The 57,671-nt window shown below is 61.4% G+C and carries 49 protein-coding genes (1 of these 49 cut by a window edge); 14 read left to right on the top strand and 35 right to left on the bottom strand.

Annotation, left to right across the window (positions count from 1 at the left end; genetic code table 11):
* Window positions 1-1,237: the 3' portion of a carbohydrate porin gene (locus ACP7BX_RS16265; RefSeq protein WP_426132109.1), read on the top strand. It extends 86 nt beyond the left edge of the window; only the last 1,237 of its 1,323 coding nucleotides appear in the window; the start codon falls outside the window, past its left edge; its stop codon occupies window positions 1,235-1,237.
* Here ACP7BX_RS16265 and ACP7BX_RS16260 read toward each other — a convergent pair.
* Window positions 1,234-1,848 (bottom strand): LpxA family transferase, encoded by a 615-nt coding sequence (locus tag ACP7BX_RS16260; RefSeq protein WP_426132108.1) that lies wholly within the window; start codon window positions 1,846-1,848, stop codon window positions 1,234-1,236. The two genes, ACP7BX_RS16265 and ACP7BX_RS16260, sit on opposite strands and share 4 nt — an antisense overlap.
* Before the next feature lie 115 nt (window positions 1,849-1,963).
* On the opposite strand from ACP7BX_RS16260, the gene ACP7BX_RS16255 reads away from it, so the two are divergent.
* The gene (locus ACP7BX_RS16255) at window positions 1,964-2,929 is read left to right on the top strand and encodes a threo-3-hydroxy-L-aspartate ammonia-lyase (protein WP_426132107.1); all 966 of its coding nucleotides are present in this window, start codon (window positions 1,964-1,966) and stop codon (window positions 2,927-2,929) included.
* Window positions 2,926-3,306, top strand: a complete 381-nt coding sequence (locus tag ACP7BX_RS16250; RefSeq protein ID WP_426132106.1) for a RidA family protein — start codon at window positions 2,926-2,928, stop codon at window positions 3,304-3,306. Before ACP7BX_RS16255 ends, ACP7BX_RS16250 begins: the two co-directional genes overlap by 4 nt.
* Here the strand turns inward: ACP7BX_RS16250 and ACP7BX_RS16245 are convergent.
* Entirely contained in the window at window positions 3,294-3,920 is a 627-nt protein-coding gene (locus ACP7BX_RS16245; RefSeq protein WP_426132105.1) for a helix-turn-helix transcriptional regulator, read from the bottom strand. The two genes, ACP7BX_RS16250 and ACP7BX_RS16245, sit on opposite strands and share 13 nt — an antisense overlap.
* A 70-nt stretch (window positions 3,921-3,990) precedes the next feature.
* Between ACP7BX_RS16245 and ACP7BX_RS16240 the strand changes: the two genes are divergently transcribed.
* Window positions 3,991-5,094, top strand: coding sequence for a DSD1 family PLP-dependent enzyme (locus tag ACP7BX_RS16240; protein WP_426132104.1), 1,104 nt, complete (start codon window positions 3,991-3,993; stop codon window positions 5,092-5,094).
* 127 nt (window positions 5,095-5,221) lie between these two features.
* On the opposite strand, the gene ACP7BX_RS16235 is transcribed toward ACP7BX_RS16240, so the two are convergent.
* The 7 genes from ACP7BX_RS16235 to ACP7BX_RS16205 all read right to left on the bottom strand — a co-directional run bounded on the left by ACP7BX_RS16235 (window position 5,222) and on the right by ACP7BX_RS16205 (window position 14,773).
* Window positions 5,222-6,835 (bottom strand): GMC family oxidoreductase, encoded by a 1,614-nt coding sequence (locus ACP7BX_RS16235; protein WP_426132135.1) that lies wholly within the window; start codon window positions 6,833-6,835, stop codon window positions 5,222-5,224.
* A gap of 27 nt (window positions 6,836-6,862) precedes the next feature.
* Window positions 6,863-8,080, bottom strand: a complete 1,218-nt coding sequence (locus ACP7BX_RS16230; protein WP_061436746.1) for a mandelate racemase/muconate lactonizing enzyme family protein — start codon at window positions 8,078-8,080, stop codon at window positions 6,863-6,865.
* A gap of 1 nt (window position 8,081) precedes the next feature.
* Complete coding sequence (locus tag ACP7BX_RS16225) at window positions 8,082-9,389, bottom strand: MFS transporter (protein ID WP_178951274.1); 1,308 nt, start codon at window positions 9,387-9,389, stop codon at window positions 8,082-8,084.
* Window positions 9,390-9,465: 76 nt separating this feature from the next.
* Window positions 9,466-10,890, bottom strand: a complete 1,425-nt coding sequence (aldA, locus tag ACP7BX_RS16220; protein ID WP_314535417.1) for an aldehyde dehydrogenase — start codon at window positions 10,888-10,890, stop codon at window positions 9,466-9,468.
* A gap of 122 nt (window positions 10,891-11,012) precedes the next feature.
* A complete protein-coding gene (locus tag ACP7BX_RS16215) occupies window positions 11,013-12,458 on the bottom strand; it encodes a mechanosensitive ion channel domain-containing protein (RefSeq protein WP_426132134.1) in 1,446 nt (481 codons plus the stop codon).
* 166 nt (window positions 12,459-12,624) lie between these two features.
* Window positions 12,625-13,491 (bottom strand): pirin family protein, encoded by an 867-nt coding sequence (locus ACP7BX_RS16210; RefSeq protein WP_426132133.1) that lies wholly within the window; start codon window positions 13,489-13,491, stop codon window positions 12,625-12,627.
* Between the two features lie 76 nt (window positions 13,492-13,567).
* Window positions 13,568-14,773, bottom strand: coding sequence for a multidrug effflux MFS transporter (locus ACP7BX_RS16205; protein WP_061436743.1), 1,206 nt, complete (start codon window positions 14,771-14,773; stop codon window positions 13,568-13,570).
* A gap of 103 nt (window positions 14,774-14,876) precedes the next feature.
* Between ACP7BX_RS16205 and ACP7BX_RS16200 the strand changes: the two genes are divergently transcribed.
* The 4 genes from ACP7BX_RS16200 to ACP7BX_RS16185 all read left to right on the top strand — a co-directional run bounded on the left by ACP7BX_RS16200 (window position 14,877) and on the right by ACP7BX_RS16185 (window position 24,304).
* A complete protein-coding gene (locus ACP7BX_RS16200; RefSeq protein WP_426132132.1) occupies window positions 14,877-15,983 on the top strand; it encodes an efflux RND transporter periplasmic adaptor subunit in 1,107 nt (368 codons plus the stop codon).
* Between the two features lie 2 nt (window positions 15,984-15,985).
* Window positions 15,986-19,069, top strand: a complete 3,084-nt coding sequence (locus tag ACP7BX_RS16195; protein WP_426132131.1) for an efflux RND transporter permease subunit — start codon at window positions 15,986-15,988, stop codon at window positions 19,067-19,069.
* Between the two features lie 128 nt (window positions 19,070-19,197).
* Entirely contained in the window at window positions 19,198-23,889 is a 4,692-nt protein-coding gene (locus tag ACP7BX_RS16190) for an RHS repeat-associated core domain-containing protein (RefSeq protein ID WP_426197805.1), read from the top strand.
* A 1-nt stretch (window position 23,890) separates the two neighbouring features.
* Window positions 23,891-24,304, top strand: a complete 414-nt coding sequence (locus ACP7BX_RS16185; protein ID WP_038846883.1) for a hypothetical protein — start codon at window positions 23,891-23,893, stop codon at window positions 24,302-24,304.
* Window positions 24,305-24,505: 201 nt separating this feature from the next.
* On the opposite strand, the gene ACP7BX_RS16180 is transcribed toward ACP7BX_RS16185, so the two are convergent.
* Both ACP7BX_RS16180 and ACP7BX_RS16175 read right to left on the bottom strand, forming a co-directional pair.
* Window positions 24,506-25,093, bottom strand: a complete 588-nt coding sequence (locus tag ACP7BX_RS16180; RefSeq protein WP_426160812.1) for an NUDIX domain-containing protein — start codon at window positions 25,091-25,093, stop codon at window positions 24,506-24,508.
* Window positions 25,094-25,104: 11 nt separating this feature from the next.
* A complete protein-coding gene (locus tag ACP7BX_RS16175) occupies window positions 25,105-25,962 on the bottom strand; it encodes an SDR family NAD(P)-dependent oxidoreductase (RefSeq protein ID WP_426160813.1) in 858 nt (285 codons plus the stop codon).
* Between the two features lie 163 nt (window positions 25,963-26,125).
* On the opposite strand from ACP7BX_RS16175, the gene ACP7BX_RS16170 reads away from it, so the two are divergent.
* Window positions 26,126-27,052, top strand: coding sequence for an alpha/beta hydrolase (locus ACP7BX_RS16170; protein WP_426160814.1), 927 nt, complete (start codon window positions 26,126-26,128; stop codon window positions 27,050-27,052).
* 192 nt (window positions 27,053-27,244) lie between these two features.
* Here ACP7BX_RS16170 and ACP7BX_RS16165 read toward each other — a convergent pair whose 3' ends face one another.
* A complete protein-coding gene (locus ACP7BX_RS16165) occupies window positions 27,245-28,405 on the bottom strand; it encodes an alpha-hydroxy acid oxidase (protein WP_426161267.1) in 1,161 nt (386 codons plus the stop codon).
* A gap of 121 nt (window positions 28,406-28,526) precedes the next feature.
* Between ACP7BX_RS16165 and ACP7BX_RS16160 the strand changes: the two genes are divergently transcribed.
* Entirely contained in the window at window positions 28,527-29,309 is a 783-nt protein-coding gene (locus tag ACP7BX_RS16160) for a DeoR/GlpR family DNA-binding transcription regulator (protein WP_314528014.1), read from the top strand.
* 82 nt (window positions 29,310-29,391) lie between these two features.
* Window positions 29,392-29,952: a type 1 glutamine amidotransferase domain-containing protein gene (locus tag ACP7BX_RS16155; protein WP_426160816.1), complete on the top strand. Its 561-nt coding sequence runs from the start codon at window positions 29,392-29,394 to the stop codon at window positions 29,950-29,952.
* 60 nt (window positions 29,953-30,012) lie between these two features.
* Here the strand turns inward: ACP7BX_RS16155 and ACP7BX_RS16150 are convergent, their stop codons facing one another.
* Window positions 30,013-30,219, bottom strand: a complete 207-nt coding sequence (locus ACP7BX_RS16150) for a PLDc N-terminal domain-containing protein (RefSeq protein ID WP_033901872.1) — start codon at window positions 30,217-30,219, stop codon at window positions 30,013-30,015.
* Between the two features lie 170 nt (window positions 30,220-30,389).
* Here ACP7BX_RS16150 and ACP7BX_RS16145 point away from each other — a divergent pair, with 170 nt between their 5' ends.
* A complete protein-coding gene (locus ACP7BX_RS16145; protein ID WP_426160817.1) occupies window positions 30,390-30,632 on the top strand; it encodes a hypothetical protein in 243 nt (80 codons plus the stop codon).
* Here ACP7BX_RS16145 and ACP7BX_RS16140 read toward each other — a convergent pair.
* From ACP7BX_RS16140 to ACP7BX_RS16080, 13 genes are all read right to left on the bottom strand, one after another.
* Window positions 30,621-30,830 carry a DUF3079 domain-containing protein gene (locus ACP7BX_RS16140; protein WP_033901870.1) on the bottom strand — a complete coding sequence of 70 codons (210 nt, stop codon included), beginning with the start codon at window positions 30,828-30,830 and terminating at the stop codon, window positions 30,621-30,623. The genes ACP7BX_RS16145 and ACP7BX_RS16140 overlap by 12 nt on opposite strands.
* A 109-nt stretch (window positions 30,831-30,939) precedes the next feature.
* Window positions 30,940-32,559, bottom strand: a complete 1,620-nt coding sequence (locus ACP7BX_RS16135) for a methyl-accepting chemotaxis protein (protein WP_426161268.1) — start codon at window positions 32,557-32,559, stop codon at window positions 30,940-30,942.
* 69 nt (window positions 32,560-32,628) lie between these two features.
* Entirely contained in the window at window positions 32,629-33,324 is a 696-nt protein-coding gene (locus ACP7BX_RS16130) for an anaerobic ribonucleoside-triphosphate reductase activating protein (protein ID WP_426160701.1), read from the bottom strand.
* On the bottom strand, window positions 33,321-33,476 hold the full coding sequence (nrdD, locus tag ACP7BX_RS16125) for an anaerobic ribonucleoside-triphosphate reductase (protein ID WP_269130922.1): 156 nt from the start codon (window positions 33,474-33,476) through the stop codon (window positions 33,321-33,323). The genes ACP7BX_RS16130 and nrdD overlap by 4 nt, the downstream gene beginning before the upstream one ends.
* Window positions 33,477-33,507: 31 nt before the next feature.
* Window positions 33,508-35,502 carry a ribonucleoside triphosphate reductase gene (locus ACP7BX_RS16120; RefSeq protein ID WP_426160700.1) on the bottom strand — a complete coding sequence of 665 codons (1,995 nt, stop codon included), beginning with the start codon at window positions 35,500-35,502 and terminating at the stop codon, window positions 33,508-33,510.
* A 138-nt stretch (window positions 35,503-35,640) separates the two neighbouring features.
* Complete coding sequence (moaA, locus tag ACP7BX_RS16115; RefSeq protein ID WP_426161269.1) at window positions 35,641-36,627, bottom strand: GTP 3',8-cyclase MoaA; 987 nt, start codon at window positions 36,625-36,627, stop codon at window positions 35,641-35,643.
* Window position 36,628: 1 nt separating this feature from the next.
* Window positions 36,629-37,444, bottom strand: a complete 816-nt coding sequence (locus ACP7BX_RS16110; RefSeq protein WP_269130925.1) for a peptidylprolyl isomerase — start codon at window positions 37,442-37,444, stop codon at window positions 36,629-36,631.
* A 10-nt stretch (window positions 37,445-37,454) separates the two neighbouring features.
* Window positions 37,455-38,135 carry a respiratory nitrate reductase subunit gamma gene (gene narI, locus ACP7BX_RS16105; RefSeq protein WP_426160698.1) on the bottom strand — a complete coding sequence of 227 codons (681 nt, stop codon included), beginning with the start codon at window positions 38,133-38,135 and terminating at the stop codon, window positions 37,455-37,457.
* Window positions 38,128-38,883 (bottom strand): nitrate reductase molybdenum cofactor assembly chaperone, encoded by a 756-nt coding sequence (narJ, locus tag ACP7BX_RS16100; protein ID WP_426160697.1) that lies wholly within the window; start codon window positions 38,881-38,883, stop codon window positions 38,128-38,130. Before narJ ends, narI begins: the two co-directional genes overlap by 8 nt.
* A 3-nt stretch (window positions 38,884-38,886) precedes the next feature.
* Window positions 38,887-40,425, bottom strand: a complete 1,539-nt coding sequence (narH, locus tag ACP7BX_RS16095; RefSeq protein WP_269130928.1) for a nitrate reductase subunit beta — start codon at window positions 40,423-40,425, stop codon at window positions 38,887-38,889.
* A gap of 1 nt (window position 40,426) precedes the next feature.
* Window positions 40,427-44,200 carry a nitrate reductase subunit alpha gene (locus ACP7BX_RS16090; RefSeq protein ID WP_426160696.1) on the bottom strand — a complete coding sequence of 1,258 codons (3,774 nt, stop codon included), beginning with the start codon at window positions 44,198-44,200 and terminating at the stop codon, window positions 40,427-40,429.
* A gap of 57 nt (window positions 44,201-44,257) precedes the next feature.
* Window positions 44,258-45,655 (bottom strand): NarK family nitrate/nitrite MFS transporter, encoded by a 1,398-nt coding sequence (locus tag ACP7BX_RS16085; protein ID WP_426160695.1) that lies wholly within the window; start codon window positions 45,653-45,655, stop codon window positions 44,258-44,260.
* A 2-nt stretch (window positions 45,656-45,657) separates the two neighbouring features.
* On the bottom strand, window positions 45,658-46,908 hold the full coding sequence (locus ACP7BX_RS16080; protein ID WP_426160694.1) for an MFS transporter: 1,251 nt from the start codon (window positions 46,906-46,908) through the stop codon (window positions 45,658-45,660).
* Between the two features lie 309 nt (window positions 46,909-47,217).
* Between ACP7BX_RS16080 and ACP7BX_RS16075 the strand changes: the two genes are divergently transcribed.
* Together ACP7BX_RS16075 and narL are read left to right on the top strand one after the other, a co-directional pair.
* Window positions 47,218-49,020 carry a HAMP domain-containing protein gene (locus ACP7BX_RS16075; protein WP_426160693.1) on the top strand — a complete coding sequence of 601 codons (1,803 nt, stop codon included), beginning with the start codon at window positions 47,218-47,220 and terminating at the stop codon, window positions 49,018-49,020.
* A complete protein-coding gene (gene narL / locus ACP7BX_RS16070; protein WP_426160692.1) occupies window positions 49,017-49,664 on the top strand; it encodes a two-component system response regulator NarL in 648 nt (215 codons plus the stop codon). Before ACP7BX_RS16075 ends, narL begins: the two co-directional genes overlap by 4 nt.
* A gap of 169 nt (window positions 49,665-49,833) precedes the next feature.
* Here the strand turns inward: narL and ubiT are convergent, their stop codons facing one another.
* The 9 genes from ubiT to ACP7BX_RS16025 form a co-directional block, all read right to left on the bottom strand.
* The gene (ubiT, locus tag ACP7BX_RS16065) at window positions 49,834-50,295 is read right to left on the bottom strand and encodes a ubiquinone anaerobic biosynthesis accessory factor UbiT (protein ID WP_269130934.1); all 462 of its coding nucleotides are present in this window, start codon (window positions 50,293-50,295) and stop codon (window positions 49,834-49,836) included.
* Window positions 50,289-51,179, bottom strand: coding sequence for a U32 family peptidase (locus tag ACP7BX_RS16060; RefSeq protein WP_426160691.1), 891 nt, complete (start codon window positions 51,177-51,179; stop codon window positions 50,289-50,291). The genes ubiT and ACP7BX_RS16060 overlap by 7 nt, the downstream gene beginning before the upstream one ends.
* Before the next feature lie 10 nt (window positions 51,180-51,189).
* Window positions 51,190-52,185 (bottom strand): ubiquinone anaerobic biosynthesis protein UbiU, encoded by a 996-nt coding sequence (ubiU, locus tag ACP7BX_RS16055; RefSeq protein WP_426160690.1) that lies wholly within the window; start codon window positions 52,183-52,185, stop codon window positions 51,190-51,192.
* A gap of 9 nt (window positions 52,186-52,194) precedes the next feature.
* Window positions 52,195-53,421 (bottom strand): gephyrin-like molybdotransferase Glp, encoded by a 1,227-nt coding sequence (gene glp, locus ACP7BX_RS16050; protein ID WP_426160689.1) that lies wholly within the window; start codon window positions 53,419-53,421, stop codon window positions 52,195-52,197.
* A complete protein-coding gene (gene moaB / locus ACP7BX_RS16045) occupies window positions 53,418-53,972 on the bottom strand; it encodes a molybdenum cofactor biosynthesis protein B (RefSeq protein WP_426160688.1) in 555 nt (184 codons plus the stop codon). The genes glp and moaB overlap by 4 nt, the downstream gene beginning before the upstream one ends.
* An 83-nt stretch (window positions 53,973-54,055) precedes the next feature.
* A complete protein-coding gene (gene pdxH, locus ACP7BX_RS16040) occupies window positions 54,056-54,703 on the bottom strand; it encodes a pyridoxamine 5'-phosphate oxidase (protein WP_426160687.1) in 648 nt (215 codons plus the stop codon).
* Between the two features lie 130 nt (window positions 54,704-54,833).
* A complete protein-coding gene (locus ACP7BX_RS16035) occupies window positions 54,834-56,009 on the bottom strand; it encodes an NnrS family protein (RefSeq protein ID WP_426160686.1) in 1,176 nt (391 codons plus the stop codon).
* 43 nt (window positions 56,010-56,052) lie between these two features.
* Window positions 56,053-56,496: a hypothetical protein gene (locus tag ACP7BX_RS16030; protein WP_426160684.1), complete on the bottom strand. Its 444-nt coding sequence runs from the start codon at window positions 56,494-56,496 to the stop codon at window positions 56,053-56,055.
* A gap of 72 nt (window positions 56,497-56,568) precedes the next feature.
* Window positions 56,569-57,591 carry a hypothetical protein gene (locus tag ACP7BX_RS16025; RefSeq protein WP_426160683.1) on the bottom strand — a complete coding sequence of 341 codons (1,023 nt, stop codon included), beginning with the start codon at window positions 57,589-57,591 and terminating at the stop codon, window positions 56,569-56,571.
* Window positions 57,592-57,671 lie beyond the last annotated feature (80 nt).

Raw genomic sequence — 57,671 nt, 5'->3', positions numbered from 1 at the left:
CGCCATGCTCGGCGACTGGAACGGCCTGCGCCCGCAACTGGCCGAGCAAGGCTATGACTTCACCCTCAAGTACGTCGGCGAGGTCGGTTCCAACCTCGGCGGTGGCTACAACTCGCATACCACGGCACGCTGGAGCGACCAGTTGATTCTCGGTGTGAACATGGACCTGCAAAAACTGCTCGGTTGGCAAGACGCTACCTTGCGCATCGGCATCGGCGAGCGTCATGGCAAGGACATCACCAACGACCGCGTGCACCAGCCCAACGCCACTGGGTTGACCTCCACCATGGAAGTGTTCGGCGGTGGCAATGCCTGGCGGCTCTCGCAGTTCTGGTACGAGCAGAAATTCTTCGAGCGCAAATTCGCCTTGAAACTGGGGCGCTTCGGCCATGGCGAAGACTTCGATCAGTTCCCCTGCGAATTCCAGAACGTGACCCTGTGCGGTTCCCAGGAAGGCAACTGGAATGGCGTGTGGAACAGCTTCCCCATCAGTCAGTGGGCAGTGCGCGCCAAGTACCAGTTCTCCGACGAGTTTGCGGTACAGGTCGGAGCCTACGACAAGAACCCCGGCAACGCCGAAGCCAGCAATGGCTTCAAACCCTTCATCAGCGGCTCCCAAGGCACCAGTTTTCCCATCGAAGCCATCTGGAAGGGCCGGGTAGCTGGGCTGAACTCCGAATACCACCTGGGTTACTACTATGCCAACGCGGACACCAAGGACATGCTCAAGGATGCCGACGGCAACTTTGCCGCCAGCTCGCAAAAGCCCTATCGGATGTATTCCAGCAACGACGGCTGGTGGCTGTCGGGCCAGCAGCAGTTGACCACGGTCGACGGCAACAACAAGCGCGGGCTCAACGTATTCGCCAACCTGACGATGAATGACCCGGACAAGAGCGTGATCAAAAACCTGATTCAGGTCGGCCTGATCTACCGAGGCCCGTTCGATTCACGCCCAGACGACACTTTTGGTATTGGCGCGTCGAAACTGCAGGTCAGCGACCGCTACACCCGTAACACGCAGATGCTCAACGCCGCCAATGGCGTAACCGCCACTGATGACCCGCTGTACGTGCCCGAGCAGCGCCGCGAATACAGCTACGAGATCAACTACGGCGTGCAGGCGACTAAGTGGCTGATGGTGCGGCCCAACCTGCAATACGTGAAGTACCCCGGCGGGCTGACGCAAACCACCGGTGCGGTGGTCGGCGGCGTGCAGTTTATTGCCGACTTCTAGTCTTTCTCTGCATCAAACAACTGCCCGCGCCCCACCACGCTGGCAGGCTTGAGTAGCGCACCTGGCGCCAATACCGCATTGGCGCCGATCCGGCACTGGTCACCGAGCAGCGCACCAAACTTGTCGCAACCGGTGCGTTGCAATACACCGCCAACCCGCACCTGCACTTCCTTGTCATCACGCTCATTGCGGTAGTTGGCGACGATACTCCCCGCTTCCAGATTGATCCCCTGCCCCAGCACCGAATCACCGACAAAGTTGAAGTGCGCCAGCTTGCTGCCGCTGAACACGAAGGACGTCTTCAACTCAGCGCCGGGACCGATGATGCAGTGTTCATCCAGCCAGCAACCGCCACGCAGCAGCGAGCCGCTGGCGATAAAACAGTGGGCACCGATGATCAGTGGCGGCTTGAGCAAGGCACCCGCCTCGACCATGGCGGTGCGGTGGATGGCGATTTCATCCTGAATGACGTATTCGTCGGCTGGCAGTTCGGCCAACAATTGGCGAACGATGGCGGGCGCCTGGCTGACCAGTGCCCAAGGCGCCAGGTCGGCCCACGGCGCAAGGCGGGATTGAGCGATCGGGGCGATGTAGTCGGTAAGTCGGATCAACGTTTAATCCTCTAACGGTCAGAGAAGCCCGAAACGCTAACATGCACACACGAACCTTTACTATTTGTCTTGTTATGGATATTTTATCTAGACAAGCCACTGAGGTCCGTTCCCCATGCATTTGCCGACTTACCAAGACGTCATCGCCGCCGCCCAACGTTTGGAAGGCTTCGCCCATCACACGCCGGTATTCACCTCACGCACCCTCGATGCGCTGACCGGTGCCCAGGTGTTCATCAAGTGTGAAAACCTGCAAAGGGCTGGCTCGTTCAAGTTTCGCGGTGCTTTTAACGCGTTGTCGCGCTTCGATGATCAGCAGCGCAAGGCCGGTGTGGTGGCGTTTTCCTCCGGCAACCACGCCCAGGGCATTGCCCTGGCAGCGCAGTTGTTGGGCATACCGGCGACCATCGTGATGCCCACCGATGCGCCGGCCGCCAAGGTCGCGGCCACCCGCGACTATGGCGCCCGCGTGGTGCTGTATGACCGCTTCACCGAAGACCGCGAGCAGATCGGCCGTAACCTGGCCAGCGAACACGGCCTGACCCTGATCCCGCCCTATGACCATCCACACATCCTTGCCGGGCAAGGCACCGCCGCCAAGGAACTGCTGGAGACCACCGGCCCGCTGGATGCGTTGTTCGTCGGCCTCGGCGGCGGCGGCATGCTCTCGGGCACCGCACTGAGTACCCGCGCCCTGGCGCCCGACTGCCTGCTGTATGGCGTCGAGCCCGAAGCCGGCAATGACGGCCAACGCTCGTTTCGCAGCGGCAGCATCGTGCATATCGACACACCGGCGACCATTGCCGATGGTGCGCAGACTCAACACCTGGGCGACTACACCTTCCCGATCATCCGCGACCAGGTGAACGACATCCTCACCGTGTCGGATGCCGAGCTGGTCGGGGCGATGAAGTTTTTCATGCAGCGCATGAAACTGGTGGTGGAGCCTACCGGCTGCCTGGGGTTGGCGGCATTGCTCAACGAAGGTGACCGGTTCAAGGGCCAACGCGTGGGGATTATCGTCACCGGTGGCAACGTCGATATCCAGAAGTATGCCGCGCTGCTCAGCGAGGCCTCATGAAGATCATCCAGACGCCCAACGCCGCCAAGCCCGCCGGCCATTACTCGCAGGCCATCCGCCACGGCGACACGTTGTACATCTCCGGGCAATTGCCGGTCAGTCCGGATGGGCAGCACAACCTGTCGGCGTCGTTTGCTGAACAGGCCCGGTTAACCCTGAACAATCTGCTGGAGATCTTGAAAGCCGCCGGCGCTACGCCAGAGGATTTGGTGAAGGTCACGGTTTATGTGGCCGGCGTCGAACACTGGCCTGCATTCGATAGCGTGTACGCCGCCGCGCTGGGCGACCACCGCCCAGCCCGCGCGGTGGTGCCGGTGCCCGAGTTGCATCACGGGTATCTGGTGGAGATTGAAGCCGTGGCGCGCTACTTGGCGTAGGTGTAGACCGCCGCGCGCGACACGCCTAAGTGGGAAGCCACGGTTTCCATGGCCCGGCGAATATCCAGGCAGCCTGAGTCTTTGAGCTCTTGCATCAATGCACGCCGGTCCGCCGTCTTCAGCGCACGCGGGGTGGTGGCCAGGCGAGCGGCGAATTGGTCGATGCGCGCACGGATGACGTCGGCGCCGGAAGGATCCAGGGACTCGATGAGCTTGTCGCCGCTGACCGAGCCGAACTGCTCCAGCATGCCTTGCAGGCCACGGAACAATGAGAGATCGACGTTCATGCACAAGGCCGCGACGTACTCGCCACTCGCGCCCTTGATGCCAATCGAGGTGCTCTTGACCTGGCGACCGTCGCTGAACTGGTTCTGGTAATTGGCGATGACTTGCGGGTAGTCCGGGTCGGCAATCCGCGCCAGGCCCAACTCGGTGGTCGGGTCTCCCGGTGCGCGACCGGACAGGTTGTTATGGATGGCCAGGATCGAGTGCTGCGGGTCGCGCAAGTCGTGCAGCACCACTTCGCAGAACGGGCTGAAGGTCTTGCTCAAGCCTTCGGCAATCTGTTCGAGCTGGCTGATCAGGTGAGTATCGTTGGGAGAGGTGTTTTTCATGCAAGACAACATATCCAGTCCTGGACAGGGCGTCAATTTGCGCACTGTCCTTCAATGTGGAGCCGCAATCGTGGACACGCCCGCCGCACTGATCGATAGCGTAAAAATGCAGCGCAATATCCAGCGCATGCAACAGCGCGCCAATACCTTGGGCGTGCAGTTACGTCCCCATGTCAAAACCCACAAGTGCGCCGAAGTGGTGGCTGCGCAAATCGCCGCGGGTGCCCGTGGCATCACCGTTTCGACGTTGAAAGAGGCCGAGTTCTTTTTCGACCTGGGCATCCCCGACATCCTCTACGCTGTGGCCATGGCCCCGCACAAATTGCCCCAGGCCCTGGCGCTGCGTCGTCGGGGTTGCGCCTTGACGCTGATCACCGACAGCCTCGCCGGCGCCCAGGCCATCGTTGATTTTGGCCGCGAGCATGGCGAACGCTTTGCGGTGATGATCGAGATCGACTGCGACGGCCATCGCTCCGGGGTCAAGCCACACGACCCGCTGCTGCTGGACATCGCCCGCCTGCTCGGTGACAGCCTCACCGGCGTGTTGACCCACGCGGGTGAAAGCTACGGCCTGGACACGCCTGAAGCGCTGCAAGCCATCGCGGAGCAGGAGCGTGTGCGGTGTGTTGAAGCGGCCGAACGCATTCGTGCGGCTGGGATGCGTTGCGCGCAGGTTAGCGTCGGCTCGACACCCACTGCGTTATCCGCCCTCCACCTGGACGGCGTGACCGAACTGCGCGCTGGGGTCTATGCCTTTTTCGACTTGGTGATGCACAACATTGGCGTGTGCCGCCTCGACGAACTGGCCTTGAGCGTGTTGACCACGGTGATCGGGCATCAACCGGAAAAAGGCTGGGTCATCACGGACTCGGGCTGGATGGCGATGAGTCGGGATCGCGGCACGCAATCGCAAAAACAGGACTTTGGTTACGGCCAGGTCTGCGATGAACGCGGTGAGCCGATTGAGGGGCTGCTGTTGAGCAGCGCCAATCAGGAGCATGGGGTGGTGCAGTTCCAGAGCGGTGATGTGGATGTAATCGCGCGATTTCCGCTGGGCATGCGCCTGCGTATTTTGCCCAACCATGCCTGTGCGACGGGGGCGCAGTTTGGCAGCTATAACGCGCTGTTGGAGGATGGCGGGATTCAGGACTGGCCACGTCTGCGAGGCTGGTAGGGAACCCTTTGTGGCGAGGGGGCTTGTCCCCCGTTGGAGTGCGCAGCGCTCCCGCTTTTTTTGGGGCCGCTGCGCAGCCCAACGGGGGACAAGCCCCCTCGCCACAGGTCTTGTGTACGCCCCTGATTTAGCCCGCATCCTCCAGGATCAAGTCGGCGCCCTTCTCCGCCACCATCAACACCGCCGCATGGGTATTGCCCGACGTCACGTTGGGGAAGATCGACGCATCGACAATGCGCAGCCCTTCCAGCCCATGCACCTTCAAGCGCTTGTCCACCACTGACACCTGCGGGTCCGAGCCCATGGCGCAGGAGCCGCACAGGTGGTAGATCGAGCCGCTGTTCTCGCGGAAGTATTGCAGCATCTGCTCGTCGGTCTGCACCGCCGCGCCGGGTAGCACCTCGGCCACGGTGATGCCCTTGAGGGCCGGCGCCTGCATGATCTTGCGCATCAACCGACTGCCCTGGATCACCTCGTCGATGTCCTTCTGGGTGCTCAAGTAATTGGGGTCGATCAAGGCCGCATCCCGTGGGTTTTTCGACGCAATGCGGATGGTGCCCCGGCTGGTCGGCCGGCACGGGTTGAAGCACAGCAGGAAGCCGGAATACGGCTCGGGCTTGAGGCTGGCCTTGTTGTTTTTCGGGATCTGGTACGACAGCGGGTTGAAGTACAGCTGCAGGTTCGGGTCCTTCTGTTCGTCGTTGCCACGAAAGAAGCCGCCGGCCTGGTTGACGCTCATCGCCAGCGCGCCCTTGCGGGTCAGCAGGTATTTCAAGCCCAGCTTGAGCTGGCCAAACAGCGAACTGAGCTCGTCGTTGAGCGTCGGGATATTGGCCTTGTAGTAGTAACTGGCGCACAGGTGGTCCTGCAGGTTTTCGCCCACTGCCGGCAGGTGCTTGACCAACGGGATGTTGTGTTCAGCCAGCAGGTGCTGGTCGGCCACACCGGACAATTGCAGGATCTTCGGCGTGTCCACCGCGCCGGCACACAGGATTACTTCCTTGCGTGCCGTGAAGGTGCGTGTCACGCCATGCTGGGTAACGGCAATGCCGGTGGCGCGTTGCTGATCGTCGAACAGCACGCGATCCACCAACGCATGCAATTCCACCGTCAGATTGGAACGGCCGAGCGCCGGGTGCAGGTGCGCAAAGCTGCTGGAGCAACGCTCACCATTGCGCGTATTGACGTCATACAAACCGGCGCCTTCGAAGTTCGGGCCGTTGAAGTCGTCGCTGTGGGCATAGCCCAATTGCTCGCAGCCCTTGAGGAACACGTCGCAGATCGGGTGGGTCTGGCCCTTCATCGGCGTGATGCTGATGGGGCCACTGCCGCCGTGGTACTCGGTGTCGCCCAGCGGGTGGTTTTCCAGCTTGCGAAAGTATGGCAGTACGTCCGCAAAACCCCAGCCGTCGTTGCCGTTGGCGGCCCAGTCATTGAAGTCATGGGCCTGGCCGCGCACGTAGATCATCGCGTTGATCGAGCCCGAGCCGCCCTGCACTTTGCCGCGCGGCGCGTAGATTTCGCGCCCGGCTAACTGCTTTTGTGGCTGGCTGTAGTACATCCAGTTGAAGGTCGGGTTGTAATACATCTTGGCGAAACCGACCGGGATCTTGAACCACCAGGAACTGTCCTTGCCGCCGGCTTCCAGCAGCAACACGGTGTGTTCGCCGGAGGCGGACAACCGGTTGGCCAGGATGCAGCCTGCGGCGCCAGCGCCGGCGATGATGTAGTCATATGTCATTCACGGTTACCGCATCAGTCGTTTTTTTTAGCCCTTGGCGGGCGAAGTGTCTTTCACGTCAGCCGGCGTCGGCGCCATTTGCAGGTGCAGGCGTTCCCCGGTGTACGGCGTGTGCTTGCGCACCACGTCCATGTTCAGTTCAACCCCCAGGCCCGGTTCGGTGGACGGGATGATGTAGCCGTCCTCCCATTGCAGCGGCTTGGTCAGTACTTCGGCATGGAAACCGCCCCAGGTCATGATGCTTTCCTGGATCAGGAAGTTCGGCGTGCACGTGGCCAGCTGAAAGCTCGCCGCTGCGCCAATCGGTCCGTTGTACAAATGCGGGGCGATTTGCGCGTAGTAAGCCTCGGCCATGCTCGCGATTTTCTTCGCCTCCAGCAGCCCGCCGCAGCGCGCCACGTTCATCTGCAGGATCGACGCACCGCCGGCCTGCAGCAGCTTGAAGAACTCATACTTGGTGGTCAGCCGCTCGCCGGTGGCAATCGGGATACTGGTCTTGGCCGCGACCTGGGCCATGGCGTCTTCCTGGCCCGGTGGCACCGGTTCTTCGAACCACAGCGGGTCGTATTTCTCCAGACGCTTGGCCAGGCGGATCGCCGACGACGGCACCATCTGCCCGTGGGTGCCGAACAGCAGGTCGCACTTGTCGCCCACCGCTTCGCGGATCTTGCGGCAGAAGGTCTCGCAGCGCTCCAGCACCTCAAGGGAGATCTGGTGGCCCGAATACGCGGTGTACGGGCCGGCTGGGTCGAATTTCACGGCGGTGAAGCCTTTGTTCATGTTCTCGATGGCGCACTCGGCGGCCAGGTCCGGGTCGTCGTAGTCGTACTCGCCCTGGCTGTTGACCGGGTACAGGTATGTGTAGGAACGCAGACGCTCGTTGACCTTGCCGCCGAGCAGCTCGTAGACCGGCTTGTTGGCGGCCTTGCCGATGATGTCCCAGCAAGCCATTTCCAGGCCGCTGACCACGCCCATCATGGTCAGGTCGGGACGCTGGGTAAAACCGCTGGAATAGGCCTGGCGGAAGAAACGCTCGATATGGTGCGGGTCGTGGTTGAGCAGGTAGCGCTCAAATACATCCTCGATGATCGGCAGCATGGCCTTGGGGCCGAAGGTGGCGGCGTAGATCTCGCCGACGCCTTCGATGCCGCAGTCGGTCTTGAGCTTGACGAACAGCCAGTACATGCCACCGATGTGCGGCGGCGGGACAGCAACGATATGGGTTTCAAGGGCGACGATTTTCATCTCAGGCACCTGTCTGGTTGAATTTTTTACGGTTGATTCGGGCGCGCAGGGTCAGGGCCGCAAGGGTGCCGAGCACGCCGATGAAGGCGATGTAGCCGAAATACAGGTTGTAACCGGCCTTGCCTGGGTAGGTGTCGGTCAGGTAGCCGTTGATCAGCGGGATAAAGGTGTCCGGCAGGTAACCCACCACCGAGACAATGCCGATGGCCAGGCCGGTGATGCGCAGCGGAATGTCGCAGCTGTCGAGGATCGCCCAGTACAGGCCACGGATCGCGTAGGTCATCAAACCGATGAAAATTACCGTGCCGATCAGTAGGCCCAGGCTGTTGAAGGCCGGGAACACGATCAGCCCGACCATCGCCAGGGTCACCAGCGCCAGTGCGACGATCAGCACCGAAATATTCGAGAATTTGTCCCCCAGCCAGCCGCCGCCGATGCCACCGATGGGACGCATCCACAGCTTGATGGTAGTGATGGTACCGGCCATCACGGCGGTCATGCCGCTGCCTTGCAGGTAGTCGGAGAAACTGTAGGTAGCCCAGAACATGTGGTAACCGCAGAACACGATGGCGGTCACCAGCCACAGCTCGGGGATTTTCACCAACGTGGTCAAGTCAGCGATGAGGTTGAACTTGCCCTTCTCCACCGCCGCTGTCTCGGCCATGGACTTGGGATCCTTGAGCAGCACCAGCACACAGCCGATGGCGATGCACACAAAGGAATACAGGTAGACCACGTGCTTGAAGCCCTCGGCCGCCGTCTCGCTGCGGGTCTCGGTGGCATAGGCGAACAGGCCCAGGGCCACGGTGGCCAACAGCGCCTCGACCAGCCCGCGACCGCCATCAAGGATGCCGAAAAAACGGCCCTGCTCGGTGTGGTGCGCGATCATCTTCACGCGCTTGAGCACCGAGGCCCAGAACGTCAGGCCGGTGGTCAGGCCCCAGCAACCGAAGATGATCATCAGGCCGGTCATCGACGGCACCGTCGAATACCACAGGCCCAACCCACCGGTGGCAACCAGCGAGAAGAAGATCAGGAAGCGTGGCGGCAAGCGGTCGGCCAACCAGCCGCTGGGCAAGTAACTGAGCAGGAAGATCGTGCCGAGCATGGAATACAGATAGCCCAACTCGCTGTGGTTGATGTGGAATACGTCGAGCATGGTGGTCTGGTAGACCTGGCGCAGGTAGAGGATCGGGTAGATCGCCCCTGCGGCCAGCACCAGCAACATCAATTGGAAATAGCGACTAGCGGTGTCATTTGCCGCGGGCACGGCAACAGGAACCTGGGCAACGGGTGCAGGCTTGGACATCATTCGGACCTCAGGCACCCGATGCACGGGTGCCCCGATAATTGTTTTTATTAAAGGTGTTGCGGGTGTGCGTGGATCAGTACTTCATGACCACCAAGCGGGTCTGGGTGAACTCAAGCATCCCGTGCTTACCGTCATCGCCGCCCAGCCCTGAGCGTTTCCAGCCGGCATGGAAACCCTGGTACGGGTCCGCCGGTGTGCGATTGACGTACAACTCGCCGGCTTCGATGGCATTCGCCACTTTCATCGCCGTGCGGTAGTTCTCGGTGTAAAGCACCGACGACAGGCCGAACTGGTGGTCGTTGGCCATGGCCAGTGCTTCATCGATGTCGCGGTACTTGAGCACCGGCAGTACCGGGCCGAAGATTTCCTCCTGGATGATTTCCATGTCCTGGCGGCAGCCGCTGAGCAGGGTCGGCGGGTAGAAATGCCCTGGACCTTCAGGCAGCACGCCGCCCACTTCCAGTACAGCACCGGCGGCGACAGCGCGCTCGACCATGGCGTGGATATTCTGTTGCGAGCTGGCGTTGACCAACGGGCCCATCAGGCTCGCGTCGGTTGCGCGGTCGCCGAACTTCACAGCGCTGATTTTGCTTTTGAGCAGGGTCAGAAACGCGTCATAGATGCTTTCGTGCACATACACGCGCTCCACGGCCGTGCACAGCTGGCCGCAGTGGGTGGTCTTGGAGGCAACAATGGCGCTGGCGGCTTTTTCCAGATCCGCATCGGCCTCGATGATCGCCGGGGTCTTGCCGCCCAACTCCAGCGAGGGCTTGGCGATGTTGGCCTTGCAGTAATCCAGCACAATGCGCCCAGCATTCACGCTGCCGGTGAGGGTAATCAAACCGACCGCCTTGTGGGTGCAGACACTGGCGGCAGTGGCATGGTCCATGGTCAGGATGTTGATCACGCCGGCTGGAATCCCGGCCTTGACCACGGCCTTGGCGATTTCAAACGCCGACAGCGGCGTGTTGTTGCTCGGCCGCACCACCACGGTATTGCCTGCGATCAGCGCCGGGGCGATCTTGCGCAACAGGGTGTAGACCGGGTAGTTGAACGGGATCAGGCAAGCCACGACGCCAATCGGCTCGCGTTGCAGGAACAGGTTTTCGTCCGGGGTATCGCTGGGGATGATCTCGCCCTCGATCCGGCGAGCCCATTCGGCGTGGTAGCGGGTGATCTGCGCGGCGTAGCGCGCTTCGTTGCTGGCGTCACTGACGCTCTTGCCCGACTCGCTGGCCAGCGCCGTGCCGATGGCTTCAGCGCAGCTGTCCAGGGCATCGGCAAAGGCACGCAGGTGTTCGGCGCGTTCGATACTGGTGAGTTTGCCCCAGGTTTTCTGGGCGATGGCGGCGGCGTCGACGGCGGCAATCGCCTCCTCGGCGGTGGCAGCGCTGACGTGGCCGACCAGGGTTTCGGTGGCCGGGTTGTAGACGGCGATCAGTGCGTCACTGGCAGGTTCGACAAAGTGACCGTTGAAAAAATTGCGCTCGAGTTGCATGTGGTTCGCCCAACGTTGTTGTTATCCGAGTGACATGCAGTCTTGTCATCGGCCAGCCGTTGGACAAACGATTTATTGCGTGGGGTAACGTGCGAAAAACGCAGGTTAGTCGGTTTTTACCTTCAGAGCCCGCGTTGGCGCAGCCACTGCAGGAAGCCCCTCTTCACGGGTACCACGGGCGCCTCCTGGGTCAAGGCTTGCGCGGCGTGCAGGCGGAAGTCCAGCAGGGTTTTCATGGCTTCGCTGATGTCGTGGCGCGCATCCAGGCACGGCTTCAAGTATTCCTTCTCGATGCGGTACAGGGTGCAGAAGGTCTTGGCCGAAAAATCCGCCAGTGCGGCCTGGTCCGACAGAATTCCCGCCTCGCCGATCACCTCCCCTGGCCCCATGCGCCCGGCTTCGAACTTGTGCCCGCCCTTGATCAACATCACCGAGACCACGCCGGATTCGACGATAAACAAATGATCGCTGACCTCCCCGGCCGGCAGGATCATGTCGCCGGCGCGGTAGGTGTGCAGGGTCATGTTCTGGCTGAAGGTATCTTTCTCTTCCTGGCGCAGGGTGGAGAAAATCGACGAACGCTCCAGCAATGCACGGGCGGCGGACATAGCCGCAGGCGCGCTGCTTTCCGTGGCCGAGAGCAAGCCGACACCCGCCGCTTGCAGGTGACGGAAGGCCAGGTCGTAAAGCTGGTTGCGCACCTCGCGCTTGAGGGCCATGGCCGGTACAAAACCGCTGATTTCATACTCGACGCCGCCACTGGCGGACGTTTTGAACGCCACACTCGGCGCCGGCTTGCCCAACAACGGCCGACAGCCTTGCATCGCCCGTTCCAGCGCCTCGATCACCGTTTGCGGGCGCGCATGGGGGCTGACTTGCAGGCTGACCGACAGGCCGAACATGTCCGCCGGGCGCGAGAAGTTGATGATCTTGGCCTTGGCCGCCAAGGAATTGGGGATCACTGCCAGGCTGCCCTGGGAGGTTTGCAGGCGCGTGGCGCGCCAGTCGATGTCGGTCACCCGGCCTTCGGTGCCGTCAATGGAGATCCAGTCATCGATCTGATACGGCTTGGTGGTGTTGAGCACGATCCCGGAAAACACATCGCTCAACGTGCTTTGCAGCGCCAGGCCGACAATGATCGCCACCGCGCCGGAGGTGGCGAGCACACCCTTGACCGGCAGGTCGAGCACATAGGCCATGGCGGCGATGATCGCGATCAGGAAAATCACAGCGCCGACCAGGTCCTGCAACAGGCGCCCGGTGTGCCCGACGCGCTGCATCATCACCGCACCCAGCAATACCGTGAGAGTACGCGCCGCGAACAGCCACCAGCCGATCTGCAAGGCGGTGGCCGCCAGGTGCAAGGCGGTGTTGTCCGCATAGGGCGCCACTTGCATGGGGTTCATGCCGTCGTTGAACAGCACGGCGCTGTACACGGCAAAGATCGCCAACCGCGCCGCCAGCTTCCAGTTGGCGAGGTTGACGGAAATAAGGCGCCACACGGCGATGTCGATAAAGATCAGCGCCAGGGCGCACAGCATCGGGTGATCAGCGATAAATGAGGGCATCCAGGCGACTCCAGGGCGAATGCCGTGAAGATCGCATGAAATGGTAACGCTGGAAACAAAATGTGGGAGCTGGCTTGCCTGCGATGCAGACGCCTCGGTGTATGAGTGACACCGCGCTGATGCGATCGCAGGCAAGCCAGCTCCCACAGGGTTTTGCGGCGAACTGTCAGATGTGCATCTGGCCGAATTTACCGGACTGGAAATCGGCAAACGCCTGATGAATTTCCTGCTCGGTATTCATCACAAACGGCCCATGCCCGACGATGGGTTCGTCGATGGGTTCGCCACTGAGCAGCAACACCTTGGCGTCGTCGTTGGCCTCCAATATCAGCTGGCGACCATCACGCTCAAACAGCGCCAATTGCCCTTGGCGCGCAACTTCCTCGCCATTGACCAAGACCGTGCCGCGCAGGATCACCAGGGCGGTGTTACGTCCTTCGTGCAGGTCCAATGTGACGGGTTTGCCGGCGTTGAGGCGCAAGTCCCACACGTCGATGGGCGTAAACGTACGCGCCGGGCCTTGGGTGCCAGCAAACTCACCGGCAATCAGGCGCAGTTGCCCGGCGTCGTCGGCCAGTGGCAGTACCGGAATGTCACCGTCGACAATGGTCTGGTAACCGGCGTCGGCCATTTTGTCCTTGGCCGGCAGGTTGACCCACAGTTGCACCATCTCCAGCGCGCCGCCGCTGCGGGCAAAGGCTTCGGAGTGGAACTCTTCGTGGAGAATGCCTTTGGCGGCCGTCATCCATTGCACGTCGCCGGGGCCGATGGTGCCACCAGCTCCGGTGGAATCGCGGTGTTCGACTTCGCCATCGTAGACGATGGTCACCGTCTCAAAGCCGCGATGAGGATGTTGGCCGACACCGCGACGTTGTTCGGTCGGGGTAAAATCCGCTGGACCGGCGTGATCCAGCAGCAGGAATGGGCTGATGTGTTTGCCCAGGGTGTCGTAGGAAAACAGCGTGCGCACCGGGAAACCATCGCCGACCCAATGGGCACGAGGGCTGGTGTAGATGCCGATAAGCTTTTTCATGGTGTACCTCCAAAGTGCTTACACCATAAGTCGGCTGGCGGTTGAGCACTAGCCGGCAAAAGCAGCTTGGATCGTCCTACGTATAGGACAATCCCTTGACTTGGCGCTGACGCAGCAGATGAAACGCGACAAAGGCCGTCAGCGCAAAACAGGCCTGGATGATGATCATCGGCGCGGCACTGCCATCGCGCAGTTGGCTCAGTAATACACCGCTGCAGGTGGCGCCGAACATCTGCGCAAACCCCATCAGGCCTGCCGCCAGGCCAGCGCGGTGCGCGTTGGGCATGACGCCGCCGGTGACCGAGCCCGGCAACACCAGGCCGCCGCCAAGCGTGACCAGTGCGATCGGAATATCCAGGCCGAGTACCGACAGGCCGAACAGCGCATAAATGACCAACGCGGACACACCGCCGACGGCGACCATCGTCACGCCCATCGCCACAATCCGCTGCGGGCCCAGACGCATGATGTTGCGTCGGGTGTAGGTGGAACCGACGATCAGCATCGACACGATCAGGCCGAAATTGATGCCGTACTCAAGCGTGCTGAAGCCCAGCAGATTGATGAACACCGCCGAAGAACCGGCGATCACCGCAAACATGGCGCCGTAGGTGCACGCCAAGGCCACGGCGAACGCACGGTATTGGCGGCCCTTGAGCAGATCCAGGTACTGCCCGCCGAGGGTGCGCCAGTGACCGGCCTTGGGATCGAGGAAGTGGTTGCTCTCGCGAAAGAACAGCAAGGCCAGCAGTAACACCACGCTGCCAATCACCAGCGCCAGGACGATCGGCGCGTGCCAGCCGAACAGTTTGATCAACAGGCCACCGACCATCGGTGCCACCACAATGGCGTAGAGCATGCCGATCATGGTCAGGGCCAGTGCAGGCCCCGCCTCGGCCTTCCACACATCCCGCACCACCGTGCGTGCGAGTACCAACGCGGCGCAGGCGCCCAGACCTTGCAGCACGCGGGCGGCGATGAACTGGTGGATGTCGTGGACCAGCAGCATCGACAAGGTCGCCAGCACGTACAGCACCAGGCCGCCGATCAACACCGGGCGCCGGCCAATGCGGTCCGACAGCGGGCCGAACAGCAACTGCCCAAGGCCGAAAGCCGCCACGAAGGCCGACAGCGCCATGAGTGCCGAACCGGCTGGCGCCGCGAGTGCCTGCTCGATGGCGCCGAGGCCGGGAATGATCAATTGGGTTGAAACCTCACCCAGTGCCGTCAGGGCCACCAGTAAAAACAACAGGCTTCGCGAGGGGACCGGGGCGTTTCTCATGGGGAGCATCCGGGGGGCTGGATTAATTTATATTTCGACCATAATATGCGTAAAAAATTATGTCCATAATTTTTTGCCCAATGGTTACCCCCCGGAGCCCGCCATGCACCCTCTTCCCTTGCGTCTTCTCACGCCCCTGGCCCTGTTGATCGTCCTCAACGGTTGCAACAGCAAGGCCGACACCGCCGCCGAAGTGCCTCAGCCGCGCCCGGTCCTCGCCGCCAAAGTCGAAGCCGCCGGCACTCAGCAAAGCGCCTATACCGGCGTGGTCGCAGCACGTACCGAAAGCGACCTGGGTTTCCGGGTCGGCGGCAAGGTCATCGAACGCAAGGTCGATCCCGGCCAGCATGTTTCCCGTGGCGACACGCTGCTGGTGCTGGACATCGGCGACTTCGAACTGGCCCTGCGCTCGGCGAAAAACCGCGTCAACGCCGCCCAGGCCCAACTGCGCCAGCGCCGCGACGATGAAAACCGCTACCAGCGCCTGGCCAACACTGGCGCCGTGTCGCGGCAGATCTTCGACCAGTCCGCGACCAACCTGCGCGTCGCCGAAGCCGAGTTGGCCTCGGCGCAATCCGACGCCAGCCAGATCGAAAACCGTCGCACCTACTCCGTGCTCAAGGCCGATGGCGACGGCATCATCACCGACGTGCGTGTGGATCGCGGCCAGGTGGTCGCCGAAGGGCAGATTGTTGCGCGCCTGGCCCATGACGGCGCCCGCGAAGCCATCGTCAACCTGCCAGAAAACCAGCGCGACCAAGCCTCACAAAAAGCCCTGGCCTTCCCCTTCGGCGCCCCGGACCAGGCGGTGACCGCCACGTTGCGCGAACTTTCTGCCAGCGCCGACCCGACCACCCGCACCTACCGCGCCCGCTACGTGCTGCACGGTGCCGTCGACCGCTTCGCCCTCGGTTCCACCATCACCGTACGCCTGCAAGGCAACGGCCAGGCCCAGCAAACCCGCGTGCCCATTGGCGCACTGCAGGACTCGGGACAAGGCACCGGCGTGTGGCTGATCGGCGCGGACGACAAAGTCAGTTTCGCTCCCGTGAACGTCGCCAGCCTCGGCCAGGAAGACGCGCTGCTCAACAGTGGTGTTGCCCCCGGCCAGATCATCGTTGCCCTCGGCGCACACCTGTTGCACAGCGGTGACGCCGTGCGCCTGCTGCCCGCGCAAGTACTGGCCCTCAACCGCAAACAGGACAACTGAGCATGCGCGGTATCAACCTCTCGGAACTGGCGGTCAAGCATCGCGCGGTCACGCTGTTCCTGATCATCGCGATCCTGGCGGCAGGGATCTTCTCGTTCGGCAAGCTGGGTCGCGCCGAAGACCCGTCTTTCACCGTCAAAGTGATGACCATCACCGCCGCCTGGCCCGGCGCCACCGCCCAGGAAATGCAGGAACAGGTGGCCGACCGCCTGGAAAAACGCCTGCAGGAACTGGACTACTACGACCGCGTCGAGACCATCGCCCAACCGGGGTTCGTGTCGATGCGCATGACCTACAAGGAGTCCACGCGCCCCAGCGAAATCCAGGACCTGTTCTACCAGACCCGCAAAAAACTCAGTGATGAAGCCGCGAAGCTGCCCAAGGGCGTGATCGGACCATTCTTCAACGATGAATATTCCGATGTGTACTTCGCGCTGTACGCCCTGGAGGCCGAACACCTGCCCCATCGGCAACAGGTGCAGATGGCCGAAGACCTGCGCCAGGGTTTGCTCAACCTGCCGGGGGTGAAGAAGGTCAATATCCTTGGCGAGCAGGCGCAGCGGGTGTTCGTGGAGTTTTCCTACGAGCGTCTGGCAACCCTGGGCATCAAGCCGGATCAGATATTTTCTGCATTGGCCGCACAAAACGCCGTGGCGCCGTCAGGCTTCGTCGAGACCGCCGGGGCCCGCGCCTATATCCGGATCGACGGTGCGTTCGACAGCCTGTCGCTGATTGAAAACGTGCCGCTGGAAGTCAATGGCCGCGTGTTGCGCATCGCCGACGTGGCCACCGTCAGCCGTGGTTATGAAGACCCGCCCAGCTACCGCATCCGCCATCAGGGCGACCCCGCGTTGATGCTGGGCGTGATCATGGAGAAACACTGGAACGGCCTCGAATTGGACAAGAGCCTCAAGGCCCAGGAAGCCAGGATCCAGGCCGACCTGCCGCTGGGCGTGAACTTCGCCAAGGTCTCCGACCAGGCGAAAAACATCAGCCTGGCGGTGAACGAATTCATGCTGAAATTCTTCGTCGCCCTCGCGGTGGTGATGGTGATCAGCCTGTTGGCCCTGGGTTTCCGTGTGGGCCTGGTGGTGGCGGCAGCGGTGCCGCTGACCTTGTCGGTAGTGTTTGTGATCATGCTGCTGACCGGGCGCGAATTCGACCGCATCACCCTCGGCGCGCTGATCATTTCCCTGGGTTTGCTGGTGGATGACGCGATCATCGCCATTGAAATGATGGTGGTGAAGCTTGAGGAAGGTTTCGACCGGATTCACGCCGCCACCTTTGCCTGGAGTTCCACGGCGGCACCGATGCTGACCGGCACGCTGGTCACCATCATCGGCTTTCTGCCGGTGGGCTTTGCCCGTTCCGGTGCCGGGGAATATGCCGGCAATATCTTCTGGATCATCGGGTTTGCGCTGATCTCGTCCTGGCTGGTGGCCGTGGTGTTCACGCCGTATCTGGGGGTGAAACTGCTGCCGAAAATCAAGCCGGTGCCGGGCGGCCATGATGCAATCTATGCCGGGCGTTACTACCAGAAGTTGCGTAGCTTGGTCGAAGCCTGCGTGCGTGGGCGCTGGCTGGTCACGGGCCTGGTGGTGGCGGCGTTTGTGCTGTGCGTGCTGGGCATGGGCGTGGTGAAGAAGCAGTTCTTCCCCAACTCCGACCGTTCCGAGTTGATTCTTGAGGTGTACATGCCGCCCGGCAGTGCCTTCAAAAGCACCGAAGCAGTGGCCGCGCAGCTGGAAAAAGCCCTGCTGCAAGAGCCGCAAACCACCCTGGTCGACACCTACGTGGGCGGCGGCGCACCACGCTTCTTCCTGTCGCTGAACCCCGAACTGCCGGACCCGGCGTTTGCCAAGCTGATCGTGCAGACCCCGGACTCCCACGCCCGCGACGCTTTGAAACTGCGCATGCGTGAACGCATTGCGGCCGGTGAATTTCCTGCGGCCCGGGTGCGCGTGACGCAGTTGCTGTTCGGCCCGCCCGTGCCGTTCCCGGTGGTGTTCCGTGTGTCCGGCCCCAATGTGGATGTGCTGCGCGGCGTCTCCGAAGACGTGCGCAAAGTGGTCGCCGCCAACAAACTGACCAAGGACGCCTTCCTCGATTGGGGCGAGCGCACCAGTGGTTATCGCCTGGTGCTGGATCAAGACCGCCTGCGTTTGTTGGGTTTCACCCCCAACGAGGTCAAGTCCCAGCTCAATGCCTTGCTCAGCGGCAACCCGATCACCGAAGTGCGTGAGGGCAACCGCACCGTCTCCGTGGTCGCCCGCGCCCAGGGCAGCCAACGCGAAGACCTCGGCAACCTCAACAACATGACCCTGACCAACAGCGCCGGCACCTCGGTGCCATTGGCCCAGGTCGGGCATTTCCAGGCAGTGATGGAAGAGCCCATCCTCAAGCGTCGCAACCGCGCGACCACCGTGGAAGTGCGCGCCGACATCATCGACGGTGTACAACCGCCCGACGTGGAAATGGCCGTGTACAAAGACCTGCAACCGCTGATCGCCACGCTGCCCGCCGGTTACCAGATCGACATCGGCGGCCCGGTGGAAGAAAGCGCCAAGGCCAACGTCGCCCTGGCCGCGCTGTTCCCGATCATGATCCTGCTGACGCTGACGGTGATCATGTTCCAGGTGCGCTCGTTCGGCGTGATGTTCATGGTCTTCGCCACGGCACCGCGGGGCTTGATTGGCGCGGTGCCGACCTTGCTGCTGTTCAACCAGCCGTTCGGCTTCAACGCGATCCTGGGCTTGATCGGGATTGGCGGGATCCTGATGCGCAACACGCTGATTTTTACCGACCAGATCCGCCAGAACCAGGAGCACGGCATGGCGATTCGCGAAGCCATCGTTGAAGCGACGGTGCGCCGTGCACGGCCGGTGATCCTGACTGCACTGGCGGCGGCGCTGGCGTTTATCCCGCTGACACTGTCGGTGTTCTGGTCGTCCCTGGCTTACGTGCTGATCGGCGGAGTGTTGGTGGGCACGCTGTTGACGCTGTTGTTCTTGCCGGCGCTGTGCAGTCTGGTGCTGGGGCGGGAGAAGACGAGGATTGTCGAAAAATCCCACGTAACTGCCGGATAAGCGCTACTCCCCTCCCCTGAAAAGGTCCGCAAAGTCCCTCGCCTGAATACACAGTGCGAGGGATTGCGGATGGATTTTCTTTTTAGTGCTTTGCCTTTTTGCGCGTCATCTGTGGGGAGTCGGCGCCGATGACCCACCCTTCCCACATTGCCCTGATTGAATTTGAGCTGGATGGTTTCCATCAGAGCCTGGTGATTTATCGCCAGCAGATGGACGCATGGTACTCGCGTGCGCTGGATTCGGTGAGCCATGGGCTGGATATGCCGTCGCTGCTGGGGATGGATCGGGTGTTGCGGGTGGGGGATTCGCAGCGGGCGGTGAGTATTGCGGATGCTGACTTTTCCACCGTGGCCCAGTGCCCGGTGGGCGGCGAACTGAAGATCGAGAGCCTGTTCGAGTCGGTGTATGACGTGCCGATCGGCAATATCCCGGTGGAGGTGATCGGGCTGGATGACGGCAGTTCCGCTGTGGTCATGCTGGATGACCAAGGCAAGGGTTCGCACCGCTGCGCGGCGGGCGGACGCTATCAAGTGCGGGTGCAGGGGGGCGTTTCTACTGAGCAAGTGGACGCGTTGTTTGCCTCTTACGCGGGGCTGACCGGTGACCTTGAGCAGTGGCTTCGGTCTGAGTGGTCGGGTTTTAAACCGCATTGGGAGCAGTCCACCGCCAGTGCGATTGGCAGCGGCGTACTGGCGGGCAGTTGGGCGGCGATTCGTGATGTGTGGGACAGCATCAAGCTCGTACAGGCGATTCTTGATGACCCATTGAATTATGTCGAACAGCTGGGCACAGAAGCGGCCAAATTGGCGCAGCTCGCCACCGATGCACCCAAGGTCATGGAACAGGCGATGCTGCTGGCCAGTGATGAGGCGGCGCTGTTCCTGATGCTGCGCACGGCGATGATCTGGCTGGACGCGTTGCCGCCCGGTGAAATGGCTGAGATGGCGACTGGCTTTGTGGTGTCGTTGCTGATTGATCTGGTGATTGGCGTGGTGTTGACCCTCGCCTTGCCAGCGGCGGGTGTGGCGTATTTGAGTCTGCGGTTGGCCAAGTATGGCGGGCGGATTCTTGAGGCGGCGGTGGGTTTTGTCAGGGGGCTTTTGGGGATCCTGACGAAGTTCATGCAGGCCGTGGATCGCTATAAGGCGGTCGCGGTTCGCGGTGTGGTTGGTGGGTTGAAGCAAGGCAGGCTGCAGATGCGCTGGAAGGCGCGGCAGAACGCAGTGCTGAAGCAGGCGGAGCATGTGGATGATGTGCCAGCTTCTGCTCGAAACCCGGCGGGGGATGCGGCGGCGTCGTCGGACAAGACGGCCACTAACGGCTGCCCAGTGTCGATGGTCACGGGTGAGGAACTGCTGACGCTCACCGACGGAACGCTGGACGGGATCTTGCCGTTTGAGTGGACCCGCTTGTACCGCACCAGTGCGGTGGAAGTGGATTGCGGGCTGGGGTTTGGCTGGGGTCACTCGCTGGCGCATCGGCTGAGTGTTTCCGGTGATTCGGTGGTGTGGACCGATCATGAAAATCGGTCGACTACCCTGCCCTTGCCCACGGTTTCTCGGCCGGCGATTACCAATAGCCTGGCCGAAGCGGCGATTTATCTGGGCGCTTTACCCGATGAATTGGTCCTGTCTCAAGGGGCACGTTTCTACCACTTCCGCGACGGTGTGCTGACGGCGATCAGCGATGTGTATGACAACCGGCTGCGCATTTTCCGTAACTACCTGGGGCAGATTGAGCGGCTGGATAACGGCGTGGGGCGCTCGCTGTTTTTGCGCTATGCGTCGGGCCGCATTGTGGCGGTGGATTACCAGATTGAGCGGGCGGTGGATGACGGTCCGTTTGTCTGGGTGACGGAGCAGAACGTTGTTTCCTACGCCTATGACAATCTTGGGCGGCTGGTTTGCGCGACCAATGCGGTAGGCGAAAGTGAGGTTTATCGGTATGACGAGCAGCACGTCATTCTTGAGCGTGGCTTGGCCGGTGGGGCGAGTTTCTTTTGGGCGTGGGAAAGGACTGGCAAGGCCGCGCGGTGTGTCCGGCATTGGGCCAGTTTCTCGCAGATGGACACGCGGTATGCCTGGGATGACAACGGCCAGGTCACGGTGTTTAACGCCGATGGCAGTCAGGAAGTCTATGTGCATGACCAGCGGGCGCGGCTGGTGCAGCGGGTGGATCCGGATGGGGCTGAGCACTTCAAATCCTACGATGAGAAAGGTCGGCTGACGGTTGAGCAGGATCCACTGGGGGCGATCACGGCGTATCAGTACGACGAAGCTGGGCGTTTGGTGGCGTTGTTTCCTGGGGGTGATGAGCCGACGACCTACGAGCATGACGATGGGTTCGTACGGGTTATGCGGCGTGGTGAAGCGGTTTGGAAATATGAGCGTAATGACCAGGGCGACGTTACGCGTAGGACCGATCCTGACGGCCATTCGACTGACTACAGCTACAACACACGCGGGCAACTGACGCAGGTTTGGCTGCCGGATCACAGCTGTCATCGGCTGCTCTGGAATGAGCGCGGGCACTTGCTTGAAGAGCAGTTGCCGAATGGCGGAATCAAGCGCTATCGCTATGACGACCTTGGACGGCAAGTTGCGCGTGAGGACGAGCATGGCGCGCTGACCCAGTATCAATGGGACGCCGCAGGCCGCTTGCTGAAATTGATTCAGCCTGGCGGTGCCACACGGGAATACAGCTACAACCCATACGGAAAAATCACCTCCGAACGCGATGAACTCGGCCAGGTCACCCGCTACGAATACGCCGACAGCCTGCACCTGATCAGTCGTCGCATCAATGCTGATGGCAGCCAGGTCAAATACCGTTACGACAACGTCAGGTTGTTGCTCACCGAGATCGAAAATGAGGTGGGTGAAACCTACCGGCTCCAGTATCACGCCAACGGCCTGATCCAACAGGAAACCGGATTTGATGGGCAGCGCACGGCTTACATCTACGACCTCAACGGCAACCTTCAGGAAAAGACCGAACACGGTGATGACGGTAGTCAACTGGTTACACGTTATGAGCGCGACTATGCCGGACGCCTCGTACGAAAAACCCTGCCCGACGGCAACTTGGTCGATTACGCCTACGACCGCCAGGGCAATCTCCTAAGCGTCGAAGACGGCCACTGGGCGCTGGCCTACGAGTACGACAGCCAAAACCGTCTCACCGCCGAACACCAAGGCTGGGGCACGCAGCGCTATGGCTACGACGCCTGCGGCCACTTGCAAAATCTACGTCTGCCGGACAACAACCGAGTGGTGTTCAACCACGACAAAGGCGGCCACCTAGCCACCGTCGAACTGAACGGTGAAACCCTGACCTCCCACCTGTTCAAAGCCGGCCAGGAACACCAGCGCCAACAAGGCCAACTGCTCAGCCATTACCACTACGACGACCAGCAACGCCTGCACGCCCACGCCATCACCCAACAGCAACATACCCTTTACCAACGCCACTACGACTACGACAAAGCCGGCAACCTCACCCGCCTGCTCGACACCCACAAAGGCGAGCACCACTACCACTACGACCCACTCAACCGCCTCACCCGCGCCGACCACTCCCAAGGCGAGCAAGAGCACTTTGCCCACGACCCGGCTGGCAATCTGCTCATGCAAGACCGCCCCGGCCCGGACATCGTGGCGGGCAATCGCCTGATGATCCAAGGCGACCACCACTACGACTATGACGCCTTCGGCAACCTCATTCGCGAACGGCGCGGCAAAGGCCACCAACTCGTCACCGAATACCGCTACGACTGCCAGCACCGGCTGATCGGGATTAAAAAGCCCAACGGCCAGACTGCCAGCTATCGCTATGATCCGTTTGGTCGTCGGATCAGCAAGACCGTTGATGGCACAACTACCGAGTTCTTCTGGCAGGGCGACAAACTCATCGCCGAACACCACGCGGATCGCCACCGCAGCTACCTATACGAGCCTGACAGCTTCAGGCCGTTGGCACTGCTGGAAGGCTTTGGTCCAAAGGAAACCAAACCCTACCACTACCAACTCGACCATCTCGGTACGCCGCAGGAAATCACCGCCCCGGATGGCGAAATCGTCTGGTCCGCGCACTATCGCGCCTACGGTGAAATCAGCCGTCTCGACATAGGACAAGTCGACAATCCGCTGCGCTTCCAGGGTCAATACTTCGATCAAGAAAGCGGACTGCACTACAACCGTCATCGCTACTACAATCCGGATATTGGTCGCTATCTGACACCGGATCCGGTGAAGCTGGCGGGCGGGATTAATACGTACCAATACGTACCCAATCCTACGGGATGGGTGGATCCACTGGGTTTGAACAGATGTCCAGGTGAAGGGGGATGCAAACCCACATCTGGCCCTCCAGAGTCTTCAGTACAAGCGCCAATTACGAAATCGGAGCCCAATCCACCGGTTCCAAATCGAGATGAGGAATACCTTTTCCGCGGAGATAAAATCCCCCCAAGCGAGGTATTTAAAAATGGGTTTAAAAGCAAAGGTAACAGCGAGGACCTATATTTGCACGCCGTTGACAGCGATGACCCGCCAAGCAACTTTATTAGTACATCGCCCCTTCGTACAGTAGGTATCACCTTTGCTACCAGCTACGGAGAGAAGAAGGGTTATTTGTACACGCTTAAAAGTATCGAGGGACATGATATAAACCTAGAACTAGGTAACCAGACACCATATCCAAAAGAAAAAGAATTTGCCATTCACCACAAAATAAGTCCCGAGGACGTTCTAGGAGCCACACCAGTCAAAGCCGATGGAAGTTATATAGGATATTCGATCCCGAACCCAAACAGGAAATAAAATGAAAACGCAAAAAATACCCGCAATAATCGGCAATCAGAAAACAGAAGTGACTGTAAAATATGACACATCGAAATCACTCATGGTTTTCTCAGAGGCTGATAATTTTAAAACCATTTACGAAGGAAGAGACATGTATGTCTGCCTCGCAAAAATCAGGGCAGACTTCCCCCACATAACATTTTTATGCAAAGGTGCTAAGTTAAATGTCAAGCCCTCAAGAATGGCATCTCAAATGAGTGCCGGTCTTGTCGCATACGAAATGACGCTAGGCAAGCAAGCAACTAACGAAAACATCGTTCACCTGTTCGATTATGAAGAGGACAACCTTACAAACAACCCACAAGAACAGATTGACTTCTTTAAAAAGTGGCTAGCATCACTAGGTGCCCAAGACTATGAAAAATTCAACTGAGTCTTTCTTCATATGAATACTCAACGTATACCACCGTCCTGTAGTGAGCGAGCTTGCTCGCGCTGGGTCGCGAAGCGGCCCCAATCCAGGCAATGGTTTTTTTAGTTACATCGGCACTGTCTGTTTTAGGGCTGCTCCGCAGCCCAGCGCAGGGTAAACCTGCTCACCACAGAGATCGAGTTCACCCAGCAATCAACGCACTCACCACCCTTCTTTGAGCATCCGCAATTCCAAATGCTGCAACAACATAATCGTCTTCCCATCCACAATCTCCCCACCCTGCACCATCCCCAGCGCCTGCTCAAACCCCAGCTCCAACACCTCGATATCCTCACCCTCCTCTTCCAAACCGCCTCCGCTCCCCACCCGATCCCTCGGCTGATACTCACCGATAAAAAAGTGAATCCGCTCCGTCACCGACCCCGGGCTCATGAACGCTGCATAGATCTTCTCCACATGCCCCACGCGATACCCGGTTTCCTCTTCCGCTTCCAGGCGAATACGTTCTTCAGGGCTGGCGTTGTCGAGCAAGCCGGCTGCCGCTTCGATCAGGTAGCCGTGGTAGTCGTTGACGAACGTCGGCATGCGAAACTGGCGGATCAGCAACACGGTGCGCTGCTCGCGGTTGTACAGCAGGATGGTCGCGCCATTGCCGCGGTCGTACACCTCGCGGGTCTGGGCTTGCCAGCTGCCGTCGCGGCGGCGCAGGTCGAAGCTGTATTTTTTCAGCAGGTACCAGTTTTCCGAGAGGGTTTCTTCGGCGGTGATGCGAACGGGGCTGTGGTCCATGCTCGGGTTTCTCAAGAAAAGGGTTGTGTTTGTTTGATGCTGTTCCAGGCAGCGGCGACTGCATCGGCGCTGCCCGCTTTGATCCGTGCCAGGTTGCGCGGGTAGTCCACCCCTGGGTTTTCGGTAAAGCGCGTGGCCGTGAATTGGCCGTTGCTGGCGCGCAGGATATAACCCGTGTCCTCGCACTGCTCAGAGGCGAGGAACAGCACACCCGGCGTCACCCAGTCGGGCTTGAGTTCGTCCGGCTCTTCGGTCACGCCCCACATGCGCGTCTTGGCGACCGGCGAGATTGCATTGACCTTGATCCCGGCCTCCACGCCCTCATGGCTCAACGCGTTCATGATCCCCAGTTGCGCCATCTTGCCCGCGCTGTAGGCTACCAGGCCGGTCTGCTCATATTGCGCATACATGGCGCGGTCGGAGGTGGTGAGGATGATGCGCGGTGCAGATGAGCGCAGCAGGTGCGGCCAGGCGTGCTTGCACAGCCATAGCGGTGCGTAGAGGTTGATGTCCATGGCGCGTTGCAGGAACGCGGCGTCGAGGTCGGCGATGGGCTGGTAACCGACCCAGCCGGCGTTGTGAATCAAGATGTCGAGTTGGCCGAAGGCCTCGATGGCGTACGCGATCAGTTGCTCGCAGCCCGCGTTCGTGGACAGGTCGCCCCCGTGGCCGATCACGTTCAAGCCGTCAGCCTGCAGGGTTTCTGCCGCTGCCTGGACCACCGAGGCATCGCTGCCTGCGCCGGCATTGTCGGCACCGATATCGCTGATCACCACCCGTGCGCCGCCTTGGGCCAAAGCCCGTGCGTAACTGAGCCCCAACCCGCGTGCACCGCCGGTGACGAGTGCAGTTTTGCCTGTGAAGTCCATGTGCTAGCTCTCCTGTTCGGGCCGCCCACCCTAACAACCTCGGCGCGCCTTGTTCAATGCTGTAATACTTTGCAAGCAATCCCCGTTGACGGCTGTCGAATTAATTCCTGCCCGATTGGACCATCTGGTAAAACCCCTGCTTCACCTTTTTCCTGGAACCTTCATGTCCTCTCGTTTCTTCTCGCGACTGAGCCTGCGCTGGTTTCCCCTGGTGTGCATGGTGTTGTTGATCGTCGGTCTGCCGGTAGGCTGTGCTGTGCTGCAACACAAGGAGCGCGAGCTGGTGTTTCGCATCGAGCCGGGCACCGCCAGTTGGTACAGCGGCTTGCCCAAGGCAGTGCAGGAATTCGAACTCAAGCCGGCCAGTTTCAAAGCCGGACAGAATATCCACGGCTGGTGGTACCCGGCGGACAAGAAAGACGCGCCCGCCATCCTCTACCTGCACGGCGTACGCTGGAACCTGACCGGGCAACTGTTTCGCATCGAGCAACTGCACGCCCTGGGTTATTCGGTACTGGCTATCGACTATCGCGGGTTCGGCCAGAGCCACGGCGAACTGCCGTCGGAAACCACCGTGTATGAAGACGCGCGCATCGCCTGGGAGCGTTTCCAGGTGTTGCAACCGGACCCGAATAAACGCCTGATCTACGGGCACTCACTCGGCGGCGCAGTGGCCATCGACCTGGCTGCCGAGTTGGGCAAGCAAACACCGCTGCCGGTGCGCGGGCTGGTGATCGAATCCACCTTCACGTCGCTGGCGGATGTGGCCACGGCGGTGGCGAACACCTCATTGCCGGTGCGCTGGTTGCTGTCGCAGAAATTCGATTCCATCGACAAGATTGCCGATATCCATATGCCGCTGCTGGTGGTGCATGGCCTGGACGATCGCTACGTACCACCGCGTTTCAGCCAGCAATTGTTTGAAGCTGCCCAGGAACCCAAGCGACTGCTGCTGGTACCCGGTGCCAGCCATAACAACAGCATGAGTCTGGCGGGTCGCAGCTATGGCCAGGCGCTGGACAAGTTGATGCAAGCGAAGATGCCGGCGCAGGTTGTCACACACTCCACAGGTCGCAGCGGCGACTCGTAAAAGCGTATTTCGGCACTGGGTTCGCGCTTGCGTGTCAAGCGCAAACCCTGCCCATGCTGGGCCAAAACAGAAGTTGATCAAATAATAACCTCTGCCGAAATCGCCAACCCTGCCGGGGCTTCGCAAAGTTATCCACAGAGATACCCACGGTTTTCGTGGACAACTCTTTTTATATTTTTACGTTTTTTTTGCTCAGGAAACCCTTTCAGGAAATGTACCGGGCAACAAAATCTCGCGATTCACATCGCGTATATCGTTATACCCACACAAGGCCATCGACACGTCCAACTCACGGGCGATGATCTCAAGCGCCTTGGTCACACCCGCCTCGCCCATGGCGCCCAGACCATACAAATGCGGGCGGCCGATCATGGTGCCCTTGGCGCCCAATGCCATTACCTTGAGCACGTCCTGGCCGGAACGAATACCACCGTCGAGCCACACCTCAATGCGCTGGCCCACCGCTTCGACAATCGCCGGTAACTGGCTGATGCTCGAAGGCGCACCGTCCAGTTGACGACCGCCGTGGTTGCTCACCACCAGTGCGTCGGCACCGGCATTCGCAGCCAGGCGTGCATCTTCCACATCGAGGATGCCCTTGATGATCAACTTGCCGCCCCAGCACTTCTTGATCCATTCCACATCGTCCCAACTCAGGCGCGGGTCGAATTGCTGGGCAGTCCAGGACGACAGCGAACTCATGTCCGCTACGCCTTTCACGTGCCCGACGATGTTGCCGAAACCCCGGCGTTTAGTGCCGAGCATGCCCATCACCCAGCGTGGCTTGGTCGCCATGTTGAGGATATTCGGCAAGGTCAGTTTCGGTGGCGCCGACAGGCCATTGATCAAATCCTTGTGGCGCTGGCCGAGGATCTGCAGGTCGAGGGTCAGCACCAGGGCATCCACACCGGCAGCCTTGGCGCGCTCGATCAACTGTTCGATAAAGGCGCGGTCGCGCATCACATAGAGCTGGAACCAGAACGGCTGGCCGACGTGCTCGGCAATGTCTTCCAGGGAGCAGATACTCATGGTCGACAAGGTGTAGCGCAGGCCAAATGCAGCGGCGGCGCGCGCGGTCAGAATCTCGCCATCGGCGTGCTGCATACCGGCCAATCCGGTAGGTGCCAGTGCCACCGGCATGGCCATCTCCTGGCCGATCATGGTGGCGCGGATCGAGCGTTCATCAATGTTGCGCGCCACGCGCTGGCGGAACTTGATGCTGGCAAAATCGCTTTCATTTGCCCGGTAGGTGCTCTCAGTCCAGGAGCCAGAGTCGGCGTAGTCGTAGAACATCCGTGGGACACGTTTTTGCGCGAGCTTGCGTAAATCTTCGATGGTTGTGATCAACGGCATCTAGGTCACCTCTCCCTGAACTGAATGCTGAGAGTAACCGCCCATCGGCTGCGCAACCAGCCATTGCGTTTAGATAGCAGCACGGCTAATCTCGCACAAACCCGCAAAAAAGCGCACAAACATGCACAACACTCATCAAGACATCGACCTGCCTTCTTTGCGCAAACAGAAGATCCTGTTGCTGCTGGAGCGCGACGGCAAAGTCACCGCCTCGGAACTGGTGGAACACTTTGCCGTGTCCCAGGACACCATCCGCCGCGACCTCGGCGAACTCGCCGCTGCCGGGCTGTTGCAACGCGTCCACGGTGGCGCCCTGCCCCGGCCCAAGGACACCGGAAAAGACTTTTTCACCCGCGTCGGCGAGACCAATGAGGCCAAGCGTCACCTCGCCCGGCTGGCGGCAGACCGTGTGGAAGAGGGGCAAATAGTACTGTTCGATTCCGGCTCGACCACGCTGCAGATTGCCCAGTCATTGCCGCGCTCGATCCGCCTGACAGTGGTCACGACATCACCGATGATAGCCATCGCTTTGGCCGACCATCCTGACGTGAAAGTGATCCTCACGGGCGGCCAGCTCAACCCGGCGACGCTGTCCACCAGCGGCCATGAAACCGTGCGCATGATCCAGGGCATCAAGGCCGACCTGCTGTTTACCGGCGTCTGCGCGCTGCATCCGCAAGTGGGCATCAGCTCACTGCATTTTGATGAAGTGGCGGTCAAGCAGGCACTGCTCGACAGCGCCTCCCATGTGGTGGCGGTGACCATGGCCGACAAACTCGGTGCCGTGGAGCCTTTTGTGGTGGCACCGTGCAGTCGCATTCACACGTTGATCACGGAGTGGCATGTGCCGAGTGTGGAGGCGTATGAGCAGCTGGGGTTGGAAGTGTTGCGGGTAGAGGTCTAGAAACCACGCAAATTAATTTAAACCTTTGCCCCACCCATCGGATCAACTCTCTCATACCCCATCCATCAGGAGAGACTCGATCATGCGTTCAGACCTTAACGGCAAGAACATTCTGGTCATCACCTCCAACACCGGTATCGAGCGCGATGAACTGCTCAAGCCCCTGGAAGCCTTACGTGAATTTGGCGCAACGGTAACCCATGGTTCCAGCAAAGGCGGCACCACCCAGACCTTCGTCGGCGATACCGAAAAGGACACAACAGTTGAATCCGATGCGAAGCTGTCCGAGCTGTCGGGGAGTGATTTCGATGCATTGGTGATTCCCGGCGGCACCGTCAACGCGGACACATTGCGCCAGGATGCAGCGGCGCAGAAGTTGATCAATGAGTTCGTCAAGGCAGGTAAAACCGTCGCGGCGATCTGTCATGGGCCATGGGCGCTGATCGATGCCGGCGTGATCAAGGGCAAGACCCTGACCTCTTACAAAAGCGTGCGTATCGACCTGGAAAATGCCGGTGCTGCTGGCTGGGTCGATGCCGAGATCAAGGAATGCCGGGCCAACGGTTGGACCTTGATTACCTCGCGCACACCAGATGATCTACCGGCCTTCAATCATGCGATTGCCAAGGCAGTGGCGGGCTGACTCGCCACTGGCAGAATGCAAACAGGCGCCTCAAAGGCGCCTGTTTTTTTCGTTCATGCCTCAGCTTTTGCGGTGTTCCGGCATCTCACGCTTGGGCCCGAACATCGCCCAGGCAATCAAGCCGAAGAGCGGTACAAAAATCAGAATCACCAGCCACAAGCCCTTGCTCTCCCACCCCCCGGTGCTGCGCAGTACTGTATTGATCGCCCACAATTCCAACAGCAACAGAATCACTGCCAAGCCGATCCAGATATATTGAATTTCCATGCTTCACCTCCTAGGTCGTATGCATTAGGTCAAGCATCGGCCTTGAGGGTTCATTAAAAATTGCGCGAAGGGCCGCTCGTCGCTCCGGCACCCGGCGTACAAAACTTTGATTTCCCGCAGGCACTCCCAATTAAGCAAGGCCAAACCTCCATGCGATAGGGGATTGAGTCATGAAGACCAGAACGTCCCGAAGGATTTTGCTTATCGTCAGCCTGTCAGCCCTGTTGACCGGCCCCGCCCTCGCCGCCTTTGGCGACAACACCAACGCGCCTGCGGCCAACGCCCTGCCGCCAGGCACTTACTCCAGCAGCCAGTCCGACAGCGACAAGAAACCCAAGGACACCGACAAGCAGCCACCCAAGCCGGCTGACAGCCGTAAGGACACCAAGGAAAAGCCCCGCTCAGGCAGTTGACGACTCATCCGTCACCGGCGGCTCAGGCGCAAGCCCCCAGTCGCCGTGTTCGTACCAGTCATCACCGAGCATCTCAGCCGGGTGCATGGTGCGGTCGGCACCGTTGCCGCAAGCCAGGTCGGCCGCACCGCAGTAGCGGTCGCAGCCCCAGCAGATACGTTCGGGGTGTTTGGGGTGCAACGGAAAAGGCTTGGCCATGGCTGTGCTCCTTACTCCGGACAGAGCCCCCACCCTACTGCTGACGCACGGCTGTGGACTTGACTGAAATCAAACCCACAGTCCGCACTGTTTCGGCGCCCGCTGCAGGCTAAACCTTGAACCGCGCCACCGTCTGGTGCAGGGCCCCCGCCATGCCCGCCAGGTCATGTCCCGCCGTCTCGGTATGCAACGCCCCTTGCAGCACCTGCTGCGACAAGTTGCGAATGCCCACTAGGTTGCGATCCACTTCGCGCGCCACCAGGGCCTGTTCCTCGGTGGCGCTGGCGATCATCATGTTGCGCTCGTTGATCTGCGAAATGGACCGGGTGATCTCATCCAAGGCTTCTCCCGAACGCTGCGCCACGCCCAGGGTCGCCTGTACGCGCTCGCTGCTGCTGTGCATCGCCGCAACGGCATGCTCGGTGTCCTGGCGTATATTGCCAATCATCTGCTCGATCTCCTGGGTCGAGGCCTGGGTGCGATGGGCCAGCGCGCGCACCTCATCGGCGACCACCGCAAAGCCGCGTCCGGCATCGCCGGCACGGGCCGCTTCGATGGCGGCATTGAGGGCCAGCAGGTTGGTCTGGTCGGCAATGCTGCGGATCACTTCCAGCACGCTACTGATGTCTTGCACGCGGCCCGCCAGTTGCTGGATGCGCTCGGAGGTTTCTACGACGCCGGTGGCCAAGGTGTTGATCGACGCCACGGTTTCCTGCACCTGGGCACGGCCGCGCTGGGCGGTCTGTTCCGACAGGCGCGAGGCCTCGCTGGTGCTCACGGCGTTGCGCGCGACTTCATCCACGGCAGCGGTCATTTCATTCACCGCCGTGGCGGCTTGTTCGATCTCATGGCCCTGGGACTGCAAGCTGCTGCTGGTCTGGCTGCTGACCGCGCTGAGTTCCTCGGAGGAACTGGCCACGCCGTCCACCGACGCCGCAATATGGCGCACCATCTGGTTTAGGTTCTGCTGCATCTGGTGCAGGTTGCGCATCACACTGCCTTCGGCGCTGTTGCCCACCGGCACGTCGATGGTCAGGTCGCCCTGGGCGATATGGCTCAACACGCGCGCGGCTTCATCCGGCTCGCCGCCCAAAGGACGGATCACGCTGCGGGTGACGATCACGGCGGCGGTCACCACCAACGCCACGCACAGCAAAAGCAGCCCGATCATGTTGCGTCGGGCGTCGTCGTACAGCGCCTGCGCGGCCTGCTCACGCTCGGCGAACAAACGCCCCTGCATGGCCATCAACGCGTCCAGGCTCTTGAACACTTCAAGCTCTGCCGGCACCACCCGCTGCTTGAGCTGGGCCAGGCCCTGCTCGCGGGCGCCTTGCTTGATCAGCGCTTGCACTTGCGTGAACGCCGCCACATAGGTTTCACGATGGGCCTTCAATGTCGCGTAGGCCGCCTTGCCTTCGGCAGTATCGAGCAGCGGCTCCAGGGTCGCGAACGCCTGGGTAATGCGTTGCCGGGTGGTGCCGATGGCGTCCTGGGCCTGCTGGTTATCCTGGTCGATCAGCAGGTCGCGGGTGTTGCGGCCGTTATCGCGCACGCCGGTGGCGATCACCATGATCGGCGCGATTTTCGGCCAGTCCTGCTGCACAATCTGTTGGGATTGTTGCTTGAGGGTTGCCAGGTCGTGCAAGGCATAGAACACCAAACCGACCAGGGCCAGCGGCGCAATCGCGAAACCGATGACAATGCGTTGTGCCGTGGTTAACTGCTTCATTCTGAACATTCCTTGATGAAAACCTGCCCACCATGGGCAGCATCGATAAAAACCGGCTGAGGGTGCGGGTCACCCTCGCAATACAAAAGCGGGAAACAACTCGCGCAGACGGCCCCACAGCTCCGGCAATGCGGCCTGTGCCGGGGCACTCGGCAGTTGCGTATCGAGCATGCTGGCGGTGCGGACCATCTGCACGGCAAAGCGCTGCACACCACGGGCTTGCAAACGTTGGGCCAGGAGCAACAGGCGCGGTGGGTCGATCAGGTGCCAATGCACGGTGGTGCGGCATTCATACTCCACGCCGCTGGCAAGCAAGGTGTCGAGGCTGCGCCAGTTGGCGGCGCCGCTGTCTTTGACCTGGGTGATCGACTGGCAGTCTTCGGCCAGGGCCTTGACATCAAACCCGACCCAGTCGGCATGGCGCAAGGCATGGGCAAACCCTGCCGGCTTGATCCCCGCGCTGTGCAGGCCGATGTGAAAACCCATCGTGCGCACTTCATCCATCGCCGCCGGCAAGCCTTCCTGCAAGGTCGGTTCACCGCCGCTGAACACCACGGCGTCGAGCAAGTCGCGGCGCCGTTGCAGAAACAGCAACACCCGGCGCCAATCCACCTGGGTGCTGGCGCGCGGTGGGATCAGGTCCGGGTTGTGGCAGTAACGACAACGCCAGGCGCAGCCCTGGCAGAACAGCACACAGGCGAGCATGCCGGGGTAGTCGAGAGTGGTCAGGGGCACCAGGCCCCCGACCTGTAGCGCTCGACTCATTGGCGCCCGGCCGCAGCGGCCGTTTCAGTGAAGTGCACACGCTCCTTGTGCTCGGATTGCTTGCCGGGGTTGAACGCCGACACCGGCCGGTGGTAGCCCATCACCCGGGTCCAGACTTCGCAGCGCTGGCGTTGTGGCTGGGAGGTTTGCATGGTGAATCTCCTTGAGGGTTGAAAGGTCCGCTTAGCTGGCCAGGGCCAACACTTCATCGCACTTGGGGCAGAACTCATGTTCACCGGCCAGGTAGCCATGCACCGGGCAGATCGAAAACGTCGGCGTCACCGTCAAGTACGGCAAGCGGAAACGCCCCAGCGCCTTGCGCACCAGTTGCTTGCAGGCCTGGGTCGAGGAAATCTGCTCGGCCATGTACAGGTGCAACACGGTGCCGCCGGTGTATTTGCATTGCAGTTCATCTTGCAGTTCCAGGGCTTCGAAGGGGTCTTGGGTAAAGCCCACCGGCAGCTGCGAGGAATTGGTGTAGTACGGCGCGACGTCGCTGCCCGCTTGCAGGATGTCTGGGTAGTGCTTGCGGTCTTCCTTGGCAAAGCGGTAGGTGGTGCCTTCGGCCGGGGTGGCTTCGAGGTTGTAGAGGTGGCCGGTGTCTTCCTGGAAGCGCAGCAACGTGGCGCGTACATGGTCGAGCAGCTTGAGGGCAAAGGCGCGGCCCTGTTCGGTGTGCATGCCCTCCTCGTCACCGCTGAAATTGCGCAGCATCTCGTGCATCCCATTAAGGCCGATGGTGGAGAAGTGATTGCGCAGCGTGCCCAGGTAGCGCTTGGTGTAGGGATATAAACCGGCATCCATGTGGTGCTGGATCACCTTGCGCTTGACCTCCAGGCTCTCCATGGCCATTTCCATCAGGCTGTCCAGGCGTTGCAGCAGGCCTGAGGTGTCGCCCTTGAACAGGTAACCCAGGCGTGCGCAGTTGATCGTCACCACACCCAGTGAGCCGGTCTGCTCCGCCGAACCGAACAACCCGCCACCGCGTTTGAGCAATTCACGCACGTCCAGCTGCAGGCGGCAGCACATCGAGCGCACCTGGTTGGGTTGCATATCGGAATTGAGGAAGTTCTGGAAATACGGCAAACCGTAACGCGCCGTCATCTCGAACAGGCGGTCGGCGTTGTCGCTGTCCCAGGGAAAATCATGGGTGATGTTGTAGGTGGGAATCGGAAAGGTGAACACCCGGCCCTTGGCGTCCCCGGCCTGCATCACTTCGATGTAGGCGCGGTTGATCAGCTCCATTTCCGCTTGCAGGTCGCCATAGGCAAAGGGCATTTCTTCACCGCCGATCACCGGCACCTGCTCACGCAGATCTTGCGGGCAGACCCAGTCGAAGGTCAGGTTGGTAAACGGCGTCTGCGTGCCCCAGCGCGACGGCACGTTGAGGTTGTAGATGAACTCCTGCACGGCCTGGCGCACTTCGGGATAGCTCAGTTGATCCTTGCGCACATAGGGTGCGAGATAGGTGTCGAAAGAGCTGAACGCCTGGGCGCCGGCCCATTCGTTTTGCAGGGTTCCGAGGAAATTGACCATCTGGCCCAAGGCACTGCTCAAGTGTTTGGGTGGCGCGGCTTCGACCCGGCCCGGCACACCGTTGAGGCCTTCGTGCAAGAGCGAACGCAGGGACCAGCCGGCGCAGTAGCCGGCGAGCATGTCCAGGTCATGGATATGCAGATCCGCCTCGCGATGGGCGCGACCGATCTGCTCGCTGTAGACCTCGTCGAGCCAATAGTTGGCGGTGACTTTGCCGGCCACGTTCAGCACCAGTCCACCCAGGGAATAACCCTGGTTGGCGTTGGCTTGCACGCGCCAGTCTTCGCGGTCGAGGTATTCGTTCATCGAGGTGGCGACCTCCACCAGGGTTTTGCGGTTGCGGCGCAGGCGGCCGTGTTGTTCGCGGTAGACGATGTAGGCGCGCATTGACTGGAAGTGGCCGGCGTCCATCAGTACGCGTTCGACGTTGTCCTGGACTTGTTCGACGTCCAGGGGATTGATGCTGCTTAGGCGTGCCAGGACTGCGCTCAGTAGCAGGTCGGCCTCGGTGGTTGGGTATTCGGCGGTGGCGGTGCCGGCGGCGATCAGGGCTTGGCGGATTTTTTCGGCGTTGAAGGGGGCCAGGGTGCCGTCGCGTTTTTGGAGGTGGGTGCTGGTGAGCGGGGTTAGCGTGGTTTGCATTGGGGGGCTCCAGACACTACATATAGGTATTTTTTTCTTGGCTAGCACAATATGCAGTGAGATTACGGAGATTGGGTTGCAGCGCTATTGATCGGGGTCAAGGTTTTTTGATCGTGTACATATGTACCCAGCCCACTATCACCCCCCACTCATACTCATAAACCGCACCACCTGCACCTCCCCCGCCCCAGTAAAATCATGCCGCACCGGCTTCCCCTGCAATGCCTTATGCAATGCCTCAATCAAAGGCCCATCATCCTGCGGATACCGCCTGAGCAACCCACGAAAATCCAGCGCATCATCCTGCCCGAGACACAACAAAAGCTGTCCCTCCACCGTCATCCTCACCCGGTTACAACTCCCACAAAAATTCTGTGAATTGGGCGAGATAAACCCGATACGCGTGTCGGGATAACGCGCCAACCGCACATACCGCGCCGGCCCCCCGCTACTCTCTGCAGTGTCGAGCAAGACATGCTCACGCGCGATCACCCCACGTACTTCATCACTGGCACAAAACGCCTCCCCCCGCGAACGCCCCACATCCCCCAAAGGCATTTCCTCGATAAAACTGATATCGATCCCCTGCTCAATCGCATACCGAACCAACCCCGACACCTCATCAAAATTGCGCCCCTTCATCACCACACAATTAAGCTTGACCCGCTCAAACCCCGCATCCCGCGCCGCCTCGATCCCCTCCAGCACCTGGCGCAAATCACCGTTACGCGTGATCGCCCGAAACCGCTCGGGATCCAGACTGTCGAGGCTGATATTCATGCGCTTGACCCCCGCCTTCACCAACGGCCGCGCCAGGCGCGCCAACTGCGAGCCATTGCTGGTCATCACCAGCTCACGCAAGCCCGGCAGCGCCGCAATGTTGCGGCACAAATCCACAATGCCTGGACGGATCAACGGCTCACCACCCGTCAGGCGAATCTTGCGCACGCCTTGGCCCACAAACAGCCGGGCCAGGCGTTCCAGCTCTTCCAGGCTCAACACCTGCTGGCGCGGCAGGAAGGTCATGGTTTTCGCCATGCAGTACACACAGCGAAAATCACATCGGTCGGTCACCGACAGACGCAGGTAATCGATTGAACGGCCGAGTCCATCCACCAGGCTCATGTCACTGCACCAACGGCGAGTCGGCGCCTTGCAGCGCAAGGCCACGGATGTCCGCCGCGCCGATCAGGGTTTGCAGGTATTGCACCAACGCCTTTTGCCACACGCCCTGTTGCAACTGGGTGCGAATCGCGCCCGCCACGGCTTCGTAGGGCAACGGCTGGCCTTCGATGCGCTGGTCGACGCTGATCACGTGCCAGCCGTAACGGCTTTCCAAGGGCTTGTCGGCCAGGCCGGGCGCCAGGGTGAATAACTGGCGCTCCAGTTCCGGCACGGTCTGGCCCTTGCTGATCTGGCCCAGTGAACCGCCCTGGGCCTTGGACGGGCATGCCGAATACTTGAGAGCCAGTTCGGCGAAGCTGCCTGGGGCCTGCGCCAGGCTCATCTGCAGGATTTCGGCCTGCACATGAGCCATCTGCCGGGCCTCGGCATCGTCCGGCGCGCATTCGAGCAGTATGTGCCGCACCGCCAGCAATGGCGCGCTGTGGAAACGCCCACGGTTGCTGTCGAAATAATGCCGACAAGTCGCCTCGTCGCACTGCGGCACGGTAATCTCGCGCTCCAGTAACAAACGCGTGGCGGCTTCTTCTTCGTTCTCGCCGGGGGCGATGTCCACCGCCAGGCCCAGCTCAGTGATGCGCTGTTGCAGCAACTCGCGAATCACCAGTGCGCGGGCGGCCAGGTACACCGCCGCTTCGCGGCTTTCGGCCGGGTGGTATTGCAGCTCCAGGGCCATCGCCTCGGGCGTGATCGACACGCCGTTGACGCTGACAATGGGCCATTCCTGTTCACTGCTGGCAATCAATTCAGGCTGGGTCATTACGCGCTCCTCACGACTTCTGCCGCACGATTTGATAACGACGGCCCAGGTACCAGATCGGTGCGCTGACCATGTGCACCAGGCGGGTAAACGGGAACAACACGAACAGCGTCAGGCCCAGTGCCACGTGGGACTTGTAGATCAACGATACCGGCGCGATCGACTCCGCCGCCTGCACCGGCCGCAGCAACACCACGTTCTGCGCCCAGTCGGCGAGCATCACCATCACCGAGCCGTCCATATGCCCAGTCGAGGCGACAATGGTCAGCAGCCCGAGCAGCAACTGCGCAAGCAGCACCAGCAGGATCAGGATGTCCGACGCACTCGACGTGGCACGTACACGTGGGTCGCTCAGGCGACGCTTGACCAGCATCAGCAAGCCCACCAGGCACAGCAGACCGAAAAATCCGCCGGAGACCATCGCCAGCAGTTGCTTGTTTTCAGTGCTGATCACGTGGTGGTACACCGACGCCGGGGTCAGCAAACCGACAAAATGCCCGGCCAGCACAAACAGCACGCCGATATGGAAAAGGTTGCTCGCCACGCGCATGCCACGGTTGGCCAGCATCTGGCTGGAGCCGGCCTTCCAGGTGTACTGCGACAGGTCGAACCGCGCCCAACTGCCCAACAGGCAGGTCGCCAGGGCCACATAGGGGTACACCCCGAATACCAGCAAATTCCACTTAGACATTACCCACCTCCCCGGCAGGCAACGCGGCCCGCCCTTCTTGCTGAAAATCCACCCAGTGCAACGGCACGGCGCTTTCTTCCCGCGCTTTACCCGGTGCGCTCGGTAGCGCACCGCAGCGGTCCTGCTGTTCGGCCTGCATAAAGTCCACGGCCTCCTCTTCCCATATCTTATCGAGGGCTTCGAGGGAGTCATCACGCGATTCCGCAGCCACCTGGGCGCGCACCTCGGCCACGGCCTGGTGCGGCTCGGCGCCGGCGATTTGCAGCAGTGCCCGGAAGCAACTGGCGTAGGCGCTTTCACGCTCTTCCAGGCGCGCCGCGAGCAACGCCAGCAGGTGCGCTACGTCCGCCAGGCCCTCGCGGGCCTCGATGTCTTCGCGGGTAGAGAGGAACTCCAGATACAACGGGATAAAGTCCGGCAGCTCCTTGACGCCGATGGCAAAACCGGCTGCCTCGTACTGGGCCATCATGTCGACCATCGCCTGGCCACGGTCGCGGGACTCCCCGTGCACGTGCTCGAACAACAACAGCGACAGTGAACGCCCACGGCCGAACAACGCGCCGTAGTGTTCCTGGCCATCCATCAGGTCATTGGCGCAGATCAGTTCCAGCAGTTCGAACAAGGCGCCACGTTGCTTGGGGCTGATTTCCCGAGATTCGATAATCGCCTGCTCCAGCTCATCGCGACCGCACACCAAGCGCTCAGTGGGATAGTCCAGCAGCAGCGAGATCACTTTAAGAATGCGCATGGCTCAGTCCTCCCAGATCTGTACGGTTTTCAGCACGTCGCGGCGGTTAGCCTTTTTGGCGCCGAACATATTGGTGTCGGAACTGCCGCTACAACCGCTGCCGAAACTGAAGCCACAGCCGGAACGCTCGGCAAAGGCGTCACTCATGGCGTCCTCGCGGTGGGCGCTGGGCACCACAAAGCGGTCTTCGTAGTTGGCGATGGCCAGGTAGCGGTACATCTCTTCCACTTGCGGCACGCTCAAGCCCACATCTTCCAACACTTGCAGGTCCTGCACGCCTTCCACTTGCTGGGAACGCTTGAAGGCACGCATCGCGAGCAGACGTTTGAGGGCACGCTTGACCGGTTTTTCGTCGCCGGCGGTCAACATGTTGGCCAGGTAACGCAGGGGGATGCGCAGGCTGTCCACGTCCGGGATCACCCCATTCATGCCCACGGTGCCGGCAGCGGCGGCGTTCTGGATCGGCGACAGCGGCGGCACGTACCAGACCATCGGCAAGGTGCGGTATTCCGGGTGCAGCGGCAGCGCCAGCTTCCAGTCCACGGCCATTTTGTAGACGGGCGAGCGCTGGGCCGAGTCGATTACCGACTGTGGCACGCCATCGGCCAGAGCCTGGCGGATTACGGCCGGATCGTTGGGATCGAGGAAGATCTCCAGCTGTTTCTCGTAGAGGTCGTGTTCGCTGGCGGTGCTGGCCACTTCGCTGATGCGGTCGGCGTCGTACAGCAACACACCAAGGTAGCGGATGCGGCCGACACAGGTTTCGGCGCACACTGTGGGCATTCCGGCTTCGATGCGCGGGTAGCAGAAGATGCACTTCTCGGACTTGCCGCTCTTCCAGTTGAAGTAGATTTTCTTGTACGGGCAGCCGCTGATGCACATGCGCCAGCCCCGGCATTTTTCCTGGTCGATCAGCACGATGCCGTCTTCTTCACGCTTGTAGATCGCACCGCTGGGGCACGACGCCGCACACGCCGGGTTGAGGCAGTGCTCGCACAGGCGCGGCAGGTACATCATGAAAGTGTTTTCGTACTCGCCATAGATGTCGGCCTGGATCTGGTCGAAGTTCTTGTCCTTGCGGCGCTTGGCGAACTCAGTGCCGAGGATTTCTTCCCAGTTGGGCCCCCACTCGATTTTCTGCATACGCTTGCCCGACACCACCGAACGCGGGCGCGCAGTAGGCTGGTGCTCGCCCAGCGGCGCCGTGTGCAAGTGCTGGTAGTCGAAGTCGAAGGGCTCGTAGTAGTCGTCCAGGCTCGGCAGGTCGGGGTTGGCGAAGAGGTTGGCCAACACGCGGAATTTGCCGCCGATACGCGGGTTGATGGTGCCGCTGGCGTTACGGATCCAACCGCCCTTCCATTTGTCCTGGTTTTCCCATTCCTTGGGGTAGCCGATGCCGGGCTTGGACTCGACGTTGTTAAACCATGCGTATTCCATGCCTTCACGGCTGGTCCACACGTTCTTGCAGGTGATCGAGCAGGTGTGGCAGCCGATGCATTTGTCCAGGTTCAGCACCATGCCGATCTGTGAGCGAATTTTCATCTCAGTTCTCCTCGATATCGGTCGGCAATGGGCGTGGCAGGTCATCGCCGTGGGAGCCATCGAGCCAATCGACCTTGGCCATCTTGCGCACCACGACAAACTCGTCGCGGTTGCAACCCACCGTGCCGTAGTAGTTGAAGCCATAGGCCTGCTGGGCATAACCGCCGATCATGTGGGTCGGTTTTAGCACCACGCGGGTCACCGAGTTGTGGTGGCCGCCACGGGTCTTGGTGGTTTCCGAACCCGGCACGTTCACGATGCGTTCCTGTGCGTGGTACATCATCACCATGCCCTCCTTGACGCGCTGGCTCACCACCGCACGGGCGGTCAGCGCGCCGTTGACGTTGAAGCATTCGATCCAGTCGTTGTCCTCGATACCGGCGCGTTTGGCGTCGATTTCCGAAAGCCATACGATCGGCCCGCCACGGCTCAGGGTGAGCATCAGCAGGTTGTCGCTGTAGGTGCTGTGGATGCCCCATTTCTGGTGCGGCGTGATCCAGTTCAGCACGATCTCGGTTTCGCCATTGCTGCGTTTGCCCTTCACCCCTTCGATAGTGCGGGTGTTGACCGGTGGCCGGTAGCTCATCAACTGCTCGCCGAACGCCTGCATCCACGGGTGGTCCTGGTAGAACTGCTGGCGGCCGGTGATGGTGCGCCATGGGATGTTTTCATGGACGTTGGTGTAGCCGGCGTTGTAGCTCACGTGCTCGTCTTCGAGGCCCGACCAGGTGGGGCTGGAAATGATCTTGCGCGGCTGCGCCTGGATATCGCGAAAACGGATGGCTTCGTGGGCCTTGGAAATCGCCAGGTGGCTGTGGTCGATGCCGGTGAATTCCGACAGCGCGGCCCAGGCTTTCAGGGCGACCTTGCCGTTGGTTTCCGGGGCCAGGGACAGGATCACCTCGGCCGCGTCGATGGCCGTGTCGATCTTCGGCCGACCGTGGCTGATGCCTGCATCACCTTCGTGATGATTCAGCTCGCCGAGAAACTCGACTTCTTCCTCGGTGTTCCAGTTGATGCCCTTGCCGCCGTTACCGAGTTTTTCCAGCAACGGGCCGAGGGAGCTGAATTTTTTGTAGATATTCGGATAGTCGCGTTCCACCACCGCCATGTTCGGCGCGTTCTTGCCGGGTACCGGCGCCACACCGGCGCTTTTCCAGTCGGTGCCGCCAAAGGGCTGGGCCAGTTCGCCAACGGTGTCATGCATCAGCGGCACGGTGACCAGATCCTGCTCGACGCCCAGGTGCCCGACCGCAATGTCGGAAAAGGCCTTGGCGATGCCCTTGTAGATTTCCCAGTCAGAGCGCGACTCCCACGCCGGGTCGATGGCCGCCGACAACGGGTGGATAAACGGGTGCATGTCCGAGGTGTTCATGTCGTCTTTTTCGTACCAGGTAGCGGTCGGCAAGACGATGTCGGAATACACGCAGGTGGACGACATGCGGAAGTCCAACGTGGTCACCAGGTCGAGCTTGCCGATGGCGCCCTCGTCGACCCACTCGGCCTCGGTGGGCTTGCTCTCGCCGCCAAAGCCGATGTCTTCGTTCATCACGCCGTTCTTGGTGCCCAGCAAGTACTTGAGCATGTACTCATGGCCCTTGCCCGACGAACCGAGCAGGTTGGAGCGCCAGATAAACATATTGCGCGGGAAGTTCGCCGGGCTGTCCGGTTGTTCGCAGGCAAAACGCAAGGTGCCGTCCTGCCAGGACTTGACCACGTAGTCTTTCGGGTCCATGCCCGCCGCCGCCGCATCCCGGCAGATGTGCAGCGGGTTAGTGTTGAGCTGCGGCGCACTCGGCAGCCAGCCGGCGCGTTCGGCGCGGATGTTGTAGTCCAGCGCATGGGTGGGAAACTGCGACTTGTCCGCCATGGGCGAGAGCACATCGTGCATGTTCATTTTTTCATGGCGCCACTGCGAGCTGTGGCCGTAGAAGAAGCTGGTGCCGTTCATCTGCCGTGGCGGACGACTCCAGTCCAGGCCAAACGCCAGGGGCAGCCAGCCGCATTGCGGGCGCAGTTTCTCTTGGCCGACGTAGTGGGCCCAGCCGCCGCCGGTCTGGCCGACGCAACCGCAGAGCATGAGCATGTTGATCAGCCCACGGTAGTTCATGTCCATGTGGTACCAGTGGTTCATCGCCGCGCCGACGATGATCATCGAACGGCCCTTGGTCTTGTCGGCGTTGTCGGCGAACTCGCGGGCGATCTGGATGGCTTTCTCGCGGCTGACGCCGGTGATCGCTTCCTGCCAGGCCGGGGTGCCGGGCACGCTGGTATCGTCGTAGCCCTTGGCGACGTTGCTGCCGCCCAGGCCACGGTCGATGGCCAGGTTGGCGGCCGACAGGTCGAACACCGTGGCGACCTTGGCCACGCTGCCATCGGCCAGCGTCACACTGTGCACCGGCACGCGTCGGAACTGCACGGCATCCCCGGCCACATGCTGGAAGTGCTCGTGGGATTCGCCGGCAAAATACGGGAAGCCCACCTCGGCCACGTCCGCGCCGATCAGGCTCAGTTTCAGGTCGATGGCGCGACCTTCTCCGCCCTCTTTGGCGAGGATGTTCCACTTGCCCTTCTCGCCCCAGCGGTAGCCGATAGAGCCTTGCGGCGAGACCAGTTCGCCGCTTTCGTCGAGGGCGATGGTTTTCCATTCCGGGTTGTTGTCCTGGCCGAGGTTGCCGGTGAGGTCCGAGGCGCGCAGGAAGCGGTCAGGCTGGAAGCCGGCACCCGGTGCAAAACCGGTCACGGGCTTGAGCATCACCAGCACCGGCAGGTCGGTAAAACGCTTGGCGTAATCGGTGAAATAGGGGCTCGGGTGGTCGAGGTGAAATTCCTTGAAGATCACATGATTGAAGGCCTGGGCCAACGCGGCGTCGGTGCCCTGCTTGGGGTTGAGCCACAGGTCGGTGAGCTTGGCCACTTCCGAATAGTCGGGGGTGATGGCCACGGTCTTGGTGCCCTTGTAGCGCACCTCGGTAAAGAAATGCGCGTCTGGGGTACGGGTCTGCGGGACGTTGGAGCCCCAGGCGATGATGTAATTGGAGTTGTACCAGTCGGCCGATTCCGGCACGTCGGTCTGTTCGCCCCACACCATGGGCGAGGCCGGTGGCAGGTCGCAGTACCAGTCATAGAAACTCAGGCACACCCCGCCGAGCAGCGACAAGTAACGCGAGCCGGCGGCGTAGCTGACCATGGACATGGCCGGGATCGGCGAGAAGCCGACGATGCGATCCGGCCCGTATTGCTTGATGGTGTAGACGTTGGAGGCGGCGATGATTTCGTTCACCTCCTCCCAATTGGAACGGATGAAACCGCCCATGCCGCGCTTACTCTTGTAGGACTCGGCCTTGGTCTTGTCCTCGACAATGCTCGCCCAGGCGTCTACCGGGGCCATCGTCAGGCGTGCTTCACGCCACAGTTTGAGCAGGGGCTTGCGGATTTTCGGGTACTTGAGCCGGTTGGCGCTGTAGATGTACCAGCTGTAGCTGGCGCCACGCGGGCAGCCCCGGGGTTCGTGGTTGGGCAAGTCGTTGCGGGTGCGCGGGTAGTCGGTCTGCTGGGTTTCCCAGGTGATCAGGCCGCTTTTCACATAGATCTTCCACGAGCAGGAACCGGTGCAGTTCACCCCGTGGGTGGAACGCACGATCTTGTCGTACTGCCAGCGCGAACGGTAGACGTTTTCCCAATCGCGCGACTCCTTGCGGGTCTCGCCGTGGCCTTCGGAGAACTCGTCTTGCTTGCGGTTGAAGAACCGCAGTTGATCCAGTAAGTGACTCATGATGCTTTCCTCATCAGGCGTGCCGTGGGGTGCGTTGCCCCGCGAATTCAGGTCGGACTAGCAGGGTGTGGCGCAGCCTTTGCGGGCGTACCACCACCAGGTCACGACGATGCAGCTCAGGTAGAAACCGACAAACAGGTAGAAGGCCATGGCCGGGCTGCCGGTAGCGGCCATGGAACTGCCGAAGGATTTGGGGATGAAGAACGCACCGAACGCGCCCATGGCCGAGCTGAAACCCAGCACGGCGGCGGACTCCTTGCTGGCGTCCTTCAAGGACTGTTCACGCACGGCGGCAGGTTTACCGGCGCTGGCTTTCTCGTGAAGGGTGCGGAAGATCACCGGGATCATGCGGAAGGTGGAGCCGTTGCCGATGCCGGTGGTGATGAACAGCAGCATGAACAGGCCGAGGAAGCCGTAGAAGCTGCCGCCCTGCCCGTTCTGCGGCAAAAAGTGCAGCACGCCGAACACCATCACGATCATCAGCACGAAGTTCCACAGGGTCACCCGTGCACCGCCCAGTTTGTCCGCCAACCAGCCGCCCAGTGGACGGACCAGTGCACCCACCAAGGGGCCGAGAAAGGCGAACTTCAGTGCTACCACGTCCGGGAACGAGGTTTTGATCAGCAGGGGAAACGCCGCCGAGAAGCCAATGAACGAGCCGAACGTCGCCAGGTACAACCAGCACATCAGCCAGTTGTGCTTGCGCTTGAAGATCACCGCCTGGTCACTGAACGAGGCGCGGGCGCTGGACAGGTCGTTCATGCCGAACCACGCCGCCACAGTGACGATGAGGATGAACGGCACCCAGATGAAGCCAGCGTTCTGCAGCCACAGTTGGCTACCGTCCGCCAGGGTTTGCGGTTGCCCGCCGATCAGCCCGAATACACCGAAGGTGATCACCAGCGGCACGCAGAACTGCATCACCGACACCCCCAGGTTGCCCAGGCCGGCGTTCAAACCCAGGGCGGTGCCCTGCTGGGCCTTGGGGTAGAAGAAGCTGATGTTGGACATACTGGAGGCAAAGTTGCCGCCACCAAAACCGCAGAGCAACGCGATCAATACGAAGACGCTATAGGGCGTGCTCGGGTCCTGCACCGCAAAGCCCATCCACAGTGACGGCAGCAAGAGTGACGCGGTGCTCAGGGCCGTCCAGCGGCGCCCGCCGAAGATCGGCACCATGAACGAGTAGAACACCCGCAATGTAGCCCCAGACAAACCTGGCAGCGCCGCCAGCCAGAACAACTGGTCGGTGGTGAAGCTGAAGCCGATGGCGTTGAGGCGCACGATCACCGTGCTCCACACCATCCACACCGCAAAGGCCAGCAGCAGCGCAGGAATTGAGATCCACAGGTTGCGGGTGGCGGTCTTCTTGCCGCTGGCGCCCCAGAACGCCGGGTCTTCGGGGCGCCAGTCGTGGATCACCGGGCCCGAGTCGGGCTTTTGCGCGATAGACATGATCATTCTCCTTGGCCAGCTCGTTTGCCGAGCAACGGCTGTTTGCGGATTTCGCTGAGGTACATCCAGGTCAGGGAGACCCAGACCACGCCGTACATCAACATGAAGCAGGAAGAGCGCACGCCGGTGAGGTCCACCAGGGCGCCGAACAGGATCGGCAGCACAAAGCCGCCCAGGCCACCGGCCAGGCCGACGATGCCGGACACCGCGCCCATGTTCTGTGGGTAGTCATTGGCGATGTACTTGAACACCGAGGCCTTGCCGAACGCGAAGGCGATGCCCATCACAAACAGCAGCACGGTGAACAGGCTGGCATTGAGGCCGATATGGAAGTCGAGGGGGCCGTTGACGGTCATCACTTGCAGCTGGGTCTGCGGATAGCTGAGCAGGAACAGGCAGATCCAGCTCACCCACAGCACCCACCAGGTCACGCTCTGCGCGCCCCAGCGGTCCGACATCCAACCGCCGACCGCACGCAGCACACCGCCGGGCAGGGAGAAACACGCTGCCAGCAGCGCAGCGCTTTGCAGGCTGAAGCCGTATTCCTGCACGTAGTACTTGGTCACCCACAGGGCCAGTGCCACGTAACCGCCGAAGACGATGGAGTAGTACTGACAGTAGCGCCACACGGCCGGGTCTTTCAGGCACAGCAACTGTTCACGCAAAGTGGAGCCGCCAGCACTGCGATGGTCCTTGTTCTCACTGGTGAGAAACCAGAACAACAGCGCGGTGATGAACAGGATCGCGCTGAACACCTTGGGCACCAGGTGCCAGGAGCCGAGGGCGATCAGCGCCGGGGCGAGAAACTTGGTCACCGCCGCCCCCGCGTTGCCGGCGCCGAACACGCCCATGGCGAAGCCCTGGTTGTCCTTGTCGAACCATTTGGCGACGTAGGCAATGCCCACCGAGAACGATCCACCGGCCAGGCCGACAAACAGGCCCAGCACCAGGAACTGCCAGTAGGCAGTAGCATAGGTGATCAGGTACAGCGGCAACACGCAGGCAAGCATCAGCAGGAAGAACACGATGCGTCCGCCGAAGCGGTCGGTGAGCAAGCCCAGGGGCAGGCGCACCAGGGAGCCGGTCAATACCGGGGTGGCAGCCAGCAGGCCGAACTGAGTTTCGTTGAGTTGCAGCAGATCCTTGATGGGCACGCCGAGCACGGCGAACATCATCCACACCATAAAGCAGACGGTGAAGGCCAGGGTGCTCATGCCCAGCACCAGGCCTTGTCTCATACGGGGTTGAGTCACGGTATGCGCTCCAGAAAGTGATTCCATGAGCACAGGTTAGGGGCGACACCCCCGCCGAACTTGACCCAGATCAACGTGGGCCGGGTGGGTATGGGGCTATGCTGGCCCCGTCTACCTCCAAGGAGGTAGCCAGCAAGACAAGAGAAAGCCTTTATTTATCAATGGATTGTTCTCTTGTGCCGGCTTTTATCCGTGGGAGGGTTCGCCGGCAATTCTTTAGAGGTAGTGCGCCAGGGAAGGCCATCTCCACCCCCTTTCCCGCTCCAGGTGCGACCATGCTGCTCTGCTGCCCCCTTCGACTGCGCCGTCATGCTTGATTGGCTGCGCAGCTCCCTGCCCGCCCGCGCCGGCCTGGCGGTGATCCTGATTGCGATCCTGGCCCTGGCCAGCTCCCTCAGCGCCGGGCTGATCGCCTGGTTCAGCCAGGGCGACGCCGCCGCGATCAACACCGCCGGCTCGGTGCGCATGGAGACCTATCACCTCAGCTGGAAACTGGCGACCGGTGCACGGCCGGATGAAGTGGCCGAGGTCAGCCAGAGCCTGCAACGGCGCCTCGACAGCCAGTCGCTCAAGGCCGTGCTTGAAGATGGTCCCCACAGCGCCTTGCTACAGAGTTACCAGCAGATCCAGCAGCGCTGGAACGACGAGCTGCGTCCGGCGGTGATGCGCGGCGATGTGGCGCTGTTCCAGGCCAGCGCACCCGCGTTCGTCGAGCAACTGAACCAGTTCGTCAGCCTGTTGCAGCAACAGAGCGAGCACAAACAGGGCTGGCAGCAAGCGATCCAGGGCCTGGCGCTGTTCAGCACCTTGATCATCCTGCTGATTGGCCTGTACGAGTTGCAATACGGCGTAGTCACGCCCTTGCAGGAACTGGTGCACGCCACGCGGCGCTTTCGCGATGGCAACTACCAGACCCGCGTCAACCACCGCTCCGAAGATGAGTTGGGCCAGTTGGCCCTGAGCTTCAACGCTATGGCCCAGACCATCGAGGCCTCCCACCGCACCCTGGAAACCCAGGTGCAGCTCAAGACCCTCAACCTGCAACAAGCCAACGCGGCCCTGGAATTGCTTTACCAGAGCAGCCGCAGCCTCGCTACACGGCTGGCCAATGCCGAGGGCCTGGATGAACTGATCCGCCGTTTCCAGAAACGCCTGCCGGGCTTGCGCCTGTCGCTGTGCCTGCAAGGCCACTTCCTGGCACCCGCCCAGCAGATGCTGGCGCTGCATGGCGAACACAGCCGCAACGTCTGCGCGATCGGTGATTGCGCCACCTGCGAGCGTCACCACGCTGCACCGCCCGAGGTATTTAGCATCAGCAACCAGGGTGCCGAACTGGGCGAACTCAAGGCGCACTTCCTGGATGGCCACGCGCCGCAGGATTGGGAAAAACAACTGATCCAGGCCCTGGCCAACCTGATCGGCACCTCGTTGTCCCTCAAGCGCCAGCGCGAACAGGACCACCGCCTGTTGCTGCTCGACGAGCGCACCATCATCGCCCGCGAATTGCACGACTCCCTGGCCCAGGCACTGTCCTATATGAAGCTGCAAGTGAGCCGCATGCAGACCCTGATCCGCCGTGGCGAGCCGGTGGAAACCCTGGCCACCGTCACCAGCGAGTTGCGCGAAGGCCTTAACAACGCCTACCGCCAACTGCGCGAACTGCTCACCACCTTCCGCCTGCAGATCCATGACGCCGGGCTGGTGCAGGAGCTGCAAGACACCGCCGAAGAATTCTCCCGCCGTGGCGAATTCCAGGTGCATCTGCACGTGGACGCGTTGGCCTTCCAGCTGTCGGCCAGCGAACAGATCCATATGCTGCAGATCACCCGCGAGGCGCTGTCCAACTGCCTGCGCCACGCCCATGCGCACAATGCCTGGCTGCAACTGCGCCAGGTTGGTGAGACCGTAAGCCTGAGCATCGAAGACGATGGCCGGGGTTTCTGTGGCGACGTCGACCAACGCGAACACCACGGCCTGACCATCATGGACGAGCGTGCGCGCAGCCTGCACGGCCACCTTGACATCAGCCCGCGCGAGCCCCAGGGCACGCGGGTGCAATTGCGTTTCCAGCCGGAATTTCTTGGCCATTCTCTACAAGGCACCGCCTCATGAACACCGCTATTCGCCACCGAATCCTGTTGGTCGACGACCACCCGATGATGCGCCACGGCATGCGCCAGATACTTGAACTGGAAGACGACTTGCACGTGGTCGGTGAGGCTGGGAATGGTCAGGAGGCGCTTGATCAGATCGCTACGTTGCAGCCGGACCTGGTGTTGCTGGACAACAACATGCCGCACATGAATGGGCTGGAGACTCTGCGTCGCCTGCGGGGCATGGACTATGCGGGGAAGGTGCTGCTGTTTACGGTGTCCGACGCGGAGGACGATATTCGTGATGCCCTACGCTTGGATGCCAATGGTTATCTGCTCAAGGACATGGAACCGGAGTTGGTGGTGGAGTTCATCCGTGATGCCTTGCAGGGGGCCTTGGTGATCAGTCCTGGCTTGACTCGCGTACTGGCCCAGGCGTTGCGCTCGCCGCAGCCGCATGCGGCGGTGGAGTTGACTGAGCGGGAGCGGCAGGTGTTGAGGACGATTGCCAGTGGCTACAGCAACAAGGTAATCGGGCATAAGTTGGGGATCACCGAGGGGACGGTGAAGGTGCATGTGAAGAATTTGCTGCATAAGCTGGGGTTGAGGTCGCGGGTGGAGGCGGCGGTTTGGGCTATGGAGCATTTGAGGCAGGTGGGGTGATGTGGGGTTGTGGGCATCCGTTATTTGGGTGATGGCCGCTTAACCCAGCGCCTACAGAAAACGAAAAGCGTATCCACGATGCGAAGCGAGTCGCTCTTGATCTTGATCTGAGCCGCCGTAAGGGCGGAACCAATACCCGCCGTGACCTAAACAACGGATATGTACACAGTCAAACAGCGCCCCCAGCCCTCTCCATCCCCCACCACAACCACCCCGGCAACACATCCGAATCAAGACTATCAATCAAATTCTTCAACCCCAACCCCAACTCCGTATCCCCCTCAATCACCAACCGCCGCCGAAAAAACAACGTATCCGGATCCTCCTGCCGACTGGCCAACAACAAAAACTCCCGCCAATTGCCACTGATCGTCACCTCGGCCTCAGCCCTCGAAGCAACGCGCAACCCATCCCGCCCCAACGTCAAATACCAACACACCCCCACATCCTGAACACGCAGGCACATCCACCGCCCACGCAACAAATCAAACCCACCGTCGCGCAGAGGCTGCGCCAAACACCGATTAAGCCCCTGCTCCAACGCCAACCGCTGAACGGCAAACGGCACCCGCCGAATCAACGGCAACACCCGATCCGCGCCCTTGAGCACCCACTGCTTGCGACTCAACACCCCACCACCTCCTCAACCCGCAACATCCCCGCCTGCCCATGCCAGTAACCATTGCAGCCGTCGACAAACAACGGCGGCGTGGCGCCCTGACGTACTTGATCAAACGCACGCACCACATCAACCATCCCCTGCGCCCGAGGACTCAGGCGCAGCACATCAGCACCACACGAGACCAAGCCGCGATAGTCAGCCAACAAGTTGGTCACCTCGGCGGACATCGTCTGAATCCCATTCAAGGTAAACAACGCCTGCCCTTCCTGACTGGCCAAGGCCATGCCATCCGGATAGTTGATGCAGCAGAACTGGCAATCATCCTTCGGCCGATTCTCCGCCCGCGCTGTAAAACAACGCGCCGAGTACGCCAGGGGTAGATGCCCGTAGGCGAATATCTCCACTTCCGGCAATGGCCGCCCCAACTCACGCACTTGCTCCAGTACATCGGCGATCAGGCCGTGGGAGCATTCCACCGGCGGCACCCAGCGCTGCATACCCGCATCGAGCAGTTGCACCAGGGCATGACCGTTGTAGAGGTTGAGCGCCGGGCCGCCGACAAAGGGCAATTTGCGCTCGATCAGCAACTGCACGGCGCCCATGTCGTTTGCCTCAACCAAAAACTCACCGCTGTCACACAGGCGGCGCAGGCTGGACAGCTCGGACGCAGCTTCGATCAACGTGAGGCTCGACAACACGATCTGCGCCGAGCTGCACGCGTGCAATTCGCGGCCCAGGCCAAGCCATTGATCCAGGTTGAATGCGCGGCGTTTGGCACACACGGTTTCCCCCAGGTAAATCACGTCCAGGGGCAAGCCTGCCATGTCCGCATAGAAGCGCCCAAGGTGTTCTTTGTCCCAATAAAACAGCACCGGTCCCAGGCTGAGTTTCATCTGTGTGTCCTCACTGCCATGCACGATGGTAAGCACCCAGGGTGGTCTGGCTGCCTTCGGAAAGCCCTGCGAGCACTTGGCGCCACGGGTCCTTGACCGCAAAGTTCGCGGGGTTGGCGCGGTAGGTGTCGAGGGCTGCGCGCCACACGCGGGTGACTTGTTCCACGTAGGCTGGGCTGCGTTGTCGGCCTTCGATCTTCACCGCTTCCACGCCGATGGCGCTGAGTTCGGGTAGCAGATCCAGGGTGTCGAGGCTGGCGGGTTCTTCCAGTGCGTGGAAGCGCTTGCCGCCCACCAGAAAGCGGCCCTTGCACAGGGTCGGGTAGCCGGCGGGTTCATCCGGAGTGTAGCGATCGATCAACACGTCGCTGAGGCGTGCGCTGAGGCCGTCGGCGTCGTCGCTCCAGCGTACCGCCTTGGCCGGTGAGCACACGCCACAGAGGTTGGGCGACTCGCCGGTGATGTAGGAAGACAGATGGCAACGCCCCTCGGCCATGATGCACAGGCTGCCAAAACCGAACACTTCGATGGGCACGGTGCCGCTGGCCGCCACTTGTTTGACCTGGGCCAGCGACAGCACCCGTGGCAGCACGGCGCGGCGAATGCCGTAGTGTTTGACGTAGAACTTCAACGCCGCCGCATGGGTGGCCGAGCCTTGCACCGAAAGGTGCAACGCCATGTGCGGATGGCGTTGCGCGGCGTAACCCAGTACGCCAGGGTCGCCCGCGATCAAGGCGTCTACGCCGTGGTCGGCGGCGCGGTCCACGGCGCGTTGCCAGCGCGGCCAGATCTTCGGCTGCGGGTAGGTGTTGACCGCCACATAGAGCTTGCGCTGATGTTGGCGAATGTGGGCGACAGCGGCGTCGAATTGTTTGTCGTCCATGTTCAGCCCGGCGAAATGCCGGGCATTGGTGTCATCGCGAAACCCCACGTACACCGCATCGGCGCCTTGGCGCACGGCGGCTTTCAGCGCTGGCAGGTTACCTGCCGGGCAGACCAGTTGCATGACGGTTCCTTATTCAAATCCGGTGAAAGGCAGGAACGGCACTGCGGCGCCCTTGAGCACTTGCTGCTCGCACTCAACAATCACCAGGCCATCGGCCCAACAGGCGGCGACGAGCATCGCCGAGCTTTGCTGGGGGTGCAGGATGGCGCGCAGTTGCCCGTCGCTGCCGGGACTCAAACGTGCGCGCAGGTACTGGCGGCGTTTGTTGGGTTTGAGCCACTCAAACGCAGCCGGCACGCTGATGGGCACCGGCAGCACCCGTTCCGCGCCTTGAGCGCGCAACAGGAACGGGCGCACCATGATCAGTGCAGTGACCAGCGCGGCCGTCGGATTACCCGGCAAGCCGATCCAGGGTTTGCCCGCCACCTGGCCGAACGCCAAGGGCTTGCCGGGCTGGATTGCCAGGCGCCAGAACTCAATCTTGCCCAGCGCTTGGATCGCTTGTTTGAGATGGTCCTCTTCGCCCACCGACACACCGCCCGTCGTCAGCAGCACGTCACATTCGGAGGAGGCCAGCACCAGCGCATCGCGACTGGCCGCGAGGGCGTCGACCATCACGCCGTAGTCGTGCACCTCCACACCCCAGCCGCGCAGCAGCGCCGCGACCAGGTAGCGATTGCTGTTGTAGATCTGTCCTGGCGCCAGGGACTCACCCGGCTCGCGCAGTTCATCGCCACTGCTGAGCAGGCACACACGCAGTGGCCGGTAGACCTTCACCCGTGGAATGCCCGACGCTGCCAACAGGCCGATTTCCTGGGCCCGCAGGCGTTTGCCGGCACTCAACACGCGCTGCCCGCGTTGCAACTCTTCGCCGCGCTTGCGCACGTGTTCGCCCAGGCGCACCGGCGGGCACCAGATGCGCTGGCCGTACACGCGGCAGCGCTCTTGGGGCACTATACTGTCGGCACCTGGAGGCAGCGGCGCACCGGTAAAGATCCGCACGGTTTGCCCCGGCTGCAACGGCACGTCACTGCTGTGCCCGGCGACGATCCGCCCGGCCATTTCCAGGTAACCGCCCTGCTCCGGCACATCGAACGCGCGCAGGGCATAGCCGTCCATGGCGCTGTTGTCCCAACCCGGCAGGTCGATCGGTGAAAACACCTCTTCGGCGGTGACACGCCCGAGGGCCTCGGCCAACGCGATCACCTCAGTGGGCGGTGGCGGCGGTGCCTGAGCCAGCAATTGCTCGATGGCCTCCTCTACCGGCAGCAGGTCGCCGCTGTCGCACGGGTTCATGGCCGTGCCTCACAGGCTTCTAGCGGTTGATCAAGTTGCGGCTTGAGATGCGGCACGAAGTTGCACGGGCCGGTGCGGCTGTCCAGTTGGCCGACCAGGATCTGGTCCCAGGCCGTGCGACAAGCGCCCGGTGAACCGGGCATGCAGCACACCAACACGCCGTTGCTGAAACCGGCCAGGGCACGGGACTGCAAAGTCGACATGCCGATTTCAGCCAAGGACACCTGGCGGAACAACTCACCGAACCCATCCACCTGTTTGTCCAGCAACGGCAACACGGCTTGAGGGGTGTTGTCACGGACGGTGAAGCCGGTGCCGCCGGTCATCAGCACGACTTGCACCTGAGGGTCGGCAATCCACTGGGAGACACGCGCGCGGATCTGGTAGATGTCATCCATCAGGATGCCGCGATCGATCAACCTATGGCCGGCACGTTGCAGGCGGTCCACCAGGGTTTGTCCGGAAGTGTCGGTGTCGTAGGTGCGGGTGTCGCTGATGGTCAACACCGCGATGTTCAGAGAGACAAAACTGCGTTGGGTGAGATGGGCCATGGTCCAGGCTCCAGGTATTGAAAAGATGCATTCAGCCTGCGCCGCATTGGGCGCAGGGCCTATTCCTCGAAGGAGGTATACCGTCAGGGGGCCAGGCGCGTGCGTTGCCACTTGCCGTCGAGCAGGCGGTAGTCGAGGCGGTCATGCAGGCGGTCAGGTCGCCCCTGCCAGAACTCGATACGCCGGGGTTGCAGGCAGAAGCCACCCCAATAGTCGGGCCGAGGCGGTTGCCGACCGGCGAAACGCTCGGTGACCTCACGCAGGCGCGCTTCCAACTCGTTGCGATGAGCCAAGGGTTGGCTCTGGGGCGAGGCCCAACTGCCCAACTGGCTGGCGGCCGGGCGCGCATCGAAATAGTCGTCCGACAACTCGGCGGCGGCCTTCACCACCGGACCTTCGATCCGCACCTGACGCTCCACGCCCGGCCAGAAAAACGTCATGGCGGCATGGGGGTTGTCCGCCAGTTCCTGGCCCTTGGCGCTCTGGTAGTTGCCAAAAAAGAAAAACCCGTCGGCGCCAAAACCCTTGAGCAACAGGATGCGGCAATGGGCATGGCCGTGGCTATCCACCGTGGCCAGGGCCATGCTGTTGGCCTCGGCCGGGGGGACCTCGGTCTTGCGTGCCTGGTCCAGCCACTGGCCGAACAGTACCAGTGGATTGTCCTGCGAGCAGTCGTCGCGAAGGCCGTAAAGGGTGTAGTTGCGGCGCAGTTGCGCAAGGGACAGGGGCATGGCGCGGTCCTCCAGGAAGTTCGCCACAGTGTGGGAACTGCCACGCCGTTATCCCTTGACCGTGATCAACACTCGGCCGCGGCATGACGCCGCATGAGGGGCCACCCAAATCATTTGGCGACGGCCTTTTCTAGCCCGGATGCCCATCGACCCGCGCCTGCCACAGCATCGGCCCATAGTGCCACAGGTACAGGCCCAAGCCGACGGACCAGCACAGGCCCGCCAACCACAACGCCGTCATGGGCCAGATCAGCACCAGCAACACTCGGCACACACATGCAAGGTTCAGCAAGACAAACGCCAAGGTCATCCCCGCCGGCGGTTGCAGCGGCCGGCCAGTATGGCCCAGGCTGACCCGCGCGATCATCGCCAGGATCAACCCGGCCATCGCCCCAATGGTCAGGGCATGCACGGCCAGGCTTGGATTGAAAGGCGCGCCGAAATGCCATAGCGCCATGCCCAGGCACGCCAGCGCGAGCCATGCATACGCCAGGTGCAGAGACCACAGCAACGGCACTCGCCAGAGGCCGCGATCCTGCCAACGCAGCAGGCGTAACAGATGGCCCAGGGCCAAGGCGCCGAATAACACGCCAAACCAGAGATTGGGCATCAAGGCCCATCCGCTGGCATACAACAACGCCACCAGAATCGAACCACCCAGCAGCAGGTGATCCAGCCAAGGCCAGGGTTTGACCGCCTTGGCCCGGCCCAGACCACGCTGGGTGAAAAACGGAATCACGCGGCCACCGATCAATCCCATCATCGCCGCTACCAACCACAAGCCGGTGAGTACCGACTGGCGCTGCAGACCAGGGTCGAACAGCGATAGCCCGTCAGCCAAGGCCAGCAAGACCAACACCAGCACAATCGGGTAATTGCGCGTCTGCCGGACCTTCCACAGCGTCCACCCCATCACCCCGGCAACCGCCAGCGGAAAGCCCAACTCCAGCGCGACCAGCAATGGCAATGGAATATTCAGCAACCAACCCACACGCGCCACCAGCCACAGTGCCGCCAACACGGCCAAGGGCACACCGCTGAGGCCGGGGCGGCCGGTCCAGGTCTGCACCGCCGTCAGCAGAAACCCGGCGATGATCGCCAAGCCGAAGCCGAACAGCAGTTCATGCCGATGCCAGGCCAGCCAGCCACCGGCCGGCTGCCACTCGCCAGTCAGACCGCCCAGGGCCAACAGCCACAACGGCACCGCCAGCGCAGCCAACAGACACGCACCGAGAAAAAACGGCCGAAAGGCCAAGCGGAACAACGGGGTTATCGACATTGCCTTGCGTCGATCCAGTACGTGCATGCTGCGGCTCCTCAACTCATCATCGGTCTCTGTAGCGAGGGTTTTACCAAGTGAGGTAAAACATGCTCTTGGCCAACACCACAATCGCAACCATATGCCCAAACAAACTCAGGTGCACAAACCGCAGATACCCCGGCCCCGCACGCCCCCGTCGCATGCGCAACATCGTCAGCAGAAAGTGCAGCAATACGCTTGCCGCAAGGATCAGCTTGAGGGTCAGCAAAGTCCCGAAAGACGAGGCGAAAGGCGCGCCCAGTGCCGGCAGGTAACGCAGCCAGACCATGCCCAGGCCGGCACCGAACAGCACCAGCAACACCCAGGGCATCAGCACCTTGGCGCGCTGGCCGACGCCCTGCTCTACCCGCACCATCACCCGTGCGGGCAGTTGAGGGTGCAGTCGCGCCAGGATCAGCACTTCGAAAAACACCGTGCCGATAAAGATCAGCGCGGCGAACAGATGGGCCAGCAGAAACAGCAGGTAAAGCATGGTGGCCTCGCAGGTCGCGTCGAGGCTCCAGTGTGGTCGGCCTGACGCTGCCAAACCTTGATGCCGATCAAGCTAAACGCGCACGCCGAGCATGCCGGCGGTAATGACCAGTGTCACCAGCACACCGATCCCGATCACCGTCCAGGTCAAGGTCGCGCAACGTGTTTCGCTCACCCCATGGTTGCGCAGTACCCCGCGCAAACCGCAGGCCAGGTGCGCGATCAGCAGGAACACCGCCAGGGAGTAATGCGGCACCAGGCGGATGCTCCAGGCATCGGCCAGCAAGCCCACCGGTTCGGCCACGGCCCACGCGTAATCGGTGTCGGTGCCGAAGTAGCGTGCCAGGGTGAACACTGAGTTGATATGAGAGGCGATAAACAGCGCCAGGTAAGCGCCGGATGCCGTCTGCAAGGCATCCAGCAGGTCGGCGCGCTGCTGGGTCCTGGGGCGGATCAGCACCAGGCCGCTGAGTATCTGGAAGAAGAACGTGACAATGATGATCGGCTCCAGCCAGCCATTGCGGTAGACCCCGCGCAACACCTCCATCACCGCCCGATGTGCATCGCTGCCCAGCACGCCGAACAAATGGTTGAACAGATGTGGCGCCAGGAACACCAACAGGATCGCCACCGACGCAATGCCATGGGCAACCCGCAGCTTGACGTAGGTACGCGCGTGCCGACTGAAGTCAATGCTCGGCAATGTGCTCGACACCATCGAGAAGTAGGCGATCAACGCCAGCCACAGGCCGCTCCACACCCAGAGGTCATGGCCATTGATCTTCATCAGGTACAACAACACGCCCATCAGCGTGTAGGCCGGCGGCGCGGCTACGGCCAGGCAGGCCAGGCGCCGGGCAAGTACCAGGCGTGCCGTCATCACTGGCTGCATGCCGGTGACGAAGACGCAGTAGAACGCCAGAATCGGCACCGCATAGGCACTCAACATCAACGCCAGCGTCACCGGCGCGCCAGCCTCGGCGACATGGGCCTGGTTGCTCCATTGCAGCGCCCAGGGGTAATAGAGCGCGGCAGCGAATGGCAGCAGCCAGAGCCATTCGAGCCGGGTGTGGGTGAGCTTTTGTACGCGTGACATGACAACGTCCTTACTCATGGATTTTCCCTCGCGACCCTACGGGCTGGGCCGCGGAAAACCCAGGTCCAATCCCACGCTTT

It is taken from the genome of Pseudomonas sp. DWP3-1-3b3 (assembly GCF_049896305.1).
Classification (GTDB): domain Bacteria; phylum Pseudomonadota; class Gammaproteobacteria; order Pseudomonadales; family Pseudomonadaceae; genus Aquipseudomonas; species Aquipseudomonas azotoformans_A.
This window is presented reverse-complemented; position numbering and strand designations above follow the sequence as displayed.

Excerpts from the sequence above, each read along its gene's own strand:
- ACP7BX_RS16165 (WP_426161267.1), bottom strand. The coding sequence starts at position 28,405 with ATGCCGTTGATCACAACCATCGAAGATTTACGCAAGCTCGCGCAAAAA.
- ACP7BX_RS16190 (WP_426197805.1), top strand. The coding sequence starts at position 19,198 with ATGACCCACCCTTCCCACATTGCCCTGATTGAATTTGAGCTGGATGGT.
- ACP7BX_RS16025 (WP_426160683.1), bottom strand. The coding sequence starts at position 57,591 with ATGTCACGCGTACAAAAGCTCACCCACACCCGGCTCGAATGGCTCTGG.
- narJ (WP_426160697.1), bottom strand. The coding sequence starts at position 38,883 with ATGCGCATTCTTAAAGTGATCTCGCTGCTGCTGGACTATCCCACTGAG.
- nrdD (WP_269130922.1), bottom strand. The coding sequence starts at position 33,476 with ATGCAAACCTCCCAGCCACAACGCCAGCGCTGCGAAGTCTGGACCCGG.
- moaB (WP_426160688.1), bottom strand. The coding sequence starts at position 53,972 with ATGGCCCATCTCACCCAACGCAGTTTTGTCTCTCTGAACATCGCGGTG.
- ACP7BX_RS16195 (WP_426132131.1), top strand. The coding sequence starts at position 15,986 with ATGCGCGGTATCAACCTCTCGGAACTGGCGGTCAAGCATCGCGCGGTC.
- ACP7BX_RS16150 (WP_033901872.1), bottom strand. The coding sequence starts at position 30,219 with ATGGAAATTCAATATATCTGGATCGGCTTGGCAGTGATTCTGTTGCTG.
- ACP7BX_RS16075 (WP_426160693.1), top strand. The coding sequence starts at position 47,218 with ATGCTTGATTGGCTGCGCAGCTCCCTGCCCGCCCGCGCCGGCCTGGCG.
- ACP7BX_RS16120 (WP_426160700.1), bottom strand. The coding sequence starts at position 35,502 with ATGCAAACCACGCTAACCCCGCTCACCAGCACCCACCTCCAAAAACGC.
- ACP7BX_RS16035 (WP_426160686.1), bottom strand. The coding sequence starts at position 56,009 with ATGCACGTACTGGATCGACGCAAGGCAATGTCGATAACCCCGTTGTTC.
- ACP7BX_RS16250 (WP_426132106.1), top strand. The coding sequence starts at position 2,926 with ATGAAGATCATCCAGACGCCCAACGCCGCCAAGCCCGCCGGCCATTAC.
- ACP7BX_RS16060 (WP_426160691.1), bottom strand. The coding sequence starts at position 51,179 with ATGAAACTCAGCCTGGGACCGGTGCTGTTTTATTGGGACAAAGAACAC.
- ACP7BX_RS16210 (WP_426132133.1), bottom strand. The coding sequence starts at position 13,491 with ATGAAAAAGCTTATCGGCATCTACACCAGCCCTCGTGCCCATTGGGTC.
- moaA (WP_426161269.1), bottom strand. The coding sequence starts at position 36,627 with ATGAGCCTGGTGGATGGACTCGGCCGTTCAATCGATTACCTGCGTCTG.
- ACP7BX_RS16230 (WP_061436746.1), bottom strand. The coding sequence starts at position 8,080 with ATGAAAATCGTCGCCCTTGAAACCCATATCGTTGCTGTCCCGCCGCCG.
- ACP7BX_RS16155 (WP_426160816.1), top strand. The coding sequence starts at position 29,392 with ATGCGTTCAGACCTTAACGGCAAGAACATTCTGGTCATCACCTCCAAC.
- ACP7BX_RS16185 (WP_038846883.1), top strand. The coding sequence starts at position 23,891 with ATGAAAACGCAAAAAATACCCGCAATAATCGGCAATCAGAAAACAGAA.
- ACP7BX_RS16145 (WP_426160817.1), top strand. The coding sequence starts at position 30,390 with ATGAAGACCAGAACGTCCCGAAGGATTTTGCTTATCGTCAGCCTGTCA.
- narL (WP_426160692.1), top strand. The coding sequence starts at position 49,017 with ATGAACACCGCTATTCGCCACCGAATCCTGTTGGTCGACGACCACCCG.
- ACP7BX_RS16245 (WP_426132105.1), bottom strand. The coding sequence starts at position 3,920 with ATGAAAAACACCTCTCCCAACGATACTCACCTGATCAGCCAGCTCGAA.
- narI (WP_426160698.1), bottom strand. The coding sequence starts at position 38,135 with ATGTCTAAGTGGAATTTGCTGGTATTCGGGGTGTACCCCTATGTGGCC.
- pdxH (WP_426160687.1), bottom strand. The coding sequence starts at position 54,703 with ATGCCCCTGTCCCTTGCGCAACTGCGCCGCAACTACACCCTTTACGGC.
- ACP7BX_RS16030 (WP_426160684.1), bottom strand. The coding sequence starts at position 56,496 with ATGCTTTACCTGCTGTTTCTGCTGGCCCATCTGTTCGCCGCGCTGATC.
- ACP7BX_RS16085 (WP_426160695.1), bottom strand. The coding sequence starts at position 45,655 with ATGTCTATCGCGCAAAAGCCCGACTCGGGCCCGGTGATCCACGACTGG.
- ACP7BX_RS16215 (WP_426132134.1), bottom strand. The coding sequence starts at position 12,458 with ATGCCCTCATTTATCGCTGATCACCCGATGCTGTGCGCCCTGGCGCTG.
- ACP7BX_RS16200 (WP_426132132.1), top strand. The coding sequence starts at position 14,877 with ATGCACCCTCTTCCCTTGCGTCTTCTCACGCCCCTGGCCCTGTTGATC.
- ACP7BX_RS16170 (WP_426160814.1), top strand. The coding sequence starts at position 26,126 with ATGTCCTCTCGTTTCTTCTCGCGACTGAGCCTGCGCTGGTTTCCCCTG.
- ACP7BX_RS16205 (WP_061436743.1), bottom strand. The coding sequence starts at position 14,773 with ATGAGAAACGCCCCGGTCCCCTCGCGAAGCCTGTTGTTTTTACTGGTG.
- ACP7BX_RS16140 (WP_033901870.1), bottom strand. The coding sequence starts at position 30,830 with ATGGCCAAGCCTTTTCCGTTGCACCCCAAACACCCCGAACGTATCTGC.
- ACP7BX_RS16135 (WP_426161268.1), bottom strand. The coding sequence starts at position 32,559 with ATGAAGCAGTTAACCACGGCACAACGCATTGTCATCGGTTTCGCGATT.
- ACP7BX_RS16160 (WP_314528014.1), top strand. The coding sequence starts at position 28,527 with ATGCACAACACTCATCAAGACATCGACCTGCCTTCTTTGCGCAAACAG.
- ACP7BX_RS16130 (WP_426160701.1), bottom strand. The coding sequence starts at position 33,324 with ATGAGTCGAGCGCTACAGGTCGGGGGCCTGGTGCCCCTGACCACTCTC.
- ACP7BX_RS16110 (WP_269130925.1), bottom strand. The coding sequence starts at position 37,444 with ATGACCCAGCCTGAATTGATTGCCAGCAGTGAACAGGAATGGCCCATT.
- ACP7BX_RS16175 (WP_426160813.1), bottom strand. The coding sequence starts at position 25,962 with ATGGACTTCACAGGCAAAACTGCACTCGTCACCGGCGGTGCACGCGGG.
- ubiU (WP_426160690.1), bottom strand. The coding sequence starts at position 52,185 with ATGCAACTGGTCTGCCCGGCAGGTAACCTGCCAGCGCTGAAAGCCGCC.
- ACP7BX_RS16180 (WP_426160812.1), bottom strand. The coding sequence starts at position 25,093 with ATGGACCACAGCCCCGTTCGCATCACCGCCGAAGAAACCCTCTCGGAA.
- narH (WP_269130928.1), bottom strand. The coding sequence starts at position 40,425 with ATGAAAATTCGCTCACAGATCGGCATGGTGCTGAACCTGGACAAATGC.
- ACP7BX_RS16090 (WP_426160696.1), bottom strand. The coding sequence starts at position 44,200 with ATGAGTCACTTACTGGATCAACTGCGGTTCTTCAACCGCAAGCAAGAC.
- glp (WP_426160689.1), bottom strand. The coding sequence starts at position 53,421 with ATGAACCCGTGCGACAGCGGCGACCTGCTGCCGGTAGAGGAGGCCATC.
- ACP7BX_RS16225 (WP_178951274.1), bottom strand. The coding sequence starts at position 9,389 with ATGTCCAAGCCTGCACCCGTTGCCCAGGTTCCTGTTGCCGTGCCCGCG.
- ACP7BX_RS16255 (WP_426132107.1), top strand. The coding sequence starts at position 1,964 with ATGCATTTGCCGACTTACCAAGACGTCATCGCCGCCGCCCAACGTTTG.
- aldA (WP_314535417.1), bottom strand. The coding sequence starts at position 10,890 with ATGCAACTCGAGCGCAATTTTTTCAACGGTCACTTTGTCGAACCTGCC.
- ACP7BX_RS16235 (WP_426132135.1), bottom strand. The coding sequence starts at position 6,835 with ATGACATATGACTACATCATCGCCGGCGCTGGCGCCGCAGGCTGCATC.